The following is a 57,671-nucleotide window of genomic DNA, read 5'->3' on the forward strand; positions in this document are numbered from 1 at the left end:
AGTGATCTGCTGACAGGTGTCCGTCCGGACGGCTTGCCACAGGGGGCCAGCATCCGGCTTGAAATTGACAGGCAGAAAGCCGAATTTCTTGGCGTGCCGTTTGCTTCCATCGCGTCGACACTGTCTTCGGCCATGGGCTCCAACTATGTCAACGACTATAGTTATCAGGGCCAGTTGCGCCGCGTCACCGTACAGGCTGATGCTCCATTCCGCATGCAGATCGAGGACGTGCTGAAGCTCAACCTGCCAAGCTCCACCGGAGCCATGGTTGAACTCTCAGAAGTCGTGAAGCCGGTTTGGGAGCAGAGCCCGTTGCAGCTTGTTCGCTACAACGGCCTGCCTGCCGAGCGTATCAGCGGCAGCGCCGCACCAGGCGTTTCTGCCGGTGAGGCAATGCTGGAAATGGAACGTCTGGCCAGCCAGCTGCCTGAAGGCTTTGGCATCGAATGGACCGGACAGTCTCTGCAGGAGAAGAATACCAACGCGCAGACGCCAATGCTGCTGGCCTTGTCCATGCTCGTTGTCTTCCTCGTGCTGGCGGCTCTTTACGAAAGCTGGTCTATTCCCTTCTCGGTGTTGCTTGTCATTCCGCTTGGTGTAATCGGTGCCGTCGTGTCGGTGTATCTGCGCGGTCTTGAGAATGACGTGTTCTTCAAAGTCGGTCTGATCACCATCATCGGGCTCTCAGCCAAGAACGCCATTCTGATCGTCGAGTTCGCCCGCGCACTTTACGACGAAGGGAACAGTCTGTTGGATGCGGTGACGGAGGCCGCCCGCCTGCGTATGCGACCGATCCTGATGACCTCGCTTGCCTTCACGCTTGGTGTAGTGCCTCTGATGCTTTCCAGTGGCGCCAGTGCTGAAACCCAGCATGCGATCGGCACCGGTGTGTTCGGCGGCATGATCACGGCCACATTCCTTGGCCTCTTGTTCGTGCCTGCCTTCTTCGTCTTTGTGGTTGGCATTGCCAACCTGTTCAAAGGCAAAAAGAAGGATGATACCGCGACAGCTTCATAAGGCTCAATAAAGCCGATTTGTTTGGAACAAAGAGGGGCGTCGCTCATTATCCGAGTGATGCCCCTTTTTCATGCTGAGGATCAGGGACATATCGCCACGTCTGATCGCACCCTCATGATTGTTATGTTGATTGCAGGAATCAGCTGTGGTTTTCTTTTATCAGTTTGAGTAACCAGTGCTTTTTTAAAAAGGATTTTTCTGTGTCCCGTAGCCTGTTCTCCATCGCTTCGCTTCTGCTCGGTTCTGCCTTCCTGTTTTTTGCTGGTGGACTAACCGGTATGCTCTTGCCTGTTCGAGGCGGCATCGAGGGTTTTTCGAGCTTTAACCTCGGTCTTCTGGGTACGGGCTGGGCCGTGGGCTATGTGTCTGGTTGCCTGCTGGTTCCTCAACTTGTAACGAGAGTAGGCCATATTCGCGCTTTCAGCGTGATGGCTGCCATGGCCTGTATTTCAGTCTTGATGTCGTCCCTGCTGGTCTTGCCTTACGCCTGGATCATTCTGCGCGCGCTGGCGGGCTTTGCCTTTGCAGGTGCAGCCATGATCGTTGAAGGCTGGCTGGTGGAACGCTCGGAGCCTGAAAGCCGAGGCATGATCTTTGGCACTTATACCATGGTCAACCTGTTTGCGAGCACCGCAGGACAGATGGTCATCGCCATTGGGTCACCGGAAACTTTCCAGCTGTTTACCGTCGCCTGCATCTTCTATGTTATTGCGCTTTTGCCAACAGCTCTCACCAAATCCCAGGCGCCAGTGCCGTTGGCACGGGCCAAACTCAACGTACCCCGCCTATGGAAGAACTCGCCCGTCGCTGTGATCGCAGTGTTGCTGACCGGCATCTCGAACGGCAGCTTCGGTACTCTGGTTGCCGTGTATGGTCACAATATCGGCCTGTCGGTCTCAGGTGTGGCGCTGTTCGTCAGTGCGTCCATTCTTGCGGGTGCGGCCGCCCAAATCCCCATCGGCTTTCTGTCAGACATGATTGATCGTCGTCTGGTCGTGATTGTAATTGCACTGGTTGCCATCGCTTCGGACAGCATGTTTGTTACCCATGCCCCGACCACAACAACGATCGCCGTCATCTATTCAGCCATTTTCGGCGCTGCTGTCTATTCCTTCTATCCAGTGCTGGTGGCGCATGCGAACGACCATGCGGATCCTTCCGAGGGCCTGCAAACCAGTGGCGGCCTACTGCTGCTGATGGGGTGCGGAACGATGATCGGGCCCTTGCTGGGTGGTGTGCTGATGTCCGTACAAGGCCCCAATGGTCTGTTTGTCTCAACAACGATGGCCCATATCGGCATCCTGCTCTTCACCATCTGGCGGATGACCCAGCGTGTCGCGGTTGATGACGAGGACAAGGGACAGTTTGTTCCCATTTCTCCAATGCGTACCCGTACGCCGCAAACCATTCTTTTGGCTGATGGCGAAATCGCTGAAGAAGAATTGTCAGATGACTATGAGGGCGAAAGTCTGGCAAGTGACCCTTTGGAAAGCACCCCTGACCGTGCTGACGAGGAAACCGAAGCGGAGAAGCAATAGTCCGCGTCTCTTTGCTTTCGTGCAGCTCATCTCTCTGGAAGAACAAGGCCCCTTTTGGCCTTGTCTGCCTGTCAGGCAGGCACGCTTAGGAAGCGATAGCGTTCCCCTTGCAGATGCACGGCGGTAAGGGCGTTGCCATAGACGGCGCCGGTGTCGATGCCAATCCGGCCAAGCCCGACTTCCGGGACGTCAAAAGGCGTGTGGCCATGTATGATCCGGCGATCTGACGCCGGTTCTTCCACTAGGAACGGCTCACGTATCCAAAGCAGATCCCGCACGGTCTGCTCTTGCATGGGCACATGATGGCGCATACCGGCATGCACGATATGGGCATTGGGCATGGTGAGCGCGGCTGGCAATTGGGCTAGAAAGGCGCGATGCGTGGCCGGTATCCGCTCGGCTAACCAACCCGAAAGCGCGCCCTCGGGCATGCCGGTTTTAACAAAATCATCCAAATCAATGCCGTAGGAAGCAAGTGTTGCCACGCCGCCCCATCCGATCCACGGGCTAGAGAGGGTGGGCTGCATGAGAAATTCGCAGAAGGTCAGATCATGGTTGCCGCACAGCACCAGCCGCTCAACATTGTTCGGCAATGGAGATGAGAGGCAATGCTCGATCACGCCTTTGGAATCGGGCCCTCGGTCCACCAAATCGCCGACCGAGACAATGAGGCTCGGCGTTGCCCGGCTTTTGGCTTCCGCGAAGATCATGCCCTCAAGCAGCTTGAGCAGATCAAGCCGGCCGTGAATATCACCGATCGCATAAACATCTCTTGGTTGCTCATCCAGCACCAGCCGGGGCCGGGCAAGCGGGTCTGTCATGATGTCTTGGGCTTTGGAGAGTATCGATGCGGCCATGGGCAATGGGTGTCCTTTCCTTTCGAACCGATCCGTGTGGCGCCGCCGTATCAAAGGCGAGAAACTGCGTTGCGTTGGCCTGACTATGCCTTCTGAGACTGTCAGCGTAAAGGCTTTTGGCAAGAACGGACAAAAGCCCCGTTTGGCAGGCCCAATGTGACGGCTGACATCAAAGCTTCACACGACTGTCATATACAGCTCCTATAGACCGCCCCACACACCACACCATTTTCAGTCCCGTGTTTAGTCCCGTGCGCCCATATTTCTACAAAGCTCCCTTTATGACCAATTCCTCGCAGACGGCTCTTTCCATCCATTCAATATCAATGAGTTATGGAGCGAACAAAGTTCTCGACGGGATTGACGTCTCCCTTGAAGCTGGCAAGGTCCTTGGACTTTTGGGCCCTTCTGGCTGTGGCAAGACAACCCTGTTGCGTCTCGTCTCAGGCCTGCTTTTGCCCGATGAGGGCATAATCGAAATAGCGGGGCGCGCGGTTGCCGCGCCAGCCAAAGGTATCGCCCTTCCGCCCGAGCAGCGCGGCCTTGGCATGGTGTTTCAGGATTACGCCCTGTGGCCTCACATGTCCGTTGCCAAAAATGTCGCCTTCCCGCTGGAAATGCAGCGGCGCTCCGGCGCTGAATGCAGGGACCGTGTCGCAAAGGCGCTCGACCGGGTCGGGCTTGGCGCCATGGCAGAGCGGCGCCCATCCGACCTCTCCGGCGGCCAGCAACAGCGCGTAGCTATTGCCCGGGCCATCGTTGCCGAACCGCCGCTCGTGCTGTTTGACGAGCCCCTTTCCAACCTTGACCGCGAATTGCGCGAAAGCATGGTCGAAGAGCTCAGCGATCTCGTTGCCGACCTTAATCTCAGCGCGGTTTATGTGACCCATGACCATGGCGAAGCGCTGACGCTAGCCGACCATGTGGCTGTCATGCGCGGCGGCAAGATAGAACAGCTGGCCTGCCCTGATGAGCTGGTCAGCAATCCTGCCACAGTGGCCGTGGCTGACTTCCTGCGGCTGGGCTGCCTGCTGCCTGCGGATCGCAATGGCGATGGCTGGCAGGTGGAAGGCACATCGGTGCGGTTGCCCGATGGTCCGGTAGCCTCTGCCAAGAGCACTTTGCTGCTGCCCGAGCGGGCCATGAGGCTGGGGAGCGAAGGCCCGGCACAATTCAAGGCGCGTGTGCTGCGCGCCCAGACAAGAAGCACCGGACATGCCCTTACTTTGGGTATCGAAGGGACTGACCACCTCATCCGCCTTGTCAGCGCCCAGCGCGCAAGGATCGGAGATTTAATCGATATTTCCTATTCACCTGAAGAGCTGCGCTGGTTCCCTGCGTAGACATGACCAAACTATTGGAGCATTTTCATGCGTCGTCTTACTCTTGCTTTGGCCCTTGGCCTCATGGCATCCACTGCTGCCCATGCAGACGTGACCGTTTATTCTGCCGGTCCGGGCGCTCTGATTAAGAATCTCGTCAAGGGCTTTACCGCCAAAACCGGCATCAAGGCCAATGTGTTTCAGGCAACCACCGGCAAGGTGATGGCCCGCCTTGAAGCGGAAAGCGCCAACCCTGTTGCCGATGTCGTCGTCTCTGCCAGCTGGGGCACCGCAACCAGCTTTGCCGAAAAAGGCCTGCTCCTGCCTTACACCAGCCCGAATGCCGAAACGGTTCCTGACTTCCTGAAGACCGATACCGCTGTCGCTCAGGGCGTTGCCGGTCTGGTTATTGGCTGGAACACCAAATCCGGCACCCCGAAGCCAACCGATTGGTCCGACCTCACCAAGCCCGAGTATAAAGATCTGGTCACCCTGCCTGATCCAGCCGCTTCTGGTGGCACCTACACGCTGGTTGAAGCCTTTACAGCCAATGGCATGACTGATGTTCTGGAAGGCCTCAAAGACAATGGCGCGATCGTTGCCGGTGCCAACAAGGCAGCGCTCAACCCTGTTCTGCAGGGCGCAAAGGCCGCCGTTTTTGCAGGCGTTGACTACATCACCATGGGCGCTGCGGCCAAGGGCGAAAGCGTTGAAGCCATCTTCCCTGAAAGCGGCACCGTGGTTGCGCCACGCCCGATCATGATCCTCAAATCCTCCCAAAATCAGGATGATGCGAAGAAATTCGTCGATTATGTGCTTTCTCCTGAAGGCCAGAATGAAGTGGCCAAGGTTCACCTGATGCCGTCCCGCACCGACATCAAGGTCGACCGTCCGCTGATCGGCGATCTGAAGCTGCTTTCCACCGAAGGCGCGCCGTCTCGCGAAGAGGTTCTGGCTGGCTTCAAGAAGATCTTCAACTGATGGCAAAGGCAACGACGACAGGCGCAGAAGGAAGCGCGCTCTTAAAATGGATCGCCACCTACGGGCTGCTGCTCGTCGTTGCAGTTCCCTGCCTGTTCATCATCATTCAGGCAATCTTTCCAGACATCGGGAGCGGCTCTCTGGCCGCTCCCTTCTCACTCTTTTTCAAGACTCTGTCTGATCCGGATCTGTTCGGGCTGGCCGGAAACACCCTTCTTCTGGGTGTTGGCACGGTCTTTTTCGCCGCTCTCTTCGCTGTTCCTCTTGCCGCTTTGCGCGCCCTCTTCAAGGTGCCCGGCGCGATCATTTGGGATGCGCTGTTGCTGATCCCTTTCATGATCCCGCCCTATATCGCAGCCCTTGGCTGGATCATGACGCTGCAGCCTCATGGCTATATGGAACAGGTGACGGGCATCAATCTGGCCGGACTGATTTTCTCGGTGCCTGGCATCATGATCATCATGGGGCTCAACACCTTTTCGGTGGTCTATTTCGTTCTCTCGCGCACCTTCGAAACCATCGGCGCGCGCTATAGCGATGTGGGCCGTGTGTTTGGTGCGGGTCAGTGGCGCTCCTTCTGGCGCATTACCTTTCCGCTTGCCATGCCCGGACTTGCCGCTAGCCTTTTGCTGGTTTTTGCCATGTCCATCGAGGAATATGGCACCCCCGCAGCGCTGGGCCGCAGGATCGGCTTTGACGTGCTGGTGACCGGTATCGAGAACCGGATTTCCGAATGGCCCATCGACCTGCCCGGTTCCGCGACCCTGTCTCTGGTGCTCGTGGGCATGGCTCTGGTGGCCTTCATGATCCAGCGCTGGCTGCTGACGCGGCGCGATTATCGCATCGTCAGTGGCAAACCGCAGGCTTCGGACAAACGCGCGCTCGGCCTCTGGGCTGTGCCGGTTTCGCTCTATTTCGGCTTCATTACTTTTCTGGCCACGGGCCTGCCCATTCTGGCCATTCTGGCAACGGCCTTGTCGCGCACCATCTCCGGTGGTCTGACGGCAGAGAATATGGGCATGGACAATTTCAATGAGCTGCTCGGCAAGGGCAGCGAGGGGCTTGTCGCCTTGGGCAACTCTCTGGCGCTTGGCGTTTCCACGGCGCTGTTGGCTGGCCTGCTCGGCGCAATCACCGCCTATTCCGTGGTCAAGGGACGCGGACGTTTCCGTCTCGTGCTGGATGCCCTGTCCATCACGCCGAATTCTCTGCCCGGCGTTGTGGTCGCGGTCGGCATCATTCTGGCGTGGAACCAGCCTTGGCTGCCGATTACACCCTATAACACGCCTTTCATTCTGCTGTTGGCCTATATCTGCATCCTGCTGCCCCAACCGGTGCGCTATGCCACCGCCTCTCTGCACCAACTGGGCGACAATCTTGAATCGGCGGCAAGGGTAAGCGGATCAGGTCCGCTCAAGGCGTTCATCCGGATCATCTTCCCGCTGATCCTGCCCAGCATGGTCACATCGATGATCCTTGTCTTTGCAGTGGCCTCGCGCGAGCTGGTCGCATCTCTTCTGGTCGCCCCCATCGGTTTCCAGACCATCGCCGTCTATATCTGGACCCAGTTCGACCAAGGCTCTGCTGGGCTGGGCATGGCCATGGCCTTTTGTGCCATCATGATCACCACGCTCATTCCACTAGGATTGATCGGTCTGCTCCGCTGGCTCTCCAAGGGTCAGGTGGCAGGGCTTAACTAGCACCGCCCGTTGTCACACAAGAAACCCCGCAAGCGTGGCTTACGGGGTTTCTTCTCTTCTTCAAGCTTATAGTGCCCCACTAGCCCATCAGAAGGGACGGGAGCCATGTGCTCAGAACCGGGAAGAGGCAGAGCAGCAGCACCACAAGAAAGTTTGCCAGAAGGAAGGGCAGCGCTCCACGAAAGACCGACAGAATTCCCTCCCCCGAAACGCTGGCGCAGACATTGAGGCACATGCCGACCGGCGGCGTCACCAAGCCCACGGCGAGACCGGAAATCAACACTGCACCAAACTGGATCGGCGACACACCCAGCATCTTGAGCGCCGGCAAAAAGACCGGCGTTAACAGCAGAATGGCCGGACTGACATCGACAAAGAAGCCGATCAGCAGAATGACCACCGCCACAGCCAGCATCGCTGTTGTCGGGCCGAGCTGAAGCTGCACAAATAGCATGCCGATCATCTGCGTGACATGCTCAAGGGCCAGGATCCAGGTAAAGACGCCAGAAAAGGCAATGATGATCATCACGTTGGCCGAACTGAGAATGGCTTCGCCAAACAGCTTGGGCAAATCTTTGAATGTAAGGCCTCGATAGACGAACAGGCCGACCAGCAAGGCATAGAGCGCCCCAACAGCAGCCGATTCCGTTGCCGTTGCGATGCCCGTCACCACAGAACCAACCACGATGAGCGGCATCAGGAGGGCGGGCAGGCCTTCCATCGTACCGCGCAAAACCTTTGCGGGGGCGAGATCCACCTCTTCGCAGGGGAACTGGTTCTTGTGGGCAATGATCAGCACAATGCCCAGCATGAAGACGCCCACCATGACGCCTGCGATCAGGCTGCCCAGAAACAGCCGACCGACCGATTCCGACGCGGCAAAGGCATAGATGACCATTGGGATGGAGGGCGGAATAATCATGCCCATGGTGGAAGACGCAGCAATGAGGCCGGTAGCCGTGCGCACCGGATAGCCTTTTTTCTTCATGGCCGGGATCATCACCTGACCGATGGAGGCGGCATCAGACACCGACGAGCCCGAGATGCCGCCAAAGACCATCGCCGTTAGGACAGAGACCAAGCCGAGCCCCCCTCTGAGGCGACCAACGAAAAGCATGCAGAAGTCAATCAGCCGACCGGTAAGGCCGCCATGGTTCATCAGGTGCCCCATGACGATAAAGAGGGGCAGCGACAACATCACCGAACTGTTCATGCCGGCATAGACGCGTGCGGGCAGCACCGCGATGAGATCGGGTTGATAGACGAGAAAATAGAGTAGCCCCGACAGGCCCATCGAATAAGCGATGGGAACACCGATAAGCATGAACAGGACAAGACTGCCAATGAGCAAGAGCATGGTTTGTCACACCGCTAGTTTGTGGGTTTGGGAAAGGGCGTCATGATCAGAGCAATCAGCCGCGTGATGCAGAAGAGAATGGCAAAGGCACAGCCAATGGGGATGGCCACCTCGATGAGCCCTTCGGCAATATGCAGGACAGGGTCTTCGCTGTTGCCCACCACCGAGATCCATTGCGTGCTGTAATAGAGCAGCATGGCGTGCAAAATGCCGATCAGGATCAGGTTGATCCCCTCCAGCCAGCTTTTTATCCGCAAGGGCAAACTGTCGATCAGCGCGTCGATGCGGATATGCTTGCCACGGGCGATATCCACCGCCGCACCGAGCGCTGTTGTATAGATAAACAGCATCACGGTTGCTTCGCTGCCGCCGATGATCGTTGTGTTGAAGCCATAGCGCATGATCACCAGAATGACGACCAGAACGAAGATGAGGCCAAAGAGCGCTGTCAAAAGCCACGTCAATAAGTGCATCAGCAGTTTTTCGGCGCGAAGCACCGGATGCACCTGATAGGCAGGAGCCGGACCGGACATGTCAAAGCTTTCAGATGGTTTGAGTGGTCTCTGGCAGGTGCCGGAGCGATTTCCCGCTTCCGGCGCCTGCTCTATTCAGATTGGTTGTCACTTGCCAGCTTCGATGGCCTGATTGACTTCCTCTTCGGAGAAAGTGCCGTTCTGGATGTAGAAATCCCAGACTGGGCGAACCTTTTCGACAAATTTGGCGCGGTTTTCAGCCGAAATCTCATTCACTTTCAGCTTGTCGCTGAGGAATTTAAGATAGTCAGCTTCGGAGGCGAGCCAATGCTCGTCGCTCCATGCTATGGCTTCCTTGGAGACCTTGTCAAAAACAGTTTTGAGATCGTCCGGCAGGCCTTCATACCATTTCAGATTCACAAAGAGGGGATCTGGATGGATCTGGTAGTTAAGTAGGGAGAGATAGGTCTGGGCTTCATAAAATTTCATCACCGAGATATTGCTCGGAGGATTTTCCTGGCCGTCTGCGACACCCATCTTCAGAGCCATATAGACCTCGCCATAAGGAATGGAGGTCGGGCTGGCGCCAAGGGCTTCGAAGGTCTTGATGATGGTTTCAATACCCGGCGTGCGGATCTTGAGGCCTTCTACATCAGCTGGCGTGTTGATGGGGTGCTTATTGTTGGTCACCACACGGAAGCCGCCAGCCACACCGGTTGCCGGAATATAATAGCCATTGGCTTTGGCTGCATCGGCGATATGGGTGCCGAAATCGCTGCGCATGGCCTTGAGCACGGCGTCTGTGCTGTCATAAAGGAATGGCAGGGTGTAAATCAGGAATTTCTTGTTGGCCTTGGTGAAAGCGCCACCACGGGTGCCCTGCACGGTGCCCATCTTGACCATATCCATCACTTCCGGTTCGCTGCCCAGCTGGCTGCCCGAAAAGATCTCAACGGAAATACGCCCTTCGCTTTCCTTCTCCAGCGCTTCCTTGAAGAAGAGCATGGATTTATGCCGGACGGAGCTGTCTGGCTGAGAATGCGCGAATTTGAAATTAAAGTCTGCGGCCATGACCGGAAATGCTAGCCCGATCCCCACGGCCATGATTGCGAGTTTCGCAAATGCCTTGTTCATTGAATGCCTCCCTTTTGGTAACCGCCTTTATGAGCGGCGAAGCGGTGCATTCCTCACCGCCTCCTTCTCCTCGCTAGAGCCTATTTGAGCGCATCATCTGATGGAGCCGCGAAGCTCGATTGGTCAGCCTGAGCGCCAGCAAGTCGTCCCGAACCGTTGTGGCCGGGCTGCATGCTGCTGTTTGCTCTGTCCCCTCCCAAGGGTTCATTTGCGTCTTTCACACAGCCGGAATGCGCTCCGGCCTGAACGAGCGTGAGGCATGAATGGTCTCCCAATCATCCATACCGCGACAACAGCACATCCCCACAACACTACTTACTGGTAGATTTTGTCAATAAACAAGTATTGTATTTGCCACTATTGCGACAACGCGTCGCATACTGTTGTGAATGATATTGCCCATGATAGAGTTCGTTTTTGCAGAATATCGCTACATATTAGGTGGTTAACCCGTATTTTTACCAAATACCGAAGGTCTTTTTCTAACAGTTCAGATCCAGATCACGGATATTGACAAGCGCCGTGAAGTGCCTATCATCCATACCCACAAAGTGAAAAATCCATACTTTGGAAGGAGTTCCATACTTTCCAAAGACCTGAGGCGAAGATGACAAAGCTCCCCAAGAATGTGCGTATCGGACGAAATGGTCGCGTTGGTATTCTCAAGAAGGTACCCAGAGACCTTTGGGAGCATCCGCAATATAAAGATCGCTCCAAGGTCATCGAGCGTTCTACCGGAGCCATCAATGTGACGGAAGGGGTTAAGATCGCTCGCGCCATGCTGGAGGATCTTGAGCAGGAATTTGCCTCGGCGCGCTCGGAGCTTCCAGTCATTGATCATGAGACACCCCTGGGTTCAATTGCTCCTCAGGAAGAGCGACCGTCGCCGCAGCTTCAAGACAATAAAGAGATCGCAGGTGTCAGGGAGCTCGAAGAGGATGCCTCCAAAGATGAGCGCCGCCCCGCTCCCCGACGCAGAGAAGCGGAGATAACCCGGCGGGACATCCTTGATGCCGCCATGGAAGAATTCGCGGCAAAGGGGCTCAGCGGCGCCCGGGTGGATGCGATCGCCGCCAGAACCCGCACCACCAAGCCGATGATCTATTATCATTTTGGCAGCAAGGAAAAGCTCTATGCAGCCGTAATGGAAGAAGCCTATGGTGGGGTGCGCAGCAAGGAGCAGGGCTTGCATCTGGATGCTCTCCCCCCTGAAGAGGCCATGCGCCGCCTCGTGGAAGTGACCTTTGACCACCATGCTGAACATCCCGAATATGTCCGGCTGGTGTCTGTCGAGAATATCGAGATGGGACGCCATATCACTGGTCGGCAGAGCCTTGTAGAGCGCAACGCCATTGCCATCCAGACCGTCAGCGATCTTCTGGAGCGTGGTGCCAAAGCAGGTGTTTTCCGCAAGGATATCAATCCGTGGCACCTGCATTTTCTTATCTCCTCTTTCTGCTTCATGCGCGTTTCCAACCGCTATTCCTGGCGAGCCGTGTTTGACATCGACCTGTGGGACGAGGCTGAAGTGCCCGCCCAGCGGGACATGATCGTTGAGACGATCCTGCGCTATGTAAAACCTTAAGCAGCCGACATCACCACATTTCCATTGCTATGAAGACAGTTGTGCAGGTGAACACGCCTGCTTCTGCTCTTTTGCGTCCGCCATCTGCGGCTTGGGGAGGCCTCATCTTCATTAAGAATAAATTGTGGATAGTCATTCTACACAATCTTCATTTCATTGATTAAAAAACAAGTCCATATAGGGCGTACAGCAAATGCAGGGCAAAAAACGAGAATAAGAACGAGCCCTTTCATAAAACCGAATGAACCAGTGAAATCAGTGCAAAGACTGCACGCAACCACAGTTGGAACACTATAATGATCGACAATCAAACAGCTCCTTATGCAGCCTTTCTTCTCCGCGTCATCTCTGGCGCCCTGCTTCTGGCCCACGGCCTGATGAAGATCTTCATCTTCACCATCCCAGGTACGGTCGGCTTTTTTGAAAGCCTCGGCTTCCCTGGCCTCTTTGCCTACCTGACCATTTTCGCTGAAGTGGTTGGCGGCGCTGCCCTGATCCTCGGTGTCGCCACCCGTGCGGTTGCCATCCTGACCCTGCCACCGATCATTGGTGCCCTGTTTGTTCATTCGGGCAATGGCTGGGTCTTCTCCAGCGAAGGTGGCGGCTGGGAATTCCCGCTATTCTGGGCCATCACCAACCTCTCCATAGCCCTTCTGGGCAGCGGTGCATTCGCTCTGCGTCTGCCAGTAGTCAACCAGAAGCTGGCCTGGGCTCAGTAAGCCCGCTATCAGGAACCAAGCAAGCAACAAAATCTTACGTAGAGCATAAAACCAAGAATAAGGCTCTCTCACTTGAAACGGTGTTCTCCGACAGGGGCGCACCGTTTTTTTATCTCAGTTTGTCTGGCTGGCGGCTGTTTGTCTGTCCGGCTGTCTGGTCTATGGGTAGCCTACGGCCTTGTCTTTGGTTTCAAAGGACAATTTGCCACAGGCAGTTATGCCTCATCATTCCGGCCACCCCCTTTTGAACGCTTGACGGGCCACTCTGGAGACTGATATTTGCCATGTTATAACATTTCATATGGTAAATAGATGTTCAGACGACGTAAAATCGACAAGCGGCTGCCTGTTACCGTGCTTTCAGGATTTCTTGGCGCCGGAAAAACAACCCTCCTCAACCATGTGCTCAACAATCGGGATGGCCGGCGGGTTGCCGTCATCGTCAACGATATGAGCGAAGTGAATATTGACGCAGATCTGGTACGCGAAGAATCCACGCTCAACCAATCAGAAGAGAAGCTGGTGGAAATGAGCAATGGCTGCATTTGCTGCACCTTGCGCGATGACCTTCTGGTCAAGGTGCGGCAATTGGCTGAAGAAGGGCGCTTTGACTATCTGCTGGTGGAAAGTACTGGCGTATCCGAGCCGTTGCCCGTTGCGACAACCTTTGAATTTCGCGATGAAGAGGGGCGCAGCCTCAATGATGTTGCCCGTCTGGACACAATGGCAACTGTGATCGACGCAGTTCATCTGCTCAAGGATTTCGACTCGAAGGATTTCCTGGCTGACAGGGAAGTGCTCAAGGCGGATCTTTCCGACCATGATGAGCGGACATTGGCTGACCTGCTCGTGGATCAGATCGAATTTGCCGATATCATCATTCTCAACAAGGTGTCAGACGCCACCCGCGAACAATTGGACGCGGCCCGCTCCATCATTCATGGTCTCAACCCCGGAGCCCGCTTGATCGAAACGGACTTTGGAGCGGTCGAGCCTGACGCCATTTTCAATACGGGTCTGTTTGATTTCCAACGCGCCCATGAGCATCCTCAATGGTACAAGGAACTTTACGGCTTTGCTGACCACATGCCAGAGGATTCCGAATTCGGCATCACCAGCTTTGTCTGGACGGCCCGCCGCCCCTTGCTTCCGGAGAAATTTCACGAATTCACCCAGACGCCACTGCCCGGCGTGATCCGCGCCAAAGGGCATTTCTGGCTGGCCACACGCCACCGCATTGTCGGCGAATATAGCCTTGCAGGCAATATGGCCCGAACAGGTCCGCTGGGCTATTGGTGGGCGTCCGTGCCTCAGGATCGCTGGCCCAAGGATCGTGCGACGCGCAAACAGCTCAAGGCGGTGCTTGACCCTCACTATGGAGACCGGCGCCAGCAGATCGTCTTTATCGGCATGCTGGGTGAAATGAACAAGGATCGCATCTGCTCGATGCTGGATAGGGCTCTGGCGGCTCCTGTTGGTGAAGGGCCATTCCACCCTTCCCTCTATGAGCATCTGCCTGACCCCTTCCCTGCCTGGGAATATGCGCAAAGCAAATAGGCAACCGGGCTCTGAGAGCCCGGTCTTTCCAGCGTAAAGCTAAAGCGCAAGGGAGCCATTCACCCGCGTATCAGCTGCAATATAGGACTGGATCTGGCGTACGATCTGGTCGGCATGTTCTGCTGCCAGCTTGTCTGCCAACGCCAGATCGCGCCCCATGATGGCCTTGATCATCTTCTCATGTTCATCGACATAAAGATGTGGGATATCATCATTGTAGGACTGGTAATAGAGACGCAGGATACGCCGTCCCTCATCAAGAAGACGGGTGAATAGCTCGACATAATAGCGGTTGCGCCCTGCCTTTGCGATGGCCAGATGGAATTCGCGGTTGGTAGCGATCATCTCGAAGACATCGCGCGTTTCCACCGCTTTGGCGTAGAGATCCTTCCAGTGATTGATATCGGCCAGATCGCCTTCTTCATAGTTGGCGGCGGCCTGTCGCGTCGTGACGCGATACATCAGGGTCAGTGCATCGAAGAACTGCGAGAGATTGAGAAAATCGATATTGGAAACGATGGTCGCCCTGTTGGGCAGCGTTGTGATCAGGCCTTCCGCAGCCAGACGAACCAGCGCTTCGCGGATGGGAGTGCGCGACATGGAAAAACGCGCCGCCAGCTGCAGCTCATCAATCGGGCTGCCTGGCGCAATCTTCAATTCTATGATTTCACGATGCAGGGTCTGATAGACATGGCCAACGCCTGCGCCTCTCTTATAGGGTCCCTTGGTCGATTTTTTCTCTTTTGTTTCGGTCATGCCCTTGCTGCCCAACGATGTTGCGATGAATATTTCTAGCGAATATCTTGAAAGTCCTGAAGCAAATGTTTGTATTTTAATTGTCGACATATTAACGTGTCAATGCGAGAAAAGAAACGCACAGAGCACAAAGCGCATCACCTGAGCAGAGTATCCGATGAAAAACCATACATTTCAATGCATTGATGGCCATACATGTGGCAATCCGGTGCGGCTAGTTGCGGGCGGCGCCCCGCTGCTGGAAGGCAGCACCATGATAGAGAAACGGGCACATTTTCTGGCCGAATTTGACTGGATTCGCACAGGGCTGATGTTTGAACCGCGCGGTCATGACATGATGTCCGGATCGATTCTCTATCCGCCAACGCGGGATGATTGCGATATCGCCGTCCTGTTCATTGAAACCTCAGGCTGTCTGCCCATGTGTGGCCACGGCACCATTGGCACTGTGACCATGGCCATCGAGAACGGTCTGGTGACCCCAAAGGAACCGGGCAAGCTGCGGCTGGATACGCCCGCCGGTCTGGTCACCGTGGAGTATCGGCAGGAAGGCCGCTATGTGGAAGAGGTCCGGCTGACCAACGTGCCCGCCTTCCTTTATGCTGAAGACATGACTGCCGAGATTGACGGGCTTGGAGAAGTGCATGTGGATGTGGCCTATGGCGGCAATTTCTACGCCATAGTCGAGCCTCAGGATTGCTACAAGGATATGGCCGACTTCTCAGCCGGTGAGCTGGTAGGCTTCTCACCCAAGCTACGTGCGGCGCTCAATGAAAAATACGACTTTGTGCATCCGGAGAATCCGGCCATCAACGGCCTAAGCCATATTCTGTGGACCGGCAAGCCGCTGGCGCCGGAAGCCACAGCCCGCAACGCAGTCTTTTATGGCGAGAAGGCCATTGATCGCTCCCCTTGCGGTACAGGCACTTCTGCCCGCATGGCCCATTGGGTCGCCAAGGGGCGGCTGGGTGTCGGCGATGCCTTCATTCACGAGAGCATCATTGGCAGCCTGTTCAAGGGACGGGTAGAAGCCGCCGCCAAGGTCGGCGACAAGGATGCCATCATTCCATCTATCGGCGGCTGGGCACGCCAGACCGGGTTCAACACCATCTTCATTGATGATCGCGACCCTTATGCCCACGGTTTTACGGTGCTTTAAAGCAGACTAAACAGCTTGAAGGCAAACTGGCGCGGGGCCTTGCTCCGCGCTTTATTTTTATCTCGCACAAGCCTCGGCTATTCGTTGCCTGCGACCATATCCATCAGACGCGCCAAAACACGCGGGTCCTGACGCAAGCCGTCATGCTCATATTCGTTGGTCACCCACGCCTTGAGATTGCCAACCCGACCGGCTGTTTCCAGTGACAGGCCTGCATCCACATACATGTCATCAAAATAGACGGCAGCCGCAACAGGCACCTCGTTGGCGGCCAGACGCGCCTTGTCATAGAGCTGTTCTTCCAGCGGCATGGCATGCAGTGCCTCTGTTGCCGCCTGGAATGGTTTGAGCGCCCTGATCTCCTCAAACATCCACGGGAACATCATTTCGCCGGTAAAAAGCAAGGGCCGATGGCTCTCTGCGAAAGCGGCATGCTTTTCCCGCTCCCGTTGCGCCGCCCAGTTGGAAGCGTTGCCATGCTGGCCATAGATGGCCTCTTGCAGCACACAGAAAAGCGGGTTGGTGGCATAACCTGTTTCCACCATAATGGAAGAAAGGAAGCTGTCGGTCAGGGTGCCATCGCCATCGAGCGCTTCATCGATCAACCAATGCACCATCTCGTAACCCGGCTTCATGCCGAAGGCCATACCGAGGGTTTGCAACCGGCGCACAGTCAACCGGTCTCCGTCGGGCAGGCGAATGTCGTCACTTGCCAGACGATCGGCGATGCGGGCAACCACATCCCTATCGGCCTCATAGCGGGCATAATAATGCCGGTTCTTTTCAGCCACCCGCAGGAAGGTGCGCTCATAGACATCTTCCGCACGGGCCTCAATCCCGGCCAATCCGCCCGTTACATAGCAGGCTTCCAGCGCCTCTGGGGCAAGGGAGAGGTAGCACAGGGTCAGAAAACCGCCATAGCTCTGGCCAAGGCTCGACCATTTGCGGCCACCATAGACCTCTTTGCGCAGATGCTCGCAATCGCGAATGATGCTGTCTGCCCTGAAGCAGGCAAGGAAACGGGCTCCCTCTTCGCCGGAGGCAAAGCGCTGCATATGGCGCCCTTCCACCGGTGAGGACCGCCCCGTGCCGCGCTGATCGAGCAGCACGACGCGGTGTGTCTTGAGTGCGGTTTTAAGCCATGCCGGGCCGCCCCCTTGTGGGCGCGGGCCCTTGCCACCGGGGCCACCTTGAAGGAAGACGAGCAACGGCAGATCTTCCTCCTTGCGCACAGGGTCCACCACCTCACGGGCAAACAGCGTCAGGCCTTCTCCCTGCGGTTTGGCCCAATCCAGGGGAACCGGCAGCGTGATATCGCGATAGGCGACACCGGGAAATGTCACATAAGTCATTGCACTCTCCTTAAAGAGCAGAGTTCAGGACAAGCCATCACTTGGCTGCAATCAGGTCACGCGTTTTGTCGGACAGGATTTCCGGCCCATCCTTGCGCATGATGACGATATCTTCCAGACGCACGCCGAACTGGCCTGCCAGATAGATGCCCGGTTCGATGGAAAAGACCATGCCTTCTTCAAGGATTGTCTCTGAACTGGCCGACATGTAGGGATGCTCATGCACGTCGATACCCAGTCCATGACCAGTGCGGTGCAGGAACTTTTCACCATAGCCAGCCTTGGCAATGGTCGAGCGGGCGGCATCATCAATGGCGCTGGCTTTCACGCCGGGCTTGGCCGCAGCAAGAGCGGCCTTGACCGCCGCCTCCACGACGACTGCGATCTCTTCATAGCCTTCCGGTTTGGCCCCGAAATAGCCCGAACGAGTCATGTCACTTGGATAGCCCCCCTTGCGGCACCCCAGATCGATCATCAGAGGCATGCCCTCTTGAAGCTTTGTCTCGCCGCTGTCGTGATGAGGAAATGCCCCATTGCCGCCAAAGCAGACGCTGGCAAATTCCGTGGTTGCGCCGTGGCTTGCAAAATAGTCATCGATGAATTTGATGACATCCAGCTCCGTCATGCCCACCTGCAGATGGTCAAAGGCTGCGGTGACACAGGCATCGGTCAGCACGGCATTTTCCTTGAGCTGGGCATATTCCGTTTCATCCTTGCGACAGCGCAGATACCCCAGCGTATCACCAAGGAACTGACGTTTGTTATCCGGCAGCGCATCCAGCAGCAGCAGAGCAAAATCGGCGCGCATCGCTTCATCTACAGCCACCGACACACCTTGCCTCGCAAGGCCGAAGTCGGCCAGCATCTTGTTCAAGGCGCCTGTAGCGCCATCGGCATCGGTCCAGCAGTAGAAAGGCAGATCCGTATGCTGGCGTACGCTATCCTGATTGAGCGCCGGCATCAGGAAGGCGGCATCCTTCTGGGTGACCAGCACCATCACCGGCCGCTCATCCCCATGCGCAGATACGCCTGCCAACCAGGCCATGTTCGAAGTCGGCCCCACAGCGACCAGATCCGTCCCTATCTCCGCCATGCGCGCTCTGAGCCGCGAGAGGCGATTCTCAAACAGAATTTTCTTGGAATCATTCATAAGGATCTGCTCCATTTCATACGTCCTATCAACAGAAAGCAAAAAAGCCGTGCCTTTTGTAACATTTCATGTCGACAATTAAAATACAACTGGTATTGTCTCTGCATAAACATAGATCTTTCTATCCACCCCGAAAAGGCGGGACCGGTCGGGTTTTCGGATAATTCTTGGGACAATCACATGGACTCCACTATTTTCACATGCTGCATGCCTGCTCTGATGACGCCATGCAAAGAAGACCGCACCCCCGACTATGACGCTCTTGTCAAACAAGGCAAGGAAATGATCGACGCCGGAATGGGCGCCGTTGTCTATTGCGGCTCCATGGGCGACTGGCCTCTGCTGACGGATGCGGAGCGCATGAAAGGCGTTGAGCTTCTGGTCGAAGCAGGCCTTCCCGTCGTTGCCGGTCTGGGCGCCATGAATACCAAAATGGCTGCCGCCCACGCTGCTCATGCGCAGAAAGTCGGCGCCAAGGGCCTGATGATCATCCCGCGCCAGCTTTCCCGCACCTCTGTTGCTGCCGCCCAGAAGGCCCATTTCGAAGCCGTTCTTTCTGCGGCACCTGATCTGCCCGGCGTGATCTATAACAGCCCTTATTATGGCTTTGCCACCAAAGCGGATCTCTTCTTCGAGCTGCGCAAGACCCATCCGAATCTGGTCGGCTTCAAGGAATTTGGTGGCGTAGCCGCGCTCTCCTATGCAGCAGAAAACATGACCAGCAGCGATAGTGACGATGCGCTCTTGATGGTTGGTGTGGATACGGCCGTTTTCCATGGCTATGTCAATTGCGGTGCACAAGGGGCCATCACCGGTATCGGTAACATCCTGCCAAAAGAAGTGCTGTTGATGATCGCACTTTGCCAAGATGCCGTGAAAGGCAACACAGAAGCCCGTCGTCTGGCCCTTGAGCTGGAAGCGTCGCTGGCAGTTCTGTCCAAGTTTGATGAGATGCCAGATCTGGTTCTCAGCTTCAAATATATGATGGTTCTGCGCGGCAAGGCCGAATATACGCTCAACTTCAATGAGACGGATGTCTTGAGCGAAAGCCAGAAGGGCTATATCGCCAAACAGCTCAAGCTGTTTGATGACTGGTACGCAAATTGGAGCAAGCAGCCTTCACTCGCTCCATATCTTGGGTAAGACACACTTTCTCTATTACCCAGTCCCCCTGCGGAGCCCTTCTGCTATTGCAAAAGGGCTCCGTTTTTTTCGCCTTGGCATGGCCTAGAGTGGTCAGAGGCTAACCCCGTCCAGCCCCTTTTCCTCAAACTTCGCCAGCAGCGCCAGCTGACTTTCATCCAGCGTGATGCCTTCAGCCAGCGTTTGCTTGCGGGCGGCAAAGCGACGCTGAGACGGCAGGCGCGCGCCCTGTCCGGCGATGGCATCAAGCATCATTTCGGCGCGCTCAAACGGGTTGTCCGTGCGCCCGGCAGAGAATTTGATCGGGTCGAGCGCCAAGATCAGTTCGCCATGATGAGGGGCCAGCGTTGTGGTGCCCAGCGCTTCCAATGCTTCGGGGCTCGTCAGATCGCCGATCATGGCACCTGCGAGCAATTCGATCATGGTGGAAATGGCCGATCCCTTGTGGGTGCCAAATGGCAACATGGAGCCTTCCAGAACGGCAGCCGGATCGGTGGTTTCCTTGCCATCCTTGTCGATGCCCCACCCTTGCGGCAGCGGTTTGCCCGCCCGATTGTAAAGCTCTATTTCCCCACGAGCTGCCATGCTGGTGGCAAAGTCAAAAACATAAGGATCTTTGTTAGGGCGCGGCCAGCCGAAGGCCAGCGGGTTGGTGCCAAGCAAGGGTGCGTTGCCGCCAAATGGCGCTACAGTGGCATAGCTTGGGCACATGGCAAGGCCAGCAAGCCCATGGGCGGCGATGGCCTCGGTTTCATGCCAGAGCGCGGAGAAGTGTGTGCAGTCCTGTATCACCATTGCGGCAAGGCCGAATTCTCTGGCCTTTTCCACCAGCAGCGACAACCCAAAAGCGAAAGCCGGATTGGAGAAGCCCATTTTTGCATCCACCTTGACGATCGCACCGTCGCTCGACATCAGAGCAGGCTCGACATCCGGTTTTACCTGTCCAGCCTTGATGGTGCGCAGACATCCCTCGATACGGTAAAGCCCATGCGCCGCACAATGGTCGCGTTCGCCAGCCACGATGACGTGGGCAAGGCAATCCGCCACATCCCGAAGCGCGCCTATCTTCTCAAAGATTTGGGAAACACGCGCTTCCAGCGCTTCGATGGTGACCGTTTCTTTTTGTGACATATCGTCCTCTTATCGTTCAAAAAGCGTATTTCGTTCTCTAAACTGTAGCTAAATTTGCGACAAATTGTGGTTCCCGACCCTAACGGGAAATCCTCCGGTTGCCAAATGCATACAAATTGTATTATCTGTGTCGTCAGAACATCAAGTCTTTCTTGCAGCAAAAGGATATATCCATGAGCTATACCCCCCACGGCAGCCATCTGATCGCGGGTGAGAAGGTCAAAAGCGAAGAGATTTTCTCCTCAGCGCCCGTCTCCGGACCAGCACATGATTTTTCAAAAGGCACACCTGACCTTGTAGCAAAGGCATGTGAGGCTGCGGAAGAGGCTTTCTGGTCCTATGGCTATTCCTCCCGCGAAGAGCGCGCGGCTTTCCTTGAATGCATCGCCGATGAAATCGAGGCGCGTGCTGCCGAGATTACCGAGACAGGCAATCTGGAAACCGGCCTGCCGACAGGACGTCTTGAGGGCGAGCGGGGCCGCACGACCGGCCAGCTGCGCATGTTTGCCAATCACATCCGCAATGGTGAGTATCTCGACCGTCGTCTCACGGAAGCCCTGCCAGATCGTCAGCCAGCACCGCGCCCTGACTTGCGCCTTATGCAGCGCCCAATCGGACCGGTGGCCGTGTTTGGCGCCTCCAACTTTCCGTTGGCCTTTTCTGTTGCCGGTGGCGACACCGCGGCTGCTCTGGCGGCTGGTTGCCCTGTGGTTGTCAAGGGCCATAGCGCCCATCCGGGCACGGGTGAAATCGTCGGGGATGCAATTGCTGCTGCCGTTAAAAAATGTGGCATCCATCCGGGCGTCTTCAGCCTTGTTCAGGGCGGTGGTCGCGATGTGGGCACCACTCTTGTGCAGCATCCACTAATCAAGGCCGTCGGCTTTACCGGTTCCTTCTGGGGCGGCAAGGCGCTTTATGATCTCTGTGTTGCGCGGCCTGAACCCATTCCATTCTTTGGCGAGCTTGGCTCGGTCAATCCGATGTTCGTGCTGCCCGAAGCCGTCAAGGCCAAAGGCGAAGAGCTGGGCAAGGGCTGGGCTGGGTCCCTTTCCATCGGAGCCGGGCAGTTCTGCACCAACCCGGGCCTTGCCATCATTCTGAAAGAACAGGCAGAAGCCTTTGGTCAGGCAACAGTTGCAGGCCTGAAGGAAGTGGGAGAGCAAGTCATGCTGACATCAAGCATGGCCGACACCTACCGTAAGGGCGTTGCCGCAGTTGCTTCTGAAACCAGCGTCCGCGAGTTGCTCACTTCCATGTGCGACATGCGCAATGCAACGCCGAACCTGTTCATGGTTTCCGGCGCGGACTGGCTCTCCAATCAGACGTTGAAGGAAGAGGTTTTCGGCCCGATGGGCATCATCGTCACGGCAAAGGACGAAGAGGAAATGCTCACCATCGCCAAGAGCTTTGAAGGGCAGCTGACCGCCACGATGCTGATGGACGACGCAGACAAACCGCTTGCCAGCAAGTTGTTGCCGATCCTTGAGCGCAAGGCGGGCCGCATTCTGGCCAACGCCTTCCCGACAGGGGTTGAGGTTTGCGACTCCATGGTGCATGGCGGACCGTTCCCGGCTTCCACCAACTTTGGTGCGACGTCGGTTGGCACCATGTCCATCCGTCGTTTCCTGCGGCCAGTCTGCTATCAGGACATTCCGCTTGACGTTCTGCCTCAGGACGCCAAGGATATGTAAGTCAAGGGGGCTGGGTTTGGACGACCCGGCCCCTTCTTTGTTTCAATCATTTTTTGTCTGTTCCCAAGAAGCCGAACGAGAGGCCCAACAAGAGGCCGCTTTCTTTTGGGAAATGCTTTAGGAGTATTGCTGTGTCATATGATGTTATCGTCCTGGGTGCCGGCATTGTTGGCGTAAGTACTGCCCTGCATCTGCAGGAGCGCGGCCTGAAAGTTGCCATTCTGGATCGTCAGGAACCGGGCCTTGAAGCCTCTTACGGCAATGCCGGAATCATCGAGAAAGACGGCCATGTGCCGCTGGTCATTCCCAGTGAGATCGTGCCGCTGATGAAATATGGCAGCAACACCCAGGTTTCGATGCATTATCACCCCACGATGATGCCACGCCTTGCGCCTTGGTTGTTTGCCATGTGGAGGCTTTCCACGCCCTTTGGCATTTCCTCCTATGCACGGCGCGTTACGCCCTTACGTCAGGTTTCGGCAACAGAGCATTTCCATTTCGCGCGCGACGCCGGCATCATGGACAAGTTCCGCGAAACCGGCTGGATCAATCTCTATCACAGCCCGAAAAGCTTTGAATCCACTGCCCGCACTCTCGGCTATGCCGACGAGTTTGGCGTTGAATATGACATTGTAGGCAAGAAAGAGCTGGAGGCGCTTGAGCCCTCCTTCCATTTCACCGAGCAGGACAGAGCCATTCACTGGAAAGGCTGCGTTTCTGTTTCCTCTCCCGGCGGCGTGACGCAGGCCTATGCCGAACTGTTCAAGGGGCGTGGCGGAGCCTTGCTGCTTGGCGACGCGCGCAGCCTGAAGCAGGAAAATGGCGGTTGGATAGTGTCTTCTCAAGATGGTCCGGTCACCGCCCCCAAGGTAGTCATCGCCCTTGGCGCATGGAGCATGGATCTGCTCAAACCCTTCGGCTATAAATTCCCGCTTGAAGTCAAACGCGGATATCATCAGCATTTTGCCAGTGACAATGGCGCCAGCATGATCCGTCCTGTCGTGGATGAAGATATCGGCTTTCTTCTAACCCCGATGGAAGATGGCATCCGGCTGACGAGCGGCATTGAATTTGCCGCACGGGATACACGCAAGACGCCGGTTCAGATTAAAAAGGCCACCAAATGGGCCAAGAAACTCTATCCGATCGGCAAGCCGGTTGAAGATGAACCGTGGATGGGCTTCCGCCCCTGCTTCCCGGACAACCTGCCGCTGATCGAAGAATCGCGCCAGCATGAGGGCCTCTATTTCAACTTTGGCCATGGGCATATGGGCTTTGCCGTTGGGCCGATCACGGGCAAGATGACGGCCGACCTTGTCACCGGTCAGGAGCCATGCCTCAGCGTTGACGGCTTCTCATCCCGCCGCTTCTTCTAGACGGAGCTTTGCCCGTCACTCAAAAGCAAAAGCCCCGCCAGCGTCGCTGCTGCGGGGCTTTCTTATGGGATGGGCAAGACTGCCGCTTACTCGGCATCCAGCCAGGCGAGCTCCTTGCGCAGGGCCTCGAGGCTTTGCTTGTTATGCGCCACAATGAACGACCCTGTATGATCGGTCGGCTTGTAAGGGCGGCCATCCAGACAAACCGCATCGCCGCCCGCTTCCTGCGTGATCAAGACGCCAGCAGCATGGTCCCATGGATTCTTCTTGGGGCTCAGGATGAAATCCGCCCGCCCCTGCGCCAGCATGCGATATTCGTGGCAAGAGCATTTGAGGCAATCAAGGCGACCAAACTGGGCAGCCATCTGGGCTGCCAAACGTTCCCGCTGGTTCTGAGGGAAAATGAACAGCGGCAGCATTCCTTCCAACTCGCCGTAAGACTTTGGCGCGGAGGTTTCCAGGCGGATGGGCTTCCCATCGGGGCGGCAGAACCATGCCCCCTCGCCGCGGCTGGCCATGATCCAGTCATCCATTACCGGATCATAGAGAAGACCGAAGCAGGTTTCGCCCTTGTAGGTTACCGCGAGAATGACGCCGAACTGCGTCAGGCCGTTGGCGAAATTCCATGTGCCATCCACCGGATCGATGATGACGGCCCAATCGGCATCGCTCATCTTGTCCAGAATGGAAGGATCGGCGGCAACCGCTTCTTCGCCAATGATCAGGGCCTCTGGGAGGATCTCAAGTGCGCCCTTGCTGATCTTGGCTTCAGAGGCCACATCGGCGTCAGTCACCAGATCGTCATGCCGTGTCTTGATCCGCACGGACTCGGGCGAGAGATGGCGAAAGCGCGGCATGATTTCGCTTTCTGCCGCTTGCCGGACAAGATTGATCAATGCCTGCTGTCTGGATGGGTCGAGTTTCACAAGCGCACTCCTTTTGTTTTGATTGGCTTTTTTACGCGCACCTGTTCGCAGAAGGATGCGCCAACAGGCTTGCAGCCCTTTTAGGCGCTCAATCATGACAGGGAGATGACCATGGCAAGCTACCACAGCCAAGAAGGAAAAACAGCCACCGGGCACTCAGGCGCCAGACTCAACGCAGATAGTCAGACAGATTCAGGTTGAGAATTTTACTCAGAGCGGAATAGCTGGCTTCCAGCTGGGTTTCGTATGACGTCGCCAGTACCGTGGCCTCGGCAGCATCGATAGAGGTCTCTCCGGCAGCCAGATTTTCTGCCTCGGCGATGAAATCCTCTTCATTCTCGATGTAGCTTCCCAAACGGCTTGACGTATTCCCGGCCTTGGAAGTGGCAGCAATCACGCTATCCTGTGCACTGACCAGTAGCGCATCCACATCCTGCAGCTCACTGGTATCGGTCAGGTTGCCGTCGGCCACATAGGAAAGCGCCCGCAGGGCCTCTTCAAAGCCGCTCACAGTTGCGGTGATGCCGTAATCCATCTGCTGGCCATTGTTCAACCGGATCGTCTGGGTATAGCCATCACCCTGGTAATAGTCCGTATTGACGGTCGTCAGATCCGCAACCGCATAGGCGGTGAAATCGACGGGCGCAGTATCGGTGGTGCTGCCGGAAAAAAGATAGCGCCCCTGATATTGCGTATTGAGCATGGTCTTGAGGTCTTCGAGATACTCGGCCGCATTATTTTGCAGGCTTTGCAGTTCATCATCGGACCGGGTGGCCGAGACCGCACTGCGCGCATTGGTCAGAATGTCCGTGATGTCCTGAAGAACCGACGAGGCCATATCATTGCGCGAGACGACGGTATTTGCCGCAGAAATATTCGCTTCGGCGCGGGTGACGGAAATGCTGAGATCAACCACCCTGCCCGCACTTGACCCCAAGCCGCCATAGTCCGAGCTTTTCAGACCATTGGCCTGCTGCGCTTGCACTTCAGCTAATCTGGCCTGCGTGGTCATCGTCTTTTGCATCAGGGCAGAGGTTGTCTGGAATGTAGCTACGCGCATTGCCATATCGTCACCTATGAAACTGCCGCTTGCAGGTCATCAAACATCTCCTGCAAGGTACTCAAAATGGTAGAAGCGATTGAGTAAAGCTGCTCAAGCTCTGACAAGCGCGCCGTCTCTTCGTCGACATTCACGCCATACGCTGATGAAATTGCATCCGTCGCGGCAGTCATGTCTGCCTCGGCTGCATTGAGGGAGGTAGAGGCGCTCTGGGCATCAGACACCGCAGCGGATAGAATTTCCGTCGCATATTCGGAGAATGTCCGGTCTCCCGCAGAGAGCTTGCCAGTAGCAGAAAAGCTCGTATCTCCCTGAAGAGCATCAAGCAGATTGTTCGCCGTCGTGGCGCCGTTGCCGGTTCCCAACAGAGTGGTCGGATCATCCTTCACCGTGGTTTCAACCGCTATGTCGCTGGCGCTGGTGCCTGTCAGAATATCACCACTCAGCCCCGCCACCCCATTCAGGGTCGTGATCATGGTCGTCGCCATCTCATCAAGAGCAGCCTGATACTCCGGCAGGGTCTCGTCCCTGAGTTCCAGCAGGGCACCAATCTTACTGTTGCCACCATTAAGACGGCTGGTTATGTCCGATCCATTGACGGATATCGTCGTCTGCCCCTCGGCATCGAGGCCGGTTGAGAGAAGATGCGCCGTCGACCCTACGAGTATTTGTCCGGTGGTGGTATAGACCTTCGTGGTGCCATCTGCCGATGGAAAGGTCTTGATGTCCAACGTGCCCGACAAATCCGTCAGGGCCGAGTTGAGCTGATCTTCCAGATTGGCTGTGCTGTTGCCTGCTGCCTTTTCAGTGCGGATCAAATCATTGAGTTCATCGATCGTCTCAAGCGCTTCATTGACATCATCCACACTTGCGGCAATCTCCTGATCTGCCTTGTCCACCATGCCCTGAAGATCGGACGCCGTATCCCTGATCTGGCTGGTGAGGTCTTCCAGAGCGGTCACCGCATTATTGGCCAGCGCCGTGCTTTCGGGTGTTGTGGCCAGTTGGGTCAAGGCTTCTTCGAAATCTGCAATCGTCGAGCCAAGCGATGTGCCCGCGCCAGTTTGATCTTCCAACGTTCCAAGTGAGGACTGCAGCTCACTCAGATATTCAGCGGTCTTTGTGGCCGAAGCCGCTCCCGAGGTGGCCTCAAGCAGATCGGTCAGGAGATATTTGCTGACAGAAGAGGAAACGCCATCAACTGACACGCCCCCGCCAACGCCCTCGTAGGCGCGAGAACTGGCTGAAGCAGATTTCACCGTATAGCCTTCGGTGTCTGCGTTGGCAATATTGTTTGCCGTCACGGATACCTGAACCTGTGTCGCGCCCAGCGAACTGGAGGCGATATATCGGGCAACATTCAGCGATGTCATTGGCTATTCCCTCTATTGGCTTTTGTTCCTCCTGCGCTGGAAGGCGCAAAAGCCATATTGGTGTCCAGGCCTCTCTTGCATCATCGGAAACCGAAGCCAGAGAGGCGCAATCCTCAAACCTTGCGCCCTCCCTTGAGGGACGCAGCATGTGGCGTGCTGGAAGCGCTTTGCCCAGCAGCCCCGTAGGATGGCAAGGCGCTAGCATCCTGATTGTCGCGAATGGCCCGCATGATGGCACTGATGCGCCTTTCATTGGCCGACATCGCTCGGTTCAACTGGTTGGCATTTTCCATAAAGGACTGGGCAAGGATCTGAATACGATCCTGCAAACTGTTGAACTTCTCATCCGAGGCATAGAGAAAGACCTCGCGTTCAGCCTTGAAGCGCTTGAAGAAAGCATCAAACTCGCCAGCCAGCTTGTGCTTTCTGACAAGCAGATCGTCCAATGAAGTGGGGCGGCCGCTTTCGAGACGCTGATTTTCTTCTCCGGCAATGCGGATCAGTTCATCAGCCACCGTGATCGCTTCATCAATGGCGCTTTCGATGCGTTCGATATCACGCTCGGAATGGACCATCTTGGTATTGAGTTCGTCGTGCATGGTTCACCCTTAGCCTTTGTTCGTTTTTCGAAACTGGTTCAACTGAGAATAGGCGTTTGCCACCTGGTTGGCTTTTGTTGAGCGAGAGCGCTTATTCTTGATGTTCGCCTGCTGGCCCCGCATATGCTTTATCAAGTCCTTCAGAGCATTTTGGGCAACCAACAGCAGGAGTTTGCCGGACGCACGGTCCGGCTCTCTCTCATAGCGGCGGATTTCAGCCTTGAGGCGCCTGAGCTCAGCCTTGCAATGGGCCAGATCATCCGACATGAAAATCACCGCACGGCTTGCAGGAGACTGTCAAACATGTCGCCGGCAGTTGAAATGATCTGGGACGCAGAGGAATAGGCCTGCTGGGCGGACAACATGCTGGCAAATTCGGTGCTGGTGTCCACGGTGCTGGATTCCAGCGAGCTGCTCTTCAGGCTGCCTGCCGAGCCCGTGCCTGCTGTATGCAGGGTCGCGTTGCCCGAGTAAGTTGAAATCGCGTAGATGCCATCACTGTCTTCAGTCAGTCCATCGGAGTTGATGAATGTGGCGACCGGGATCTTGTAGATATTGCGCGTTTCGCCGTTGGAGAAGGTAGCCACCACAGACCCGTCGGTCTCGATTTCGATATCATCCACCGTGCCGTAAGCCCGGCCATCAACGATGATGGATTTGACATCGATATCCGCATTCTCGACATCGTTGGAAGAATATTGCGTCAGGCCGTCAGAGCCACCGACCGTCCCCAAATCAAGCTTGATTGAGGAAGCCGCCGCACCGGTATTCCAAGTGATATCGAGGTCGGTGCCAGAAACGCTGGCCAGAGAGCCATCATTATTGAACTGGACGGTAATTGGCGAGCTGGTCACAGAGCCTGTTGTCGTGGATGTGTCCGCAGAAACCGGATCAGAATAGGTAATCGTCCAAGTGTTTTGAGCCGTTTTTTCATAGGTTGCGGTAATCGTGCTTGCCGTTCCCAGCGAGTCATAGACCTCGAAGCTGGATTCAAAGGTCGAGTTCAGCACAGCATCCCCGGGCAGCGTCGCCTGAATGGAAGCCTCGGAGGTTGCCTGAGCCGAACTCTGGATGGAACTCAAATCGATCTTGTCCAGATTGACGCTGCTGGCGCCGCCGGCCACATTGCCATCCGCATCGGTTGCCCAACCGAGCAGATAGTAGTCGCCATTCATCAGGTAACCGTCATTGTCGACCGCGAATTCACCATTACGGGTGTAGTAGCGAGAGGATGTATCCCCCTCCTCGGAGACCACGAAGTAACCGTTGCCCTGAATGGCAAGATGCGTGGAGATGGCCGAGTCGGTCACAAGACCCTGAGCTGTATTATTGGTCGTGTTGCTGGCGTGCACACCCCCACTCTTGTTGTTACCAGACCCAGCAACGAGGCTTGAAAAGCTCGTTTTGGACGCCTTGTATGCGGTCGTATCCGAGTTTGCCAAGTTGTTTGAAACATTCGAAAGCGCCTGCGACTGGGCGGCCAAGCCCGTGATCGCGGCGTTTGTTGCACCCATCAAACTCATGTTACTCTCCTACATATGCGCCACGTTCGATGTTTATTGCTTGAGTGGCAGGATTGACTTATTGTTCAGGAAGCTGCGCTAACCTGTTGAATTTATTAACTATCAGAACTAACTGAGATGATTTGGTCGAGCGTGAAGAAGACATCGCCCATTGTCAGATATGTCTGGCCAGAAGAAGCATCGACACCAGTGACCTTTCCCGTTACCGAGGTGCTGGTTTCAATGTCATTGCCTTCTTGATCGGTCGCGGTGATCTCAATTCTGTAGGTGCTGCCATCGTCCAGCTGCTTGCCTTCATCGGTCACGCCATCCCATTTAAATTCATGGGACCCATCCGCTTCGGTCTCACCATCGGCTGTGTAGACCGAATTGCCGTCTTCATCGAAGATCTCGATTTTGACATCTGTGGCATCGCTTTCGAGCGCGTAGTTCCACTGGGCGGAACCATCCTGAAGCGTCGTGGTATCGCCAAGGACAGAAACAGATTGCCCGATATAGCCGAGGCCATTCGCAGCGATCATTGTATCCAGAGATGAGACGACTGTTTCGAGGCGGTTCGCATTCTCGACTTGCTGATCGTAGGTCGACAGCTGAACCATCTGGTTGAGAAATTCGGTCGTATCGGTGGGATCGGTCGGGTTCTGGTTCTGCAACTGCTCGACCATGAGCTGCAAGAACTGCGATGTATCCAACCCCAGCCCCTGACTTGAAGTCGTAGTGGTCGTCGTACTTGCTGTAGAAGAGGCCAGTGCAGATACAGTCATGGCTTTAGCTCGCGCGTTTTGAGAAAACACGAGATCAAGACACGGATTTCGCCTCATGCCTTCATCCCTCATATTTCTGAAACGGGACAAAAAGCTAAATCAGGCGGTATTTTTTCATTTTTTATTTAGGAAAATATTGCCCTATACTTATTTCCTCTAGGAATTAATTGCCTACCTAAATAAATACGCGCAATTTACGAGTATTTAATTGTAATAAATTCCTATAATTACAATATTTACTTTAATAAATCCTCGTATATCTAGATTTCGCCTACCCAAAGGACGCGATGAAACAAATGATTAAATATGAGAACCGCTACTGCTTGCGAAAAAGCTTTTGTAATTGGGTGCCACACCACGCGCAGATACTCAGACGGAGCCCGCGCTTTCAAAGCAGCAGCACATCATGATGTTATTTTTTGACTTTCGTCATGATGCGATTGACAAGAGAGGCCGGAGCCTTCGGGGCTGGCGAGGCCTTCGCCAGCTTGGGAATGCTTGCTGCAAGTCGCAAGCTATCTTGTGCATCTTGGGAAATACTTAAAAGAGCAAGGGCTGGCGCCACTTGCTCTTCTGGCCAATTTCTCAAATCCGGACCGTGTTGATCCAACAGTTCCTCGAACTGCTCAATCGTCATATCACCTTCGGACTTGGCCATAATTGTCCTATCATTGGCTGGACAATTAAGCCGTCGTCTCGATCGTCCAGGCGTTATACCGCTTCAGCGGCAACCACTTCTTCTTTTTGATCTAAAATCCCGCCCATGACGGTGTCAATGCTTCGTTGCTGCATTCTTGCGAGTTCTGCCCATGCATTGCGGAATTCCAGAATACCGCTAGCCAGCGTAGCATATCTTTGGATCGCGTCATCACGTCCATAAGCATTGTGTAAAGCAAAAATGTTGCTGGTATACATGTCGATGAACTGCTGACCCATTTGCGGGTCCACATCCAGATTCACATTCTGCCGCAGTCCACTCAGAATCTTGGAGGCATGAACAACACGCCCGAAAGCGCTCTCGAATTCCTTGCGCTTGATATAGTAGGCTGTCAACACGATCGCATTCAGCGCTTCATCGAGCAGCATAGCGACAGCTTTGACGGGCGGCACAGCCGTATTGGCAGTCCTATAGGCGTTCACCGCGCGGTTTTGCGCATAATTCATATTAGTCTCCCGAATTGAGAATGGCTTCCAGATAGTCCAGCGAACTTTGGGCCTCTTCGATCGCTGCCTGGTAAGATGAGTAAAGCTCCGTCAGACGCATTTCATAAGCATCAACGATGCTCATATAGTCGTCATATTCGGCTTCATAATCTTCGTTTTGTTCTTCGAGGGATGCGATCTTCTCAGTCAAAAGACCATCATCCTCATCTGTATATTTGTTCAGTGACTGGAAAAGCTGTTCCGCCATGCCAGCAGAACTGCTGAAGGAGATCGTGGCATTTTCATCGCCTGTATAGACAAAGGTGATCCCCTCATAGTCCGTTCCCTCAACACCAACGATACGGGTGCCATCCACCTCGAACAGCCCCGCCTCTCCGTCTGCAAGAACACCGACAAGAGCGCCTTCCTCATCAACGGTAAAGTCAAGCGTCAGCTCCGAGGGCATGTTGGCGTTACGCCGCAGAACGGCCAGATCGGAATTGCTGGTTTCATACTGGAAGTTGAGCACATCCTCGATCTGATCGATGTCGTTCAACAGCGCGTCGTTCAGCTCGCTTTCATCCAGCTCCAGATAGTTATTCTCATCGTAGGAAAGCCCGAGCAGCGCCATGCCTTCGCTATCAATCACCTTAGACAAACCGCGCGCGATCTCTGTGTTGATATTGCGCAGCATATTGTCGCCAAACAGGGTCGCGTCATCGGAGACGGATCCGCTTGCGTCGATCGCCTGTTGGGTGATGGCCCATTCACGATAGGCATTGTAGCTATCGGCCAGCGAAACCACGGCATCCTTGATGGAAGACAGGGACTGGCCAATCTCGACCGCGATGGATTCGCCAACGTCGGTGGTTTGGTAAAGAGAGAATGTGACGCCATCAATCACATCATCAACAGTATTACTTTTTCGGGAGATCTCGACGCCATCGACGTTAAATTTGGCGATTTGCGAAGATTGTAACTCGTCAACATAGGCACCGCTGCCGTCGGTCAGCCCGAGCGACTGGCCGATGTCATCCCCCTCAACCGAGGTCATGACGATATCCGCGCCGGTCTCCCCCGTCAGCACGAGACGAAAGTCGTTCTCATTGACGGCGACCACCGTGGCAGTTACGCCCGTATAATCGGTTCGGGTATTGATCTCATCTGCGATCTCGACGAGGCTCATGGTGTCGTCGACTTCAACTTGCAGCAAGGTCGGATCTTCGTCCCCGTCTTTATTGACAGGAATGGCCGCTCCTTCCATGGAGAGTGAGATCGTACCCGTATACCCGAGTTCATCATAACCGCTGCTCTGCGAAGCGCTGGCCACTTTTTGGGAGGTTGCGAGCTGATCGATGGTGAGCTCGTAGGTCTGGATGGCGACACCCGCCTCAGCGGTCACCACCAGTGAATTTTCAGCATCCGCGCCACCGATACCTGTCAGATAGGCTTCGCGCGAGGAAAAAATGTCATCCTGTTCTGTCAGGGATTCAGAGACGCCTGTGATGGTCTCGACAGAATCCAGCATGTCACCAAGCAGGTCCTGCATGGTGTTGTAGGATTCAATTTTGGCTTCATTTTCCGTGATTTTATTGCTGATACGATCCGCTGGGAGCTGCTTTTGCAGCACTGCCGCCTCGATTAGGGCATCCCAATCGATATCCGAGTCGGACGACACATTGGCAGTATGAGCGGAGCTGGAGCTGGATGAAGACGTAGTGGTAGTGTTCGTTGTCGTGGTCGTCGCCGCGCCTGTATCGGTAGAACTAACACTCGTCATTTGCCAAACTCCTGTATTAGTTATACGGACAGGGCCACCCGATCAGGCGGCCCCATCTGAATATTAATTTTACCGAATAAGACTGAGCAGGTTCTGTGGCATCTGGTTGGCCTGAGAGGCAGCTGCAACAGCGGCCTGAACCTTCACGCTGGAGGAAGACAGAGAGGCCTGTTCCTTGGCGATGTCCACGTCAGCGATGGCAGACTGTGCTGCTTCCAGGTTTTCAACGCTGGTGTCGATCTGGGAAGAGCGGAACTCGAACCGGGACATGGTCGCACCGATTTCAGCACGCGCATCAGAAATGCTATCAATCGCCATATCGAGCACGGACAATGCCTGAGCTGCACCCTCTTCCGTAGACACGTCCAGATCAGCGATACCCAGAGACTTTGTATCGAGAGAAGCAATGGACAGATTGATGGTATCGGCAGAAGTGGAACCAACAACGATTTCAGCGCCCGTTGTTGCGACTTCCGTCGTCTCGCCGCTGGTGGTTCCAGCTTCCAGTCCAAGGGCAGCAAGATTCAAACCACCGTCACTATCTGTGCCAGCGATCGTTACGTCAGCGCTGTCCCCCGTTGCAAGACTGGTGATCGTGATGGCTTCAGAGGCGCTATCATAAGCAACTTCATATTGATAGTTGCCATCATCATGCAAGCCTGTTTCGATCTGTGCAGCAAGGTCTTCATTGCTCAATGCAGTACCGGAACCTTCAGTGAAGGCAGCTGTGATGTCGAGCTTGGAACCACCAACTTCAATTTGGATTGTTTCTTCGGCAGTTGCGCTCGCATTTGCATAGCCTTTAGCAGCTGTTACGCTGGTGGCGTTGTCCAGACCAACGTCTGCCAGTGTCGTATTGGCAAGAGCTGTACCGTCAGCGATTTCAACCGTAGTACCATCAACGCCGGTCAGGGAAAGATTGCCAGCGTCATCCACGGAAGCGGTAATTTTTCCAGCCAAGTTGGCATCCCCAGCCACAGCTGTGTTAATGCCATCCGCAATTTGCTGTGCGGTCAGCTTGTCACCGATATTGGTGAGGGTAAAGTCCGCATCGACGGTGTTGGTACCATCACCGATCTTAATAGAAACGACCTCATTGGCAGTGTCTGCGATATAGACGCCATCGGCACCGATCATAGCGGAGGTACTGGCGGTACCCGTAACATCAGACGTATAAGCAGCGGCCGTTTCCGTATCATCCACGGAAAAGTCACTGGAGCCATCCAACAGGCTCTGGCCGTTGTAGCGGGTGGATTCGGTGATGCCATCGATTTCGTCCTGCAGCTGTTCAAATTCAGCCTGCACATAAGCACGTTCCGTATTGGTAACTGTACCAGAAGCAGACTGGGAGGCCAGCGTTTTCATTCGTTCAACGATGTCAGCAATGTTGGATGCGCCACCGTCTGCGGTCTGCAAAACGGAAATACCATGGGAAGCGTTGGTGGAAGCCTGTTCCAGCGCGGCAACGTCGGTACCGATTTTAGTGGAGATAGCCAGACCGGCAGCATCATCAGACGCCTTGTTGATGTTGGACCCACTGGCCAGTTTGGCAAGCGAGTTGGTCTGATCACTTGAGTTTCTGTTCAAAAAACGAACTGCAGTGTTTGCTGCGGTATTGGTAGAAATTACGGGCATAGTCGAACTCCTGAACTAAACGATAGCCGCGCTACTGTTACTAAGCGGATGACGCTTTTCCTTGCGTCTTGACTATTCAACGGGCCAAGCAGAGCAAATCGGGCGCTAAATATTTTTGGCCAACACGCCTCAAAATTAACGTTGAATAAAGAGTTCGATCCAGAATTTTCACCTTGTTAGGTTTTACCCACGCATTTCCAAGCATTTACAGAGAAAAAGATTAACAACAACTCCGTTATTTTGGGTGACTTTTCAAAAAATAAACTTCAAACGACCAAATCTTATGATTAACGGCAAGTTAATATTCCCCGCCCCACGTAATGGACACAAGTAAACCACCTGAATTCAGTAAGCATTTGTAAAGGAAAGGCCCGGGTAGCCTCTTGCTATCCAGACCCTTCGAACGGTCAATCAGCGGTTCAAAAGCACCTGTCTATTGCATAAAAAGCGGTCGGATGCGTACTTGACGCGTCCGACCGCTTTAAGATTTCGAGCTATCTCTATAGCTTGTATTACTGGATCAAGCTAAGCAGGTTCTGCGGCATGTCGTTGGCTTGAGAAGCGGCTGCAACAGCGGCCTGAACCTTCACGCTGGAAGAAGACAGGGAGGCCTGTTCCTTGGCGATGTCAACGTCGGCGATGGCAGACTTGGCAGCATCAAGGTTTTCAACGCTGGTATCGATCTGGGAAGAGCGGAACTCGAACCGGCTCATTTTTGCACCAAGCTTGGCGCGGGCATCCGAAATAGTATCAATTGCCATATCCAGTACGGAAAGCGCTTCAGCAGCCCCTTCACCGGTGGAAACGTCCAGATCACTAATTCCAAGTGCTTCGGTCGTCAACGAGTCAATTGAAAGATTGATGGTATCGGCAGAAGTGGAACCAACAACGATTTCAGCGCCCGTTGTTGCGACTTCCGTCGTCTCGCCGCTGGTAGTTCCAGCTTCCAGTCCAAGGGCAGCAAGATTCAAACCACCGTCACTATCTGTGCCAGCGATCGTTACGTCAGCGCTGTCCCCCGTTGCAAGACTGGTGATCGTGATGGCTTCAGAGGCGCTATCATAAGCAACTTCATATTGATAGTTGCCATCATCATGCAAGCCTGTTTCGATCTGTGCAGCAAGGTCTTCATTGCTCAATGCAGTACCGGAACCTTCAGTGAAGGCAGCTGTGATGTCGAGCTTGGAACCACCAACTTCAATTTGGATTGTTTCTTCGGCAGTTGCGCTCGCATTTGCATAGCCTTTAGCAGCTGTTACGCTGGTGGCGTTGTCCAGACCAACGTCTGCCAGTGTCGTATTGGCAAGAGCTGTACCGTCAGCGATTTCAACCGTAGTACCATCAACGCCGGTCAGGGAAAGATTGCCAGCGTCATCCACGGAAGCGGTAATTTTTCCAGCCAAGTTGGCATCCCCAGCCACAGCTGTGTTAATGCCATCCGCAATTTGCTGTGCGGTCAGCTTGTCACCGATATTGGTGAGGGTAAAGTCCGCATCGACGGTGTTGGTACCATCACCGATCTTAATAGAAACGACCTCATTGGCAGTGTCTGCGATATAGACGCCATCGGCACCGATCATAGCGGAGGTACTGGCGGTACCCGTAACATCAGACGTATAAGCAGCTGCCGTTTCCGTATCATCCACGGAGAAGTCGCTGGAACCATCCAACAGGCCCTGACCGTTGTAACGGGTGGATTCGGTGATGCCGTCGATTTCGTCCTGCAGCTGCGAGAATTCAGCCTGAATGTAGGCGCGTTCTACATCGGTTACCGTACCGGAAGCGGACTGGGAGGCCAGCGTTTTCATTCGCTCGACGATATCAGCAATGTTGGAAGCACCACCATCTGCGGTGTTCAAAACCGAAACAGCGTGGGAAGCGTTGGTGGAAGCCTGTTCCAGCGCAGCCACGTCGGTCGAAATCTTGGTCGCGATAGCCAGACCGGCAGCATCATCAGAGGCTTTGTTGATGTTGGACCCACTGGCCAGCTTTGCCAGAGAGTTGGACTGATCATCGGAGTTTCTGTTCAAAAAACGCACTGCAGTGTTTGCAGCTGTGTTGGTAGAGATTACTGGCATGGTAGATATCCTGACTCGAAAAAAATGGCTCCACTTTACAGTGCCGTTAAGTGCGTTATTTCACGCGTTGTATTTGTAACGGGTCAGGGTTGGCAAACCGGGCGAGATTTATTTTACTTTATTTTTTAACCCTTTAAACCTTTGTTAACTATAAGGTTTTATCGGCCCTTCTTTGATTTTAAGCATAAATTAGCTGATTTCAGCCATTTTTTCGCTCAATATCGGGTTTTATTATAGTTAATGAAAGATTAAATTTGGAAAATTACTTGGTAAATTAATTTTCATAAAATGCGGGAAGCTTCGCAAAAAGCAACAAGCCGACTATATCCACCAAAAGAAAATCTGCGGTAGCAAAAGGCCTACTGAAGGAGCTTGAGCAGATATTGCGGCACTCTGTTGGCTTGCGCCACAGCGGCGGCAGCCGCTTTTACGCGCACGGTCTCGGAAGACATCTTCGCCATTTCCTTGGCGATATCGACATCCATAATCGCGGATTTGGCCGCTTCGAGATTTTCAAGGCTTGTGTCGATCTGCTGCGAGCGAAATTCAAAGCGGGACATGGTCGCCCCCATCTCGGCGCGCGCATCAGCAACAGACCCAATCGCTAGATCGAGCAAAGAGAAAGCCTTTGTAGCACCTTCTCTGGAAGACAGATCCAATCCGGACAGCCCGAGTGCTTCTGTCGTCAGGGCCTGAATGGAGAGATTGATCGTATCGTTGCCAGAAACACCAACCACCACATTCGCTCCGGTGGTCACCGCCTCGATTGATGCGCCCCGCTCCTTCACGTTGTCCCCTTCCGAGAGCCCCATGGATGCAAGCAGCCCACTGTCACCCGTCACATCCGAAATATCGAGCGTTGCGTTGGCGCCAGTTTCTTCGCTTGCGAAGATAAGGGCTCCGCTCGCATCCACTGATGCCGATACGGTATAGTCACCCTGTTCTTGCAGAGAGTGATTGATCGCATCCGCCAGATCCTGCGACGACAAAGCCTCTGTGTTGGCTCCATCACTGTGACTGGTCACCGTCACCACCGTGCCATTGATCGAGAAACTGGCGCTCGCATCATTTGCAGATGCGGCAGCACCATAGCCGGCAGACACGCCGCTATGAAAGACCGCTGCGGTCTCCACGGTGTCATCGGAATAGTTGCTTGAGCCGTCCAGCAGGCTGACGCCATTATAGCGGGTGCCAGCACTGACGCTGTCGATCTCTTCCATCAGGGCTGCAAATTCGGTTTGAATATTGCTGCGCTCATCGTCCGTCACCGTTCCGGAAGCTGCCTGCGATGCAAGGCTTTTCATGCGCTCCAGAATTTCGGATATCGATGCTGCACCGCCGTCTGCCGTTTGCAACAGAGCCAGACTGTTGGAGGCATTCACGGACGCCTGCTCCAAATTGGCAAGATCAGAAGACATGCCCGTCGCTATCGCCAACCCTGCCGGATCATCAGAGGCTTTGACGATGCGCGATCCGCTTGAAAGTTTGGAGATGGAGTCACTGAGCCGGGTTGAATTCTGGTTCAAATATCGCACAGCAATGTTGGCGGCAATATTCGTGGAAATTACGGGCATGCTCAAACTCCTCGTTACGGGCAGTTGGCGCTTGCTCATATGAAAATGCTGTGCGCCTACTGTCTCTAACGGGAGGCAATAGCTAAACCGGGCGAAATTAAATCAGATTGCAGCGAAAGGTGCTTAAGGTTGCGTAAATAGCGAGAGAATATCGGAGCTATGTGCCTTGAGTATCTGACGCAGTTTTTGACGTCCGCGCTTGAGCAGAGATTCCACGGCGGACACACTTGTTTCCATAATTTCCGCGATTTCGCTGTTGCTCATACTCTCGTTATAGGAGAAGACGATGGCGATACGTTGCTGATCCGGCAACTGAGCAACAGCCCCTTCAAGCAGATCGATTGCTTCCTGCATCTCAAGAATGGCAGACTGGTTCGAGCTGTCATCTTTAAGATCGGGCAATTCGTCCATGGCGGACGTTCTGTTTTTGCGCAGAAGATCAATGCAGCGGTTGGTCACGACCTTGAAAAGCCAGGTCGAGAATTTAGCGCGCCCCGCTTTCCAGTTACCCCTACGGGTCCAAACCTGAAGGAACGCATCCTGCAGCACATCTTCGGCCTCAGGGCCATCTTGCAGGATACGATAGGCAACCGCATAGCCACGGTCGACATGGCGTTCAACGAGCGCCTGAAAGGCTTCTTCCTGTCCCAAAGCGATCAAACCAAGCAATTCGTCATCACTCAGAGCAACCAGGTCACGCGCCTGCAGCAGTTGCGACTTTGTCGTAACCGTTTCAGGTATGTCCGATTGTGAAACAGATTGCATGGTTGCGTTCTTCATTGTTCAGTCCATCAACGTTTCAGGCTAAGAAGTCACCTCACAAATTTCTTCCTACTAATAAAACGTTGTACCGAACTCTTTCAGGCGTGTAACTATAAGTTTTTTTTCAGCTTATTTCTGATCTTTTCTAGGAAAAATCTGCATTTTGCCCGGAATCTTTTGCCTAGTAAAAAGTGATAATATCTATTCTGCAGTATATACACGAAATAAAATTACAATATCGCATATTTTACCATAATTATAATAATTTTAACTTTATAAAAATTTTTTTAAATAGATTAAAAAAATTAATTCAGCAATAATTTAGAAATTATTGCTCTTAATTTTTATATACAAACATATTCAAAATACTCAATACACATATTGATGATATATAAGTTTCGACAAATAGGATTTTTACATAGATTTTTTTTGATACACAAGATTTTCAATAAATATCACTATTTCTGAGAAAAAGTTGTAATACTATTTTATGTTTACCTTCTAAATATACCAGATCATTATCTAAATATCTTCCTCTCCCTAATTCGATTAGGAGCTTGTTAATATACATTACTAAAGTGTTAAAACATTCAATTTTTACGAGAATTTATATTTAGACAGAGATGGACAATTGTAGAAATATTTTTATATGTACCTACACAAAATAGAATCTTTCCCACCCCTGAAAGCCCCCTGTTTCTGCACAGAAAAAACAGCAGAAGCAGTTCATTTGACTGACAACGGGCCGTTTAAATCCAGCTCTGCTCACCGAAATGAGTCGATTGAACCTCCTATCGAATCATATTTTCACGTCATTCCCTCGGGTGAATTCATCTGGCTTGATCGCTCCCTTTCCACGTCACTCCTCAGTCAAATAGAGCTCTGAGATGGAAAACCGAGTGCTTTTAAGCTGGCGGTATTTAGCGATTTTCGTGCCTGTCGCATGAAAAGAAAATTGGCGCACAAGTCAGCACGCCAATTCACTTTCTTCTCAAGATCCTGGTTCGCCAAAATCAGACCATCGCGGCTTTACGCCTCGGTTATGGTTTCCTCGTCGTGTCTCTCACCAAAGAGACGACGAACAATGACATAGAGCACCGGCACCATGAGCACGCCGATAAAGGTGGACGCGACCATGCCACCGATAACGCCGATACCAATCGCATTTTGAGCATTGGCCCCCGCCCCTGTGGCCACAGCCAACGGTAGCACACCAAGAATGAAGGTTAGCGCCGTCATCATGATGGGGCGCAGCCGTTGCAAGGAAGCCTCAACCGCCGCATCCACCAAAGAATATCCCTGCTTATACAGCGTCTCGGCAAATTCAACGATCAGAATCGCGTTTCTGGCTGCAAGCCCGATCGTGGTCAGAATTCCAACCTTGAAATAGACATCGTTGGACTGGCCAAACAGCCATGCGGCCAGCAAGGCACCAAAAATGCCGATGGGAACGACAAGCATCACAGAGATTGGAATTGACCAGCTCTCATAGAGGGCCGCAAGCGCCAGAAAGACAATCAGGAACGACAGGGCATAGAGCATTGGCGCTTGTTCACCAGATTGCCGTTCCTGATAGCTCAAACCGGTCCATTCCACGCCATAGCCTGTTGGCAGCTGCTCTGCGAGCGCTTCCATTGTCTCCATAGCCTGACCGGAACTGGTGTTTGGCCCGGCAGATCCGTCGATTTTTATCGCTGACGATCCATCATAACGCGCAAGGCTGGGGGCAACCGGCTCCCATTTGGTGGTAACGAAAGCACTGAATGGCACCATATCTCCTGAGCTGTTGCTGACATACCACTTGCCGATATCTTCCGGCTGCATGCGGTATTCAGCCGCCCCTTGAACAATGACAGGGCGCAAATTGCCGTTGAGATCGAAATCATTGACATCTGTGCCCGAGAAAATCACCGACAGCATGGCGTTGATGCTGCTCAGTGACACCCCGAAGCTCTCGGCCTTGGGCTGATCAATCAGAATCCGCAGGGCACTCTCGTCTTCATTTTCGGAAGACCGGATATTCTGCACGCGAGAATCCGCTTTTGCCAGAGCGACGAGTTGATCAGCGGCATCGGACAGGTCAGCGTGAGACCCGCCGTTGCGGGCAACCAGATACATCGAGAAACCGCCTGAATTGCCCAACCCCATGATGGCGGGAGGCTGCATCACGAAAATCTCGGCCTGACGATTGGCCGCAAAATGCTGATTGATACGCAGGGCAACAGAAGCCGCATCCAGCGACGTGTCCTCGCGCTGATCAAAGTCCTTGAGCTTGATGAACATCATGGCCTGGTTGGAACCAGCCCCACCGAAACTGAAGCCAAGGGCTGCGAAGGTTGCATCAATTGAATCACCTTCTTCATTAAGCAGGTAGGATTCCACCTTGGAGACGACTTCTTTGGTCTGCTTGTAGGTGGAGCCCTCCGGCAGCTTGATCTGACTCATCAACATGCCCTGATCTTCCGTCGGCAGGAAGGAGGAGTTCATTCTCTCATACACCAGCCATGCCCCGCCTGTTACCAGCACCAAGACAAGCAACATGGTGAAGGGCGCCTTCAGAATGAAGCGCACTGAAGCCCCATATAAGCGGGACAGCTTATCAAATCCGTCGTTGAACCAGCGCGCTGGAGCGATTTCCTTGCCAGCTTTCTTCTTGCGCAAGAAGCGCGCGCAAAGGGCCGGAGATAGCGTGATAGCCACGAAGAGAGACAGCACCATGGCGGCAATCATTGTCACGGAAAACTGGCGATAGATCACGCCGGTCGATCCTCCGAAGAAGGCCATGGGCAGAAACACCGCCGAGAGCACCACCACGATGCCGATCAGGGCGCTGGTGATCTGCCCCATACTGCGGCGCGTCGCTTCCAGCGGTCCGACATCTTCGTCATGCATGAGCCGATCCACATTTTCGACAACCACAATGGCATCATCCACCAGCAGGCCGATGGCCAGCACCATAGCAAACATCGTGAGCGTATTGATGGTGAAGCCCGTTGCGGCCAGAACAGCCAGTGTTCCAAGCAACACGACCGGCACTGCGATTAATGGAACAAAAGTGGCGCGGAAAGACTGCAGGAAAACCAACAGGACAAGCACCACCAGCACAACTGCTTCGCCCAGCGTGTGATAAACCTTGCTGATCGACAGTTCCACAAAGGGTGACGTGTCATAGGCATAGCGCACTTCGACACCATCAGGGAGCGAGCCTTTCAGCTTGTCCATGGTGGCACGGACAGCAGCTGACGTATCCACCGCATTGGCGCCCGTGGCCAGATTGATGCCGAACCCGGCAGCATTCAACCCCTTGAAAATGGAGTTGGAGCCGTAATCTTCCTGTCCGATTTCCACCTTTGCCACATCGCCCAGATAGACAGAGCCACCATCGTCATTGGTTTTCAGCAATATCTGCTTGAACTGGTCGACGGTGGTCAGCTGGCTTTGCGCTGTCAGGGTTGCGGTGAATTGCTGTCCTTCCGGTGTTGGCTGCGTGCCTAGAGAACCGACGGAAACAGTGGTATTTTGAGCCTGAACGGCACTGACCACATCGCTTGGCGTCAGCTGATAGCGATTAAGAGACATCGGATCGAGCCAGATGCGCATGGCATAGCCAGATCCGAAAGAATTGATGCCGCCGACCCCGTCTGTACGCTGGATCGGGCCTTCCACCACTTCCTCAAGCAGGTTGCCCAACTCAAGGGTGGAATGTTTCCCGTCTGTTGAGACAAGAGCGCCAACCAAAAGAATGGAGTCATTGGACCGCCTGAGATTGATGCCGGCATCCTGAACGGCATCTGGCAACTGGCTTTCGATCTGGCCGATCTTGGTCTGCACATCATTCTGCGCCGTCACCGGATCAACAGCACCATCAAAAACCAGTTCAAGGGAAGCGCGCCCCGCACTTGAGCTTGAAATGGTGTAGAGCACGCCGTCCACATCGGTGAGGCTGTCTTCAATGACCTTGGTCACGGAGTTTTCCACGGCCTCGGCGGTAGCGCCCTTGTAACTTGCCGATACACGAATGGTCGTCGGTGCAATATCCGGATACTGGGCCACCGGCAGACTGGTGATGGACCAAGCCCCGGCCAGCATCGTGACAATGGCAAGCACCCAGGCAAAAACCGGGCGATCAATAAAGAAAGATCCCATGTCGGCCTACTCCTTTTCTGCCACGTCGGCAGGCTGGGCCTCGCCTGATGCATTGCTATTGGGCACCTTGGCCGCATCACCATCTGTCACTTCCTTGATGACGCCATCGACATATTCAACGGGAATGGTCTTGATCTCGATGCCTTCGCGAAGGTTGCGGATATTGTCGACGATAATCTGGTCTCCCGTTTCCACTCCGCCGGTGACAATCCAGTTATTCTGATAGGAGCCGATCTCATCAAGTGTTGCGACCGCGACCTTGCCCTCGCGGGCCACATAAACCGTCAGGCTGCCATCGCTGGCGCGCTGGGTGGCGCCCTGAGGCACCAGAATGGCTTCAGAGGTGCCCAAAGTGGCGTCCACGCGCAGAAACTGCCCCGGGATGACCATGCGTTTGGGATTGTCGAACTCCATCCGCAGGGCCACGGTGCCGGTCGTGGTAGACACGGATGTACCGGGCGAACGGAGCGTGCCTTCGCCATCCAGCGTTTCGCCGGTTTCCAGCTGTAGCTTGAGGCTCAGTTTGTCGGCGCGCTTGATGAAGCCATTCTCGACAAGATTGCGAATGGACAGCATTCGTACACTCGATTCCTGCACATCAACATAAATCGGGTTGAGGCGCGTGACTGTCGTCAAGGCAGTCGTCTGGTTGGACGTCACGATTGAACCGACAGAGACATCTGCAACTTCGGGAATGCCCGAAATGGGGCTGCGGATTTCCGTCCATTCAAGATTGAGTTTGGCAGTGCGCAGCGCTGCCTCAGCTGTTTTCACGGAGGCTTCTGCTTGATGCAGACTAACCTCGGCATCCTTCACATCGGCAGAGGAGATGCCCGTGCCTTCAATCTTCTTGTAGCGCTCAAGCGTGATTTGTGCGCCTTCCAGAGAGGCCTTTGCGCTGGCCACCTCAGCTTCAGCCGACTGGACAGAGGCTTCGTAGGTCTCATTGTCGATACGAAACAGCAGGTCGCCAACCTTGACCGGTCGGCCTGGTTGATAGGCGATTTGGGCGATAACCCCATTCACCCGAGGACGAATGGAAACCTGCTCATAGGCCACAGCCCGTCCGGGAAGAGTCACCTCGTATGGGACATCAGCCTGTTCTAGCGTGATGACACCGACAGGCAAGGGCCCCTGGTCCGACCCGCCCATGGCAGCGCCTGGTGCAGGCTGCGCCCAGACAAGAGAGGGAACCAGAAGGCCGACAAGCAAGGCCAGAGTTGGTGGAAGCATGGGTCTGAAAGGCATGCGTGTTTCTGAGGCTGTCATGATTATTTGTCTCTTATTGGTTTTCAACTGACCGTCTGATTTCAGATTTCAGCATTGCCAAAGCGCGGCTGACGATGCATTTTATCTTTCTAGCAAGATAAATAAGGTTTCTGTCATGAATGTGGAAGAGCGAAGCAAACAGGTGTGCGAGAACTGGCCGGAGGCAGTTACGCCTTACATGCAGAGTGCAGCTCTCATTCAGCGTCTTTCATCCCTATTGCAAGAAACGACGAAGCGGCTGCTTAAGTTCCATGATCTGACCTATATGGAATTTGATGCTTTGGCGGCCCTGCGCTCGCAGAAACCCGGCGCGACGATGACACCGACCGAGCTTTATGACGCTCTCCTGATTTCCTCAGGAGGTCTGACCAAAGTTCTCAAGTCATTGAAATCAAAAGGTTTCATTACCCGCAGTTATTCACAAAAAGATGCCAGACAAAAGCTGGTTCTATTAACGGACAAGGGGCGTGCAAAGCTAAGCGAGATCATGCCTCAGATTGCCGCCAACGCTGAGACGCTGTTGCAGAACGGGTTTGAGAGCCCGGAGGCATGCACTGCATTTGCCGATGATCTCAAGCGAATTATTCAAACCGCCGAGCGGGAAATCAACCAACAAGGGCGCTAAATTCAGACCGAATATGCGAAAAATCTACGCATATTTGCCCACAGATATCGTGTAACCGACTGTAGCTAGCTGTCTATTGGGACATATTCGCACCATTTGTCATCAATCCCAAAAGAAGAAGCCCCCGGAAGACATTCTTCCGGGGGCTCTTTTATGCAAAGCTCATAGGGCTGATTGATATCAGTTGAGCTTGTGTTTTTCCATGCTGCGAACTTCCTGCACCTTGAACTGGCCAAAGCGTGGCAGGAACTTGTCCCATTCGACGGTGTGAGCGTCGAATTCCGGCCCGTCGATGCAAGCATGCTGACGCATTGTCTTGCCATCTTTGAGCACGGGCACCATGCAGGCGCCGCACATGCCGGTAGCATCCACCATGATGGAGTTGAGGCTGACAACAGTCGGCACTTCATATGGCTTGGTCAGATCGCTGACGGCACGCATCATCATCGGAGGACCGACAGAGACGACTTCCGCAATCTTGCGGCCCTTGGAGGTCTTGTCGTCCTTTAGCATGTCTTCAAGCGGATTGGTGACAAAGCCCTTGATGCCGAAGGTGCCATCGTTGGAACAATAGATGACATCAAGCATGTCGCCATATTTGGCCTTCAACAGCCCCATGCGCTCGTCGTCGCCCGTCCAGAACAGATGGTCTGCTGAACGGAAGCCGATGATCATAGTGACATGATTGCCGGTTTCCAGGTGCGCCTTGGCGATCGGATAGATGGCTGGCAGGCCCACGCCACCGGCAGTGAAGACAACGGTTTCTTTTTCCGGATCGAACTTATTGACGTCGCTTGGTTCCCCAAGCGGGCCTGCGATACCGGCGAAGAAATCGCCTTCGCTCATCTTGTTCATCATCTTGGTCGAGGTACCCATGCCCTGAATGACCAGATCGATGGTGCCGTTTTCCTTGTTCCAGTCAGCAAGGGTCAGCGGAATGAGTTCGCCATCATCGGTTGCCAACACGCGGACAAACTGGCCAGCCCGAGCGGACTGGGCAATCACCGGTGCGCGGATTGTCATCTCGACAATGCCGGCAGCCAGATCCGTGTGCTTGAGAACGGTATGTTCAGCCAGACCAAGGCTGGTGAAGTGGTCCGCTCTCTTGACCCGGTCGGCAATCTCGTCAGACACCAGATCAATGGCACCGAGGATCTGACGGGCAGCAGCCTGACCATCACCGGCAGCAAGGATCGCCGTGGACCCGCCACGAGCAGCGTCACCACCGGTATAGATGTCATCAATCGATGTCTGCTGGCTGTCTTTGCCAACATTGATTGTGCCCCATTTGCTGACTTGAAGCTTGGGTTCAGACGACGGAATGATCGGGTTGGACTTGTTGCCAAGGGCCATGATGACCAGATCCGCCGGCATTTCGATGACTTCCCCGGTTGGACGCGGACGACGACGACCGGAGGCATCCGGTTCACCCAACTCGTTCACATCCACAACAGCATGGGTGACGAAATGGGTGTGATGATCGCCAACGAACTCTTTCGGTCCGCGCAGTTCAGCCAATTCGATGCCCTCTTCGAGTGCATGCTCGAGTTCTTCAACACGGGCAGGCATCTCAGACTGGGTACGGCGATAAACGATGGTCACGTTGCCGCCAAGGCGTTTTGCCGTGCGGGCTGCGTCCATCGCGGTGTTGCCACCACCAATCACGAGGATATTCTTGTCCTTGACGTCCGGAAGCGGCGTTTCATAAGCCGGATCACGACCACGCATCAGGTTGACGCGGGTCAGGAACTCGTTGGCCGACATGACGCCGAGCAATTCTTCACCCGGAACATTCATGAAGGTTGGCAGGCCAGCACCGGACCCGACGAAGATTTTCCAGAAGCCTGCGGCTTTCAGGTCTTCAAGGGTTGCGGACTTGCCGACCACGAAGTTTTTGACGAAGCGACCGCCCAGAGCGTCGATCTTGGCAACCACATCATCGATCAGCGAGTTTGGCAGACGGAATTCGGGAATACCGTAGCGCAACACGCCGCCCAGTTCGTGGAAAGCTTCAAAGACCGTTACCGGGAAGCCTTCAACAGCCAGCAAATAGGCGTTGATGAGGCCAGACGGACCGGACCCCACCACCGCGATTGGTGGCTTTTCGGCTTTCTGCCAAGGGCTGACAATGCCAGCGAAGCGCGCGAGCTGATCCGGATTGGCAGCTTTTTCATGCTCGGGCAGGAACCATTCCAACTGACCGATCTCGATCGGACGGTTGGTATGCTTACAGACACCCTGACATTGATGCTCCTGCGGACAGACGCGGCCAGTGACGTTTGGCAGCGGGTTGCAGCTTTCGATCAATTCCAGCGCCTGACGAATCTTGCCCTTGGCGAGCAGATCGATCATTTCCGGAATATGGATCTTGACCGGGCAGCCACCAACCTTGGTGGCTTCTTCGTCCTTGGTACGCTGGATGATCTGGCCCAGTTCGCAAGGCTTGTCTTCGCACTGTTTGTCGCGAAGCACTTCCAGCCAAACGATCATTTCGACTTCCCGCAAGGAATAGCCGAGGGACTGATAGCCCAGATAGCCCTGGTTCACCAGCTCGAAGTCAGCAGACCGCGCTTCCGGCGTGCGGATATAGGGCGGAATGTAGCTGTCTTCAGGCCAGCCTTCGGAAAGGCCCTTGAACATGGGATAGCGATCGGACATGTAGGCATCAAGCGCCTTGATGAACTTGCGTTTGAACCGGAGCGGCAAGCTCCAGATGAAACGCTGGATCAGGGTGCTCATGTCATCATTCTTGAGCAGAAGGCCCCAGAGAGTCTTGATGAAGGGCTCGCCCAACTCGTCCTTCTGGAATTCCCAGGCCATGGCCTGGGCTCCGTCCGCGATGAAGACATTCCGCAGGGACCGGGGGTCCGCTGCGAGATGCTTTTTCAGAACATCCATTTGATGATCAAACAGAGCGTCCTGCGTTACTGCAGTATCAACGGTCATCTTACGATCTCCGCGTTGCATTTTGCCGCCACTTTCATGATGCGGGACTTCAGGTCCGGAGTGACTTCGACCTGTTCCAGAGCACCGGGGATGGTGTGTGCCACTTCCATGACAGACCCATTCTCGACAACCTTGGTCAGTTCGAAGAGCTCAGGAACATCCTGATAGCAGGCTTTGCAGTTGGTGCAGAGCGATACGTCCTCTTCATGAATATGCGGCAGGCTGGCTCCTCCTGCAGCAGGTGCTGCATCGGATGCTCCATTGGCCGCTGCGGCGGAAGCTGAACCACCAAGGCCCAGAACTGCCGGGGAAGCAGACATGGAAGCCATTTCAGCCATGCCGGCTGCGATGCTGTCCATGGAAAGCTCACGGGATTCCAGAGCTTCCTTGTATTTGGCTTCCATTGCAGCCAGCTCTTTGCTGTGAGCAGCATCGAGTTGAGCAGCGGTTTGACCTGCAAGATGCTGAAGTGTGCGCCAGTTCTGACGACGTTCTTCAACCAGATGCACGATCATGGCACCAACTTCCAGTTTGACCAGTTCCTGTTTGGCATTGGCCTTGAGGATGTATGGAACCTTGCGGCCACGCTCTACAGCTGGCATGTCGATGAATTCATGCAGCGGCACAGCATCCACTTCACCCTTGATCGGGCGGAACTGCTTCTTGAAGCGGACTTCATCGTAAGCATAGTCAGCCGGAGTAAGTGGCAGATCCATCAACTTGAGCTGGCCATCTTCCATATAGGAGATGGTCTGCATGGCCCAATCCTGATCCTTTGCCGGGTTGCCTTCGATGTCGAACCGTTCAGCAAGGGTTTTCCCTGCTTTGGGATCATGCACGAAGAGCGGGCTGACACGGGCTTCAACAGCCAGTTTCGAGCGGCGGTTGGCCGCGTCATCAGCGATCCCGTGTTCACCCTGACATGGCGTGTAAACGTCAAGCAGTGCTGGTGAAGAGGAATGCTTCAGATAGGCCATCACATTCTTGAGGAAGTGACCCGGGAAGGAGGTTGCACTCTGCACCACGAAAACATTCGGGTGGAAGCTTGCAATCAGACCCAGTTCCTTGCGGTCTTCGAGCTTACCAGGGTTGGCCTTGCCGAAGCGGGCCAAGTCACTGTCCTGACCGGACAGGGAGGCCGTGGAAGCCTGACCACCGGTGTTGGAGTAAACGCCCGAGTTGAGCACCATCACCTTGACCGGCGTGTTACTTGCCAGCAAGCGGGACAGGGCACCGAAGCCGATATCATAAGCAGCACCATCACCGGAGATGTTCATGAAGGTTGGCAGCAGGTCGCGTTCAGCGTCGGAGAAATTGTGCCATTCGAAATTGTTGAAGAATGCTTCATCCGTTACCGGATCGTAGGCATTGGCCAATTCGAGTTTAGCAAGACGCATGGCCTTGAAGTCAACTGCCGCATTGGCAGTGGTGCCTTCAAAGATACCCTTGATGACGGCCGGTCCATCATGGAACAGGCTGTTGACCCATGGGTCATTGTAAGGGTTGAACGGGAAGGTCGAAGCATAAACCGAGCTACAGCCGGTCGCGTTGGCAACAACCAACGGAGACTGACCATTACCGGTCGGGCCACCTTCTAGCATGAAGAGGCGTTTTTCGAGCACCTTGAGGGCGCCGGAAATACGGGCTTCGCGTTCGCTATCGCCTTTGACTTCTTCAAGCTTAAGGGTCAGGCCGTTGACCAGTTCTTCCAACTCACGCACATGAGCTTTCTGACGACGGTCATGGATCGCATGGGTTGCGGAAACAACCTGACGAATGGCCGTAACCTCGCCACAGCCGCGACAAGCACCGTGACCACCGGTGGTGGAATAGTAGTTGGCGCGATCCAGCATCATGCGCTTGATCTCGTTGTCGTCCTCAAAGGCCGGTTCAACAAAGCGGGCTGGCGTGTTCGGTGTTTTGGAAAGGAAGTTGAACTTGGACTGCAGATCATGCAGCAAGCCAGCGTCCTGATCGGCGGCCACCAGAGCACCCGGACCACAGATGTCCACGCATTCCAGACAACCTGTGCATTTCCAAGGGTCGACTGCCACGGCAAACAGACCACCCTGACCGGTGTGTTCGGCTTCCATGGAGTCGAAGAATGGACGGGTCTTGGCAACAGGCAGAACCGACACTGCTTCCACGATGCGTTCCAGATTGCCCTTGACGACAGCGCTTTCAACATAAAGCTCGTTGACCGCTTCGGCCACCAGTTTGGCAAAGCTCGGAGCGTCATCCAGCGCATTATATTTACGGCGAACCGTCTCACCAACAGTGCGGACATATTCACGAATGACTTCGCGCTGTTTTTCCGGCATGTCGATGTCTTTGGCGGCAGCCATCAGCAGAGCGTCGATATCGAAGACGCTTGGCGGAATGGCAGCATCCGGGCAGACCATGGAACAATCCAGGCAGCCTGTACATTTTTCAGGATCGAAGACCGGCACTTCACGCCGGAAGAGGCCCTTGTCCTTGGCAGCGGCAGACCCGGCAGGCATGAACATGCCTGAGCCCGGCAGGACCGGCGCTTCACCGATGGCACCTGCGCGGAATGGTGCTGCGACCGTTTCTTCATAATAGGCAGTATCAAACAGACCTTCCGGAGAAGATTCCGAAGCAATACGGCACATGTTGGAAGAAATGGATGGGCTGAATTCAGGAACCGGGTCGCCTGCGGCGTCCACTTCGACAAATTCAGGAGCCGAATAATCGACAACAGCCGTTTCCTCGACGCCATCGCGGATGACCGCCATGTTGCCTTCAACAACAGCTTCGCCCTTGGTGCCGAATTTGTAGTTGATCTGGCTGCGGATCTTCTCGATCACAGCTTCACGATCAGCCCCTTCGGTCACGCGTTCCACATGGCCACAGACGGCGCCGATGAAGGCGATGCCCATCATGCGAGTCTGAAGAGCGGCAACTGGAGCATGTTTCTTGGCAATGGCAAAGCCGTCAACCACCAGGAATTTGATCTTCCGGTCGCGGATGGTCTTGCGCATGGCTGCAGGCAGTTCTTTCCAGACTTCAAGCGCGGAAAGATTGGACTGCAGAATGAAGGTGCCGCCTTCAACAAGGCCACGCAGCGGATTGCTGTGAGCGAAGACCTTGTGGTCTGGCGAAACAACCACTTCCACATCTTCCAGATCGGCGTTGGTGATCAGCACCGGCTCTGGAGAGAGCGTGATATAGTAGTTGGTCGGAGCGCCCGATTTTTCCGAACCGTATTTCGGTGCGGATTTGGAATAGAGATGCAGGGCGTTGGCCAGAATGTCCGTGAGCAGCTTGCCGGTGGCAATCGTGCCGTACCCGCCAACTGAATGGAAACGGATGCGCAGGGCACCTTCTGGCAGGAGGCTCGGGTTCGGCTTGGTTTCCAGTGCCATCAGTTCGGTTTCAGGATAAGCGTCTTTCAGCTTGGCCTGAAGCTCGTTCATGATCGGGCTTGCATCCTTGGAGAAGAACTGGCTGCCCAGATAAACAAATGGCTGGCAAGCACCGTCCATGTTTTCATAGGCTGCGACCAGATGGCGAGGCTGCAGGTCATGGGCACCCAGGCCGAAGATGGCGGTCGTCAGTTTTGGCAGTTCCTTAAGGGCAGGGACGCCCGGATAGCGTTCGCCAGCACCATTTTCCATGGCTTTCATCAAGGCTTCCTTGACGAAGGCAGTCAGAGCGGTGTTGTCGGAACGCTCAAGAATGGTGACTGCTTTTTTGCCTTTGACGGCTTCCACGAATTCCGCATCCGGGAATGGCTGCAGCATCTTGATGGAAACCACGCCGACCTTCTTGCCCTGACGGCGCAGGTAAGCAGCAACCGCTTCGGCATCGTCGGTGACAGACCCAAGGCCAACCAGAACGGTTTCGGCATCTTCGCATTCGAAGCATTTAACCGGAGCATAGCTGCGACCGGTCAGTTCGGAATATTCATCCATGGCTTCGCGTACGAAGCGAGCAACGTCACGCACAAAGTGGGTGCGATGGTCAACAGCACCGGCCTGGAAGTCCGGCTGGTTCTGAACACCACCCGTAAGGCCCGGATTGTTGATATCAACCTGAGCAGGAACGCGCTGGCGAGTGCCTTTCTGGAAGGCATTGGTCCACTGGCGACTCCACTGCTTGTGCAGCTCTGCCGGCAGCATGTCCAGAGTTTTGGCAACCATCTCGCCCGCATTGTCGGCTTCAACAGCATCAGCATTGTCATCAAGGAAGGCAACGAGCTTGGCGTAGGCGTCTTGTTCCATATCAGAACTGTGACGGCCCAGATAGCGTTTGAGCTGGAAGACGCGCCCTTTGGCACCATAGAGCATTTCCTGTGCGACGGTCGGGCACATGATACGCTCAGATGGATCACCAACGAATTCGCGCAGCAGGTCTTCTTCCGGCATCATGACTTCGCTCATCATGTGAGATGTCACGAAGCCATCCATGCCGTTGGCAACCGGAATCATCGACATCGCGCTGACCTTGTAGGAGATCGCGGCAAGGTCGGCAGCTTCCTGCGGGTTGGACCCAAACAGGATGGTGTAACCGGATGGTAACAAGGCGTAGATGTCGTCATGGCCGGCCATCACGTTCAGTGAGTGGCGGGAAACGGAGCGAGCCGCAACTTGCATGACAAAACCGCCGACTTTCTTGCCGACGGTGACATAATGCGATTCAAGGCCATAAAGCACGCCCTGGGAGGACGAAGCGTTGGACACATATTGTCCGCCCGTAAGCGCAGCGCCAAGAGCGCCTGACTGAGCCGAATGTTCGCCTTCAGGTTCGAAGAAGAAGGGATGACGACCCCAGACATTGAGTCCGCCGCCAGCTCTGAAAGCTTCATAGATTTCGGCAATCTCGGTAGAAGGCGTAATCGGATATCCGATGACTCCACCGCACACCTGTCCCATTACCTGGGCTACGGCGCCGTTACCGTTAATTACCGTTGAATTTCCGGGATACGCCGGCGTTTTTGGAAGTTTTTCGTTCATATTCTCCACCCAATTACAACAGACCGGTTGTTGGTAGTGTCAGCCTGTCGAAATGAAATAAAGTGCTCAAAGAATTGCCTGCAACCAAAGCCCAGTGGCAAAGGCGGTCACCCCAGGTCCTCAGATACCTTCAGCTGTCAGAAGCAGTCGCGTGGTCAAAATGGTCATGTGAGCCACACAAAAGTCCCGGAAGTGCATCACTATACGGTCATAACTCCCGATACTTTAGTGTTATAATCGTTAGTCTATCCAAGGGCTTTCGGCGTTGATTTGCATCAACACGGTTGCTCGACCCAGAAGCACCACCGCATCACGATACAATTTCTGACGCAGTTAGAGCCGTTCAAAAAGGCAGTCTTGAGACCTGTTTTTAAAGTGGTTTTCCGAAGTCACCCAGAGGAGGCAATGAGGCATGGATACACCTTAGGATTAGGTGGGGAGGCTTTTTTCTCGACATATTTGCTAATAAGACGAAAGTACGAAACCGGCACTCCGAAACAGGCGCTACCGCGCCTGCATTCGCATCGCAGCCCCTCTCGACTGCCGCTTCATCCCGATCCGGATGTGAAGGCAGCCCAGAGTCGCGCCTTCATTTACCGGCATTCTTCCTCGCGCGATTGGACCTTGCAAGAGCAGGAAACCGGCACAAGATCTTTCCCGAGCGAGAGCAAATAAATAGCGACGCTCCATAACGCAACAGCGTGCGATGCGCAGCAAGACTCATGCTATCAGCGATAGGCACCCCGACTCACCTATAGGCCACAGAAGGGTGTTTTCCTCACCATCGACCATATTTATAATGAATAAGTAGATGGAAGACTTCAGTTTTTGGCTCAATCGGAGCGCTCTACAACCAGAGATGATTAACACAATGGTCTCAGCAGTTAATATTCACAGACCGCACAACTTTGCATAGCAATTTTTTTCGCTATGCAAACTACCTCTATCCACTTTGGTCTAATGCGCGATTCTCGCCAGTAAGCCGCCGATTCAGGCATCAACTAGCCTTTGGTCCAAACCTTTTGCCGCTTCCAACCCTTTATCTCATTAGAATAAATGAGTAATACTTCCGTCATTGAGGATTTTGTCATCGGGTGTCCGATCCATAATTTCCGGCGGGTTTTTACCCGTTCAACCTCAACCTTAACGCAGCGCTCAATCCGGGCGCTGCCTAGCATAGCGGTAATAAAATGGCGATTTCCAAAACTCTTTCTGATGAGTTGGAGAAACGGCGCAAAATCGCACTGGACGGTGGCGGCGCAAAGAAAGCTGAAGACAGACATGCCAAAGGTCGCATGACTGCCCGTGAACGTCTTGGGGGTCTTTTCTCCGAAGGTACGTTCCAGGAATTCGGCTTGCATGCGCAGCACAATACCCGTTACTTCGGCATGGCAGACAAATCCATTCCGACGGACGGTGTTATTTGCGGCACAGGCTTTGTCGACGGTCGTCCAGTAGCAGCCTTTTCCCAGGATTTCGGCGTGGTTGGTGGCTCCTTGGGTGAAATTCACGCCAAGAAAATTTGTGCAGCCCTCGATCATGCTGTGAAAGCAGGCGTACCTGTTGTTGGCTTCAACGATTCAGGCGGAGCACGTATTCAGGAGGGTGTTGGTGCCCTTTCCGGTTATGGTCAGGTATTCTATCGCAACGTTCAGCTCTCTGGCGTTGTGCCTCAGATCTCTGTCATTGCAGGTCCTTGCGCCGGTGGTGCAGCCTACAGCCCTGCCCTGACTGACTTCCTTATCATGACCCGCGAAAACGCACAGATGTTCATCTGTGGACCAGAAGTTATTCGCGCCGTTACCGGTCAGGTAACAACGATGGAAGAAATCGGGTCGGCTCAAGCACACGCTTCCGTATCCGGTAACATTCACTTCATTGCTGAAAATGATCAGCATGCTGTGCAGATTGTCCACAAGCTGCTCTCATTCCTGCCATCCAACAACATGATGGATCCGCCGCATCATATCGAGCCGGACCTGAAAATTGTTGATGACCCGGCATTGGATGAGCTGGTTCCAGCTGATTCCAAGACCCCGTTTGACTGCCGTGAGGTTATCAAAAGCCTTGCTGATGACGGTGATTTCCTTGAAGTCATGGAACATTTTGCAGCCAACATCGTAATCGGCTTCGGTCGCATTGGCGGCATGGTCGTTGGGTTCGTTTCCAACCAGCCAACCGTTAAAGCGGGCACGCTGGATATCGATGCCAGTGACAAGGCTGCACGCTTTGTTCGCTTCTGCAACGTTTACAATATCCCGATCGTTACCCTCGTCGACGTTCCTGGCTTCCTGCCGGGTGTCGCTGAAGAACGTCGCGGTATTATTCGTCACGGCGCAAAAATGCTCTTCGCATATGCCTCTGCTACTGTTCCGAAGATCACGGTCATCATGCGTAAAGCCTATGGCGGCGCGTATCTGGCAATGTGCTCGGAAGATATGGGTGCGGACCGCGTTATGGCATGGCCAACGGCCGAAATTGCTGTGATGGGTGCTGAAGGCGCTGTCAATATCCTTTATCGTAAGGAATTGAAAGAAGCTGAAGACAAGCCGGCCAAGGCAAAAGAACTTGCGGATGAATATCGCAAGGAATTTGCTACGCCTTACTTGTCTGCTGGCAGACTGGCTATCCATGACATCATCCAGCCTCGCGAAACCAAGAGTGCAATCGCTCTCTCGCTTCGTGGCCTGATGTCCAAACGGGAAACCCGTCCGCCGAAGAAACACGGCAACATTCCACTCTGAGCAAAGGATTATCTTGATGCTCGAAAACCTGGAAATCATCTTAACGGGCTTTGTCGTGGTAATGATGGCTCTTGCCATTCTCTGGGCAGCCTGTGCACTTATTGGATCTTTCTTTATCCGCCAGGAAAAGAACGGCTCAGGCACAGGCGGTTCGGACCATGCTCCAAAGGTACCGCCGCGCGCGGCGGTAGCCTCCCGGGCTGGCGTACCACCACATCATCTGGCTGCCATTGCAGCAGCCGTAGCCGCGACAATGGGGGCAGGATACAAGGTGACTCGCGTCGCAGCTCCCCCCCACAAAGTAAGCGAATGGCCACTGGAAGGTCGCATTGCCTCTTTTTCGGGACATAACACCCGTAACGGCTGGACTTCCATGATGCCCTTGGGCAGTAGCCAGACCCCCAATTCTCTGAGAGGACTAAAGTAATGAAACGCTTGCGGATCACCGTACAGGGCATCACCTACGATGTAACGGTGGAAGACGAAGATATGGACAATGCTGCCCCGGCTCCGGCTGCGAAACCAGCAGCTCCAGCCCCTGCAGCAGCAGCTCCTGCTCCTGCCGCTCCGGCCCCAGCCGCTCCGGCTCCTGCTGCAGCTCCTGCTGCCCCAGCTGGTGATGGCGCAGTGCCTAGCCCACTTGCCGGGACTGTCATCAGCGTAGACGTTTCTGTTGGTCAGAAAGTATCAGCTGGCGACACTCTGCTTGTCCTTGAAGCCATGAAGATGAACACGAACATCAGTGCTCCATCTGATGGTACAGTTACCGCGGTCAATGTGGCAGCCGGTGCTACCGTGACCGAGGGTCAAGTTCTTGTAACCCTTTCATAAGGAGGGAGATCCTTCTCATGGAAGGCACAGCAACTCAGGCCTCCAAGCTTGAACAGATTTGGCATTTGACCGCTTTTGGCGATGTGACCTGGCAAATGATGGTCATGTGGGCGATCATTGCTCTGCTGTTCTATCTTGCGATCTACAAAAAATTTGAACCGCTTCTGCTGATTCCGATCGCTTTCGGTGCTCTCTTGGCTAACCTTCCTACCGAAGGTCTGGTCAACTTGCCCCAAGGCGAACATGCCGGCGGTCTCTACTACTACATTTCCAAAGGCGTTGAGCTGGAAATCTTCCCACCGCTCATCTTCATGGGCGTTGGGGCTTTGACTGACTTCGGCCCGTTGATCGCCAACCCGCGTACGCTGCTCCTCGGTGCAGCTGCCCAGTTTGGTGTGTTCGCTACCTTCCTTGGTGCAACCTTGATTGGCTTCCAGTCACACGAGGCTGCTGCCATTGGTATTATCGGTGGTGCTGACGGCCCGACCTCGATCTTCCTTGCCAGCAAGTTGGCTCCGGATCTACTCGCTCCAATCGCAGTTGCAGCTTATAGCTACATGGCGCTTGTGCCGTTGATCCAGCCTCCGATCATGCGTGCGCTTACAACTGAAGCGGAACGCAAGATCAAGATGAAATCCCTGCGTAAAGTGGGTCGCCTTGAAAAGCTCATCTTTGCTGCCATGGTTACCATCCTTGTGATCTTGCTGGTTCCTGCAGCAGCTGCCCTGATTGGCATGCTGATGCTGGGTAACTTCCTTCGGGAAAGCCTTGAAGCAGAACGCATCACCAAGGCTGCTCAGAACGAGGTGGTCAACGTCATCACAATCTTCCTGGGTACGTCTGTCGGCATCACAATGACGGCAGAACGGTTCCTGAACTTCGACACCATGAAGATTCTGGCCCTGGGTATCGTCGCCTT

General features: G+C 54.4%; 43 protein-coding genes and 2 pseudogenes (2 of these 45 only partly in view). 17 read left to right on the forward strand and 28 right to left on the reverse strand.

Translation table 11 applies throughout. The annotated features are described in order from the left end of the window. A protein-coding gene (locus ACKPCT_RS15300; RefSeq protein WP_319567329.1) for a multidrug efflux RND transporter permease subunit crosses the window boundary here: on the forward strand, positions 1-1,017 show its 3' portion. It extends 2,106 nt beyond the left edge of the window; 1,017 of the gene's 3,123 nt are visible here — the last part of the coding sequence; its start codon lies beyond the left edge, outside the window; it ends in the stop codon at positions 1,015-1,017. A gap of 200 nt (positions 1,018-1,217) precedes the next feature. After that, positions 1,218-2,555, forward strand: a complete 1,338-nt coding sequence (locus ACKPCT_RS15305) for an MFS transporter (RefSeq protein ID WP_319567330.1) — start codon at positions 1,218-1,220, stop codon at positions 2,553-2,555. Positions 2,556-2,626: 71 nt separating this feature from the next. Here the strand turns inward: ACKPCT_RS15305 and ACKPCT_RS15310 are convergent, their stop codons facing one another. Further along, the gene (locus ACKPCT_RS15310; protein WP_319567331.1) at positions 2,627-3,412 is read right to left on the reverse strand and encodes a metallophosphoesterase; all 786 of its coding nucleotides are present in this window, start codon (positions 3,410-3,412) and stop codon (positions 2,627-2,629) included. Positions 3,413-3,693: 281 nt separating this feature from the next. On the opposite strand from ACKPCT_RS15310, the gene ACKPCT_RS15315 reads away from it, so the two are divergent. The 3 genes from ACKPCT_RS15315 to ACKPCT_RS15325 are packed head-to-tail and all read left to right on the forward strand — an operon-like array spanning position 3,694 to position 7,415. After that, positions 3,694-4,755 (forward strand): ABC transporter ATP-binding protein, encoded by a 1,062-nt coding sequence (locus ACKPCT_RS15315; RefSeq protein ID WP_319567332.1) that lies wholly within the window; start codon positions 3,694-3,696, stop codon positions 4,753-4,755. A 27-nt stretch (positions 4,756-4,782) separates the two neighbouring features. Continuing rightward, entirely contained in the window at positions 4,783-5,715 is a 933-nt protein-coding gene (locus ACKPCT_RS15320; RefSeq protein ID WP_319515412.1) for an ABC transporter substrate-binding protein, read from the forward strand. Continuing rightward, the gene (locus tag ACKPCT_RS15325) at positions 5,715-7,415 is read left to right on the forward strand and encodes an ABC transporter permease (protein WP_319567333.1); all 1,701 of its coding nucleotides are present in this window, start codon (positions 5,715-5,717) and stop codon (positions 7,413-7,415) included. Before ACKPCT_RS15320 ends, ACKPCT_RS15325 begins: the two co-directional genes overlap by 1 nt. A gap of 79 nt (positions 7,416-7,494) precedes the next feature. Here ACKPCT_RS15325 and ACKPCT_RS15330 read toward each other — a convergent pair whose 3' ends face one another. From ACKPCT_RS15330 to ACKPCT_RS15340, 3 genes are all read right to left on the reverse strand, one after another. Next, the gene (locus tag ACKPCT_RS15330; RefSeq protein ID WP_090069460.1) at positions 7,495-8,772 is read right to left on the reverse strand and encodes a TRAP transporter large permease; all 1,278 of its coding nucleotides are present in this window, start codon (positions 8,770-8,772) and stop codon (positions 7,495-7,497) included. A gap of 14 nt (positions 8,773-8,786) precedes the next feature. Further along, on the reverse strand, positions 8,787-9,305 hold the full coding sequence (locus ACKPCT_RS15335; protein WP_319567334.1) for a TRAP transporter small permease: 519 nt from the start codon (positions 9,303-9,305) through the stop codon (positions 8,787-8,789). A gap of 87 nt (positions 9,306-9,392) precedes the next feature. Continuing rightward, complete coding sequence (locus ACKPCT_RS15340; protein WP_319567335.1) at positions 9,393-10,379, reverse strand: TRAP transporter substrate-binding protein; 987 nt, start codon at positions 10,377-10,379, stop codon at positions 9,393-9,395. 607 nt (positions 10,380-10,986) lie between these two features. Here ACKPCT_RS15340 and ACKPCT_RS15345 point away from each other — a divergent pair. From ACKPCT_RS15345 to ACKPCT_RS15355, 3 genes are all read left to right on the forward strand, one after another. Then, positions 10,987-11,964: a TetR/AcrR family transcriptional regulator gene (locus tag ACKPCT_RS15345; protein WP_319567336.1), complete on the forward strand. Its 978-nt coding sequence runs from the start codon at positions 10,987-10,989 to the stop codon at positions 11,962-11,964. A 296-nt stretch (positions 11,965-12,260) separates the two neighbouring features. After that, positions 12,261-12,683: a DoxX family protein gene (locus tag ACKPCT_RS15350; RefSeq protein WP_319567337.1), complete on the forward strand. Its 423-nt coding sequence runs from the start codon at positions 12,261-12,263 to the stop codon at positions 12,681-12,683. Between the two features lie 312 nt (positions 12,684-12,995). Beyond that, positions 12,996-14,240 (forward strand): GTP-binding protein, encoded by a 1,245-nt coding sequence (locus tag ACKPCT_RS15355; RefSeq protein ID WP_319567338.1) that lies wholly within the window; start codon positions 12,996-12,998, stop codon positions 14,238-14,240. 39 nt (positions 14,241-14,279) lie between these two features. On the opposite strand, the gene ACKPCT_RS15360 is transcribed toward ACKPCT_RS15355, so the two are convergent. After that, positions 14,280-14,996, reverse strand: a complete 717-nt coding sequence (locus tag ACKPCT_RS15360) for a GntR family transcriptional regulator (protein ID WP_090070357.1) — start codon at positions 14,994-14,996, stop codon at positions 14,280-14,282. A 157-nt stretch (positions 14,997-15,153) separates the two neighbouring features. On the opposite strand from ACKPCT_RS15360, the gene ACKPCT_RS15365 reads away from it, so the two are divergent. Beyond that, a complete protein-coding gene (locus tag ACKPCT_RS15365; RefSeq protein WP_319567339.1) occupies positions 15,154-16,155 on the forward strand; it encodes a 4-hydroxyproline epimerase in 1,002 nt (333 codons plus the stop codon). A 77-nt stretch (positions 16,156-16,232) separates the two neighbouring features. On the opposite strand, the gene ACKPCT_RS15370 is transcribed toward ACKPCT_RS15365, so the two are convergent. Together ACKPCT_RS15370 and ACKPCT_RS15375 are read right to left on the reverse strand one after the other, a co-directional pair. After that, positions 16,233-17,507: an alpha/beta fold hydrolase gene (locus ACKPCT_RS15370; protein WP_319567340.1), complete on the reverse strand. Its 1,275-nt coding sequence runs from the start codon at positions 17,505-17,507 to the stop codon at positions 16,233-16,235. A gap of 37 nt (positions 17,508-17,544) precedes the next feature. After that, positions 17,545-18,672: a M24 family metallopeptidase gene (locus ACKPCT_RS15375; protein ID WP_319567341.1), complete on the reverse strand. Its 1,128-nt coding sequence runs from the start codon at positions 18,670-18,672 to the stop codon at positions 17,545-17,547. Between the two features lie 165 nt (positions 18,673-18,837). Between ACKPCT_RS15375 and ACKPCT_RS15380 the strand changes: the two genes are divergently transcribed. Next, entirely contained in the window at positions 18,838-19,800 is a 963-nt protein-coding gene (locus ACKPCT_RS15380; RefSeq protein ID WP_319567342.1) for a dihydrodipicolinate synthase family protein, read from the forward strand. A gap of 93 nt (positions 19,801-19,893) precedes the next feature. On the opposite strand, the gene ACKPCT_RS15385 is transcribed toward ACKPCT_RS15380, so the two are convergent. Next, entirely contained in the window at positions 19,894-20,931 is a 1,038-nt protein-coding gene (locus ACKPCT_RS15385) for an Ldh family oxidoreductase (RefSeq protein WP_319567343.1), read from the reverse strand. 173 nt (positions 20,932-21,104) lie between these two features. Here ACKPCT_RS15385 and ACKPCT_RS15390 point away from each other — a divergent pair, with 173 nt between their 5' ends. Both ACKPCT_RS15390 and ACKPCT_RS15395 read left to right on the forward strand, forming a co-directional pair. Then, positions 21,105-22,622 carry an aldehyde dehydrogenase (NADP(+)) gene (locus ACKPCT_RS15390; RefSeq protein ID WP_319567344.1) on the forward strand — a complete coding sequence of 506 codons (1,518 nt, stop codon included), beginning with the start codon at positions 21,105-21,107 and terminating at the stop codon, positions 22,620-22,622. A 131-nt stretch (positions 22,623-22,753) separates the two neighbouring features. Further along, on the forward strand, positions 22,754-23,998 hold the full coding sequence (locus tag ACKPCT_RS15395; RefSeq protein ID WP_175527917.1) for an NAD(P)/FAD-dependent oxidoreductase: 1,245 nt from the start codon (positions 22,754-22,756) through the stop codon (positions 23,996-23,998). Between the two features lie 86 nt (positions 23,999-24,084). Here ACKPCT_RS15395 and ACKPCT_RS15400 read toward each other — a convergent pair whose 3' ends face one another. The 18 genes and pseudogenes from ACKPCT_RS15400 to ACKPCT_RS15485 all read right to left on the reverse strand — a co-directional run bounded on the left by ACKPCT_RS15400 (position 24,085) and on the right by ACKPCT_RS15485 (position 44,630). Next, a complete protein-coding gene (locus ACKPCT_RS15400; protein WP_210186657.1) occupies positions 24,085-24,924 on the reverse strand; it encodes an inositol monophosphatase family protein in 840 nt (279 codons plus the stop codon). 169 nt (positions 24,925-25,093) lie between these two features. Further along, positions 25,094-25,984: a flagellin gene (locus ACKPCT_RS15405; RefSeq protein ID WP_319567345.1), complete on the reverse strand. Its 891-nt coding sequence runs from the start codon at positions 25,982-25,984 to the stop codon at positions 25,094-25,096. A gap of 14 nt (positions 25,985-25,998) precedes the next feature. After that, the gene (flgK, locus tag ACKPCT_RS15410) at positions 25,999-27,357 is read right to left on the reverse strand and encodes a flagellar hook-associated protein FlgK (RefSeq protein WP_319567346.1); all 1,359 of its coding nucleotides are present in this window, start codon (positions 27,355-27,357) and stop codon (positions 25,999-26,001) included. Positions 27,358-27,470: 113 nt separating this feature from the next. Further along, positions 27,471-27,956: a hypothetical protein gene (locus ACKPCT_RS15415; protein ID WP_090069429.1), complete on the reverse strand. Its 486-nt coding sequence runs from the start codon at positions 27,954-27,956 to the stop codon at positions 27,471-27,473. Positions 27,957-27,965: 9 nt separating this feature from the next. Beyond that, positions 27,966-28,223: a hypothetical protein gene (locus ACKPCT_RS15420; RefSeq protein WP_319567347.1), complete on the reverse strand. Its 258-nt coding sequence runs from the start codon at positions 28,221-28,223 to the stop codon at positions 27,966-27,968. A gap of 5 nt (positions 28,224-28,228) precedes the next feature. Further along, positions 28,229-29,479 carry a flagellar hook protein FlgE gene (gene flgE, locus ACKPCT_RS15425; RefSeq protein WP_090069425.1) on the reverse strand — a complete coding sequence of 417 codons (1,251 nt, stop codon included), beginning with the start codon at positions 29,477-29,479 and terminating at the stop codon, positions 28,229-28,231. A gap of 95 nt (positions 29,480-29,574) precedes the next feature. Further along, a complete protein-coding gene (locus ACKPCT_RS15430) occupies positions 29,575-30,243 on the reverse strand; it encodes a flagellar hook assembly protein FlgD (protein ID WP_090069423.1) in 669 nt (222 codons plus the stop codon). Positions 30,244-30,655: 412 nt separating this feature from the next. Beyond that, a complete protein-coding gene (locus ACKPCT_RS15435; RefSeq protein WP_090069421.1) occupies positions 30,656-30,901 on the reverse strand; it encodes a hypothetical protein in 246 nt (81 codons plus the stop codon). 53 nt (positions 30,902-30,954) lie between these two features. After that, the gene (locus ACKPCT_RS15440) at positions 30,955-31,407 is read right to left on the reverse strand and encodes a flagellar export chaperone FliS (RefSeq protein WP_090069419.1); all 453 of its coding nucleotides are present in this window, start codon (positions 31,405-31,407) and stop codon (positions 30,955-30,957) included. A 1-nt stretch (position 31,408) separates the two neighbouring features. Then, positions 31,409-33,166, reverse strand: a complete 1,758-nt coding sequence (gene fliD / locus ACKPCT_RS15445; RefSeq protein WP_319567348.1) for a flagellar filament capping protein FliD — start codon at positions 33,164-33,166, stop codon at positions 31,409-31,411. Between the two features lie 69 nt (positions 33,167-33,235). Next, positions 33,236-34,303 carry a flagellin gene (locus tag ACKPCT_RS15450; RefSeq protein WP_319569427.1) on the reverse strand — a complete coding sequence of 356 codons (1,068 nt, stop codon included), beginning with the start codon at positions 34,301-34,303 and terminating at the stop codon, positions 33,236-33,238. A 66-nt stretch (positions 34,304-34,369) separates the two neighbouring features. Then, a pseudogene (locus tag ACKPCT_RS15455) lies at positions 34,370-34,801 on the reverse strand (flagellin); the annotation flags it as partial. Positions 34,802-35,313: 512 nt separating this feature from the next. Beyond that, a complete protein-coding gene (locus tag ACKPCT_RS15460; protein ID WP_319569428.1) occupies positions 35,314-36,381 on the reverse strand; it encodes a flagellin in 1,068 nt (355 codons plus the stop codon). Between the two features lie 66 nt (positions 36,382-36,447). Further along, positions 36,448-36,879, reverse strand: a pseudogene (locus ACKPCT_RS15465) (flagellin); the annotation flags it as partial. 359 nt (positions 36,880-37,238) lie between these two features. Continuing rightward, positions 37,239-38,453, reverse strand: a complete 1,215-nt coding sequence (locus ACKPCT_RS15470) for a flagellin (protein ID WP_319567349.1) — start codon at positions 38,451-38,453, stop codon at positions 37,239-37,241. 123 nt (positions 38,454-38,576) lie between these two features. Beyond that, entirely contained in the window at positions 38,577-39,233 is a 657-nt protein-coding gene (locus ACKPCT_RS15475; protein WP_210186656.1) for an RNA polymerase sigma factor, read from the reverse strand. Between the two features lie 1,011 nt (positions 39,234-40,244). Next, entirely contained in the window at positions 40,245-43,361 is a 3,117-nt protein-coding gene (locus ACKPCT_RS15480) for an efflux RND transporter permease subunit (RefSeq protein WP_319567350.1), read from the reverse strand. A 6-nt stretch (positions 43,362-43,367) separates the two neighbouring features. After that, positions 43,368-44,630 carry an efflux RND transporter periplasmic adaptor subunit gene (locus ACKPCT_RS15485; RefSeq protein WP_210186655.1) on the reverse strand — a complete coding sequence of 421 codons (1,263 nt, stop codon included), beginning with the start codon at positions 44,628-44,630 and terminating at the stop codon, positions 43,368-43,370. A 115-nt stretch (positions 44,631-44,745) separates the two neighbouring features. On the opposite strand from ACKPCT_RS15485, the gene ACKPCT_RS15490 reads away from it, so the two are divergent. Further along, positions 44,746-45,255 (forward strand): MarR family winged helix-turn-helix transcriptional regulator, encoded by a 510-nt coding sequence (locus tag ACKPCT_RS15490; RefSeq protein WP_090069407.1) that lies wholly within the window; start codon positions 44,746-44,748, stop codon positions 45,253-45,255. 180 nt (positions 45,256-45,435) lie between these two features. Here the strand turns inward: ACKPCT_RS15490 and ACKPCT_RS15495 are convergent, their stop codons facing one another. Together ACKPCT_RS15495 and ACKPCT_RS15500 are read right to left on the reverse strand one after the other, a co-directional pair. Next, positions 45,436-48,201, reverse strand: a complete 2,766-nt coding sequence (locus ACKPCT_RS15495) for a sulfide/dihydroorotate dehydrogenase-like FAD/NAD-binding protein (protein ID WP_244544594.1) — start codon at positions 48,199-48,201, stop codon at positions 45,436-45,438. Beyond that, positions 48,198-53,177 carry a 2-oxoacid:acceptor oxidoreductase family protein gene (locus ACKPCT_RS15500; protein WP_319567351.1) on the reverse strand — a complete coding sequence of 1,660 codons (4,980 nt, stop codon included), beginning with the start codon at positions 53,175-53,177 and terminating at the stop codon, positions 48,198-48,200. The genes ACKPCT_RS15495 and ACKPCT_RS15500 overlap by 4 nt, the downstream gene beginning before the upstream one ends. A 1,190-nt stretch (positions 53,178-54,367) precedes the next feature. Between ACKPCT_RS15500 and ACKPCT_RS15505 the strand changes: the two genes are divergently transcribed. The 4 genes in view from ACKPCT_RS15505 to ACKPCT_RS15520 are tightly spaced (at most 17 nt apart) and all read left to right on the forward strand, a layout consistent with a single transcriptional unit that may run on beyond the window. Then, the gene (locus ACKPCT_RS15505) at positions 54,368-55,921 is read left to right on the forward strand and encodes an acyl-CoA carboxylase subunit beta (protein ID WP_090069400.1); all 1,554 of its coding nucleotides are present in this window, start codon (positions 54,368-54,370) and stop codon (positions 55,919-55,921) included. Positions 55,922-55,937: 16 nt separating this feature from the next. Continuing rightward, positions 55,938-56,348, forward strand: a complete 411-nt coding sequence (locus ACKPCT_RS15510) for an OadG family transporter subunit (protein WP_090069398.1) — start codon at positions 55,938-55,940, stop codon at positions 56,346-56,348. Continuing rightward, complete coding sequence (locus ACKPCT_RS15515; protein ID WP_319567352.1) at positions 56,348-56,752, forward strand: acetyl-CoA carboxylase biotin carboxyl carrier protein subunit; 405 nt, start codon at positions 56,348-56,350, stop codon at positions 56,750-56,752. The genes ACKPCT_RS15510 and ACKPCT_RS15515 overlap by 1 nt, the downstream gene beginning before the upstream one ends. Before the next feature lie 17 nt (positions 56,753-56,769). Further along, positions 56,770-57,671, forward strand: the 5' portion of a protein-coding gene (locus tag ACKPCT_RS15520) for a sodium ion-translocating decarboxylase subunit beta (RefSeq protein ID WP_210186654.1). The gene runs 250 nt beyond the window's last position; 902 of the gene's 1,152 nt are visible here — the first part of the coding sequence; the start codon lies at positions 56,770-56,772; its stop codon lies off the right edge, out of view.

This window comes from Cohaesibacter marisflavi, assembly GCF_963665895.2.
Taxonomy (GTDB): domain Bacteria; phylum Pseudomonadota; class Alphaproteobacteria; order Rhizobiales; family Cohaesibacteraceae; genus Cohaesibacter; species Cohaesibacter marisflavi.

Excerpts from the sequence above, each read along its gene's own strand:
- ACKPCT_RS15470 (WP_319567349.1), bottom strand. The coding sequence starts at position 38,453 with ATGCCCGTAATTTCCACGAATATTGCCGCCAACATTGCTGTGCGATAT.
- ACKPCT_RS15335 (WP_319567334.1), bottom strand. The coding sequence starts at position 9,305 with ATGTCCGGTCCGGCTCCTGCCTATCAGGTGCATCCGGTGCTTCGCGCC.
- ACKPCT_RS15320 (WP_319515412.1), top strand. The coding sequence starts at position 4,783 with ATGCGTCGTCTTACTCTTGCTTTGGCCCTTGGCCTCATGGCATCCACT.
- ACKPCT_RS15385 (WP_319567343.1), bottom strand. The coding sequence starts at position 20,931 with ATGTCACAAAAAGAAACGGTCACCATCGAAGCGCTGGAAGCGCGTGTT.
- ACKPCT_RS15500 (WP_319567351.1), bottom strand. The coding sequence starts at position 53,177 with ATGAACGAAAAACTTCCAAAAACGCCGGCGTATCCCGGAAATTCAACG.
- ACKPCT_RS15475 (WP_210186656.1), bottom strand. The coding sequence starts at position 39,233 with ATGAAGAACGCAACCATGCAATCTGTTTCACAATCGGACATACCTGAA.
- ACKPCT_RS15480 (WP_319567350.1), bottom strand. The coding sequence starts at position 43,361 with ATGGGATCTTTCTTTATTGATCGCCCGGTTTTTGCCTGGGTGCTTGCC.
- ACKPCT_RS15485 (WP_210186655.1), bottom strand. The coding sequence starts at position 44,630 with ATGACAGCCTCAGAAACACGCATGCCTTTCAGACCCATGCTTCCACCA.
- ACKPCT_RS15440 (WP_090069419.1), bottom strand. The coding sequence starts at position 31,407 with ATGAATTATGCGCAAAACCGCGCGGTGAACGCCTATAGGACTGCCAAT.
- ACKPCT_RS15510 (WP_090069398.1), top strand. The coding sequence starts at position 55,938 with ATGCTCGAAAACCTGGAAATCATCTTAACGGGCTTTGTCGTGGTAATG.
- ACKPCT_RS15420 (WP_319567347.1), bottom strand. The coding sequence starts at position 28,223 with ATGTCGGATGATCTGGCCCATTGCAAGGCTGAGCTCAGGCGCCTCAAG.
- ACKPCT_RS15490 (WP_090069407.1), top strand. The coding sequence starts at position 44,746 with ATGAATGTGGAAGAGCGAAGCAAACAGGTGTGCGAGAACTGGCCGGAG.
- ACKPCT_RS15370 (WP_319567340.1), bottom strand. The coding sequence starts at position 17,507 with ATGACTTATGTGACATTTCCCGGTGTCGCCTATCGCGATATCACGCTG.
- ACKPCT_RS15460 (WP_319569428.1), bottom strand. The coding sequence starts at position 36,381 with ATGATCGGTGCCGATGGCGTCTATATCGCAGACACTGCCAATGAGGTC.
- ACKPCT_RS15340 (WP_319567335.1), bottom strand. The coding sequence starts at position 10,379 with ATGAACAAGGCATTTGCGAAACTCGCAATCATGGCCGTGGGGATCGGG.
- ACKPCT_RS15405 (WP_319567345.1), bottom strand. The coding sequence starts at position 25,984 with ATGCGCGTAGCTACATTCCAGACAACCTCTGCCCTGATGCAAAAGACG.
- ACKPCT_RS15390 (WP_319567344.1), top strand. The coding sequence starts at position 21,105 with ATGAGCTATACCCCCCACGGCAGCCATCTGATCGCGGGTGAGAAGGTC.
- ACKPCT_RS15325 (WP_319567333.1), top strand. The coding sequence starts at position 5,715 with ATGGCAAAGGCAACGACGACAGGCGCAGAAGGAAGCGCGCTCTTAAAA.
- ACKPCT_RS15315 (WP_319567332.1), top strand. The coding sequence starts at position 3,694 with ATGACCAATTCCTCGCAGACGGCTCTTTCCATCCATTCAATATCAATG.
- ACKPCT_RS15310 (WP_319567331.1), bottom strand. The coding sequence starts at position 3,412 with ATGGCCGCATCGATACTCTCCAAAGCCCAAGACATCATGACAGACCCG.
- ACKPCT_RS15495 (WP_244544594.1), bottom strand. The coding sequence starts at position 48,201 with ATGACCGTTGATACTGCAGTAACGCAGGACGCTCTGTTTGATCATCAA.
- flgK (WP_319567346.1), bottom strand. The coding sequence starts at position 27,357 with ATGACATCGCTGAATGTTGCCCGATATATCGCCTCCAGTTCGCTGGGC.
- ACKPCT_RS15345 (WP_319567336.1), top strand. The coding sequence starts at position 10,987 with ATGACAAAGCTCCCCAAGAATGTGCGTATCGGACGAAATGGTCGCGTT.
- flgE (WP_090069425.1), bottom strand. The coding sequence starts at position 29,479 with ATGAGTTTGATGGGTGCAACAAACGCCGCGATCACGGGCTTGGCCGCC.
- ACKPCT_RS15505 (WP_090069400.1), top strand. The coding sequence starts at position 54,368 with ATGGCGATTTCCAAAACTCTTTCTGATGAGTTGGAGAAACGGCGCAAA.
- ACKPCT_RS15430 (WP_090069423.1), bottom strand. The coding sequence starts at position 30,243 with ATGACTGTATCTGCACTGGCCTCTTCTACAGCAAGTACGACGACCACT.
- ACKPCT_RS15435 (WP_090069421.1), bottom strand. The coding sequence starts at position 30,901 with ATGGCCAAGTCCGAAGGTGATATGACGATTGAGCAGTTCGAGGAACTG.
- ACKPCT_RS15375 (WP_319567341.1), bottom strand. The coding sequence starts at position 18,672 with ATGGAGCAGATCCTTATGAATGATTCCAAGAAAATTCTGTTTGAGAAT.
- fliD (WP_319567348.1), bottom strand. The coding sequence starts at position 33,166 with ATGACGAGTGTTAGTTCTACCGATACAGGCGCGGCGACGACCACGACA.
- ACKPCT_RS15450 (WP_319569427.1), bottom strand. The coding sequence starts at position 34,303 with ATGATCGGTGCCGATGGCGTCTATATCGCAGACACTGCCAATGAGGTC.
- ACKPCT_RS15360 (WP_090070357.1), bottom strand. The coding sequence starts at position 14,996 with ATGACCGAAACAAAAGAGAAAAAATCGACCAAGGGACCCTATAAGAGA.
- ACKPCT_RS15515 (WP_319567352.1), top strand. The coding sequence starts at position 56,348 with ATGAAACGCTTGCGGATCACCGTACAGGGCATCACCTACGATGTAACG.
- ACKPCT_RS15330 (WP_090069460.1), bottom strand. The coding sequence starts at position 8,772 with ATGCTCTTGCTCATTGGCAGTCTTGTCCTGTTCATGCTTATCGGTGTT.
- ACKPCT_RS15355 (WP_319567338.1), top strand. The coding sequence starts at position 12,996 with ATGTTCAGACGACGTAAAATCGACAAGCGGCTGCCTGTTACCGTGCTT.
- ACKPCT_RS15365 (WP_319567339.1), top strand. The coding sequence starts at position 15,154 with ATGAAAAACCATACATTTCAATGCATTGATGGCCATACATGTGGCAAT.
- ACKPCT_RS15350 (WP_319567337.1), top strand. The coding sequence starts at position 12,261 with ATGATCGACAATCAAACAGCTCCTTATGCAGCCTTTCTTCTCCGCGTC.
- ACKPCT_RS15380 (WP_319567342.1), top strand. The coding sequence starts at position 18,838 with ATGGACTCCACTATTTTCACATGCTGCATGCCTGCTCTGATGACGCCA.
- ACKPCT_RS15415 (WP_090069429.1), bottom strand. The coding sequence starts at position 27,956 with ATGCACGACGAACTCAATACCAAGATGGTCCATTCCGAGCGTGATATC.